Source organism: Chryseobacterium koreense CCUG 49689, from assembly GCF_001045435.1.
Lineage (GTDB): Bacteria > Bacteroidota > Bacteroidia > Flavobacteriales > Weeksellaceae > Kaistella > Kaistella koreensis.
Map to the genome: position 1 here is coordinate 1 of NZ_LFNG01000013.1, position 57,671 is coordinate 57,671.

51 protein-coding genes, 2 tRNA genes and 1 riboswitch (1 of these 54 running past the window's edge) are annotated in these 57,671 nt (G+C 39.9%); of the genes, 14 read left to right on the forward strand and 39 right to left on the reverse strand.

The annotated features are described in order from the left end of the window. Window positions 1-144: 144 nt before the first annotated feature. The 5 genes from ACM44_RS10275 to ACM44_RS10295 form a co-directional block, all read right to left on the reverse strand. Window positions 145-375, reverse strand: coding sequence for a ferredoxin (locus ACM44_RS10275; RefSeq protein ID WP_048499964.1), 231 nt, complete (start codon window positions 373-375; stop codon window positions 145-147). Continuing rightward, a complete protein-coding gene (locus ACM44_RS10280) occupies window positions 375-1,622 on the reverse strand; it encodes a peptidase U32 family protein (protein WP_048499965.1) in 1,248 nt (415 codons plus the stop codon). The genes ACM44_RS10275 and ACM44_RS10280 overlap by 1 nt, the downstream gene beginning before the upstream one ends. After that, window positions 1,619-2,977, reverse strand: a complete 1,359-nt coding sequence (gene trhO, locus ACM44_RS10285; RefSeq protein ID WP_048499966.1) for an oxygen-dependent tRNA uridine(34) hydroxylase TrhO — start codon at window positions 2,975-2,977, stop codon at window positions 1,619-1,621. The genes ACM44_RS10280 and trhO overlap by 4 nt, the downstream gene beginning before the upstream one ends. A gap of 191 nt (window positions 2,978-3,168) precedes the next feature. Beyond that, window positions 3,169-4,329 (reverse strand): GlmU family protein, encoded by a 1,161-nt coding sequence (locus ACM44_RS10290; RefSeq protein WP_048499967.1) that lies wholly within the window; start codon window positions 4,327-4,329, stop codon window positions 3,169-3,171. Between the two features lie 91 nt (window positions 4,330-4,420). Then, complete coding sequence (locus tag ACM44_RS10295) at window positions 4,421-4,672, reverse strand: type B 50S ribosomal protein L31 (protein WP_048499968.1); 252 nt, start codon at window positions 4,670-4,672, stop codon at window positions 4,421-4,423. A gap of 183 nt (window positions 4,673-4,855) precedes the next feature. Between ACM44_RS10295 and ACM44_RS10300 the strand changes: the two genes are divergently transcribed. From ACM44_RS10300 to ACM44_RS10325, 6 genes are all read left to right on the forward strand, one after another. After that, the gene (locus ACM44_RS10300; protein WP_048499969.1) at window positions 4,856-6,238 is read left to right on the forward strand and encodes a right-handed parallel beta-helix repeat-containing protein; all 1,383 of its coding nucleotides are present in this window, start codon (window positions 4,856-4,858) and stop codon (window positions 6,236-6,238) included. 53 nt (window positions 6,239-6,291) lie between these two features. Then, window positions 6,292-7,113 carry an alpha/beta hydrolase gene (locus tag ACM44_RS10305; RefSeq protein ID WP_048499970.1) on the forward strand — a complete coding sequence of 274 codons (822 nt, stop codon included), beginning with the start codon at window positions 6,292-6,294 and terminating at the stop codon, window positions 7,111-7,113. Between the two features lie 17 nt (window positions 7,114-7,130). Further along, complete coding sequence (locus ACM44_RS10310) at window positions 7,131-7,469, forward strand: nucleotide pyrophosphohydrolase (protein WP_048500055.1); 339 nt, start codon at window positions 7,131-7,133, stop codon at window positions 7,467-7,469. Window positions 7,470-7,528: 59 nt separating this feature from the next. Continuing rightward, window positions 7,529-8,752, forward strand: coding sequence for a 3-phosphoshikimate 1-carboxyvinyltransferase (locus ACM44_RS10315; protein ID WP_048499971.1), 1,224 nt, complete (start codon window positions 7,529-7,531; stop codon window positions 8,750-8,752). Between the two features lie 45 nt (window positions 8,753-8,797). Next, a complete protein-coding gene (locus ACM44_RS10320; RefSeq protein ID WP_048499972.1) occupies window positions 8,798-9,589 on the forward strand; it encodes an SDR family oxidoreductase in 792 nt (263 codons plus the stop codon). An 85-nt stretch (window positions 9,590-9,674) separates the two neighbouring features. Then, complete coding sequence (locus tag ACM44_RS10325) at window positions 9,675-10,352, forward strand: hypothetical protein (protein WP_048499973.1); 678 nt, start codon at window positions 9,675-9,677, stop codon at window positions 10,350-10,352. Between the two features lie 97 nt (window positions 10,353-10,449). Here ACM44_RS10325 and metF read toward each other — a convergent pair whose 3' ends face one another. From metF to ACM44_RS10340, 3 genes are all read right to left on the reverse strand, one after another. Next, window positions 10,450-11,406 (reverse strand): methylenetetrahydrofolate reductase [NAD(P)H], encoded by a 957-nt coding sequence (gene metF, locus ACM44_RS10330; RefSeq protein ID WP_048499974.1) that lies wholly within the window; start codon window positions 11,404-11,406, stop codon window positions 10,450-10,452. A gap of 158 nt (window positions 11,407-11,564) precedes the next feature. Then, complete coding sequence (metH, locus tag ACM44_RS10335; protein ID WP_048499975.1) at window positions 11,565-14,222, reverse strand: methionine synthase; 2,658 nt, start codon at window positions 14,220-14,222, stop codon at window positions 11,565-11,567. A 61-nt stretch (window positions 14,223-14,283) separates the two neighbouring features. Then, window positions 14,284-15,297 carry a homocysteine S-methyltransferase family protein gene (locus tag ACM44_RS10340; protein WP_048499976.1) on the reverse strand — a complete coding sequence of 338 codons (1,014 nt, stop codon included), beginning with the start codon at window positions 15,295-15,297 and terminating at the stop codon, window positions 14,284-14,286. A gap of 58 nt (window positions 15,298-15,355) precedes the next feature. Further along, window positions 15,356-15,462: riboswitch (SAM riboswitch) on the reverse strand. Between the two features lie 109 nt (window positions 15,463-15,571). Here ACM44_RS10340 and ACM44_RS10345 point away from each other — a divergent pair. After that, on the forward strand, window positions 15,572-18,184 hold the full coding sequence (locus ACM44_RS10345; protein ID WP_048499977.1) for an MGH1-like glycoside hydrolase domain-containing protein: 2,613 nt from the start codon (window positions 15,572-15,574) through the stop codon (window positions 18,182-18,184). Window positions 18,185-18,224: 40 nt separating this feature from the next. Here the strand turns inward: ACM44_RS10345 and ACM44_RS10350 are convergent, their stop codons facing one another. From ACM44_RS10350 to ACM44_RS10375, 6 genes are all read right to left on the reverse strand, one after another. Continuing rightward, on the reverse strand, window positions 18,225-18,647 hold the full coding sequence (locus ACM44_RS10350) for an OsmC family protein (RefSeq protein WP_048499978.1): 423 nt from the start codon (window positions 18,645-18,647) through the stop codon (window positions 18,225-18,227). A gap of 141 nt (window positions 18,648-18,788) precedes the next feature. Beyond that, window positions 18,789-20,111, reverse strand: coding sequence for a DUF58 domain-containing protein (locus ACM44_RS10355; protein ID WP_048499979.1), 1,323 nt, complete (start codon window positions 20,109-20,111; stop codon window positions 18,789-18,791). 35 nt (window positions 20,112-20,146) lie between these two features. After that, on the reverse strand, window positions 20,147-21,175 hold the full coding sequence (locus ACM44_RS10360) for an AAA family ATPase (RefSeq protein WP_048499980.1): 1,029 nt from the start codon (window positions 21,173-21,175) through the stop codon (window positions 20,147-20,149). Between the two features lie 35 nt (window positions 21,176-21,210). Next, on the reverse strand, window positions 21,211-22,365 hold the full coding sequence (locus ACM44_RS10365; RefSeq protein ID WP_048499981.1) for a DUF4350 domain-containing protein: 1,155 nt from the start codon (window positions 22,363-22,365) through the stop codon (window positions 21,211-21,213). Between the two features lie 8 nt (window positions 22,366-22,373). Then, window positions 22,374-23,159: a DUF4129 domain-containing protein gene (locus tag ACM44_RS10370; RefSeq protein ID WP_053215460.1), complete on the reverse strand. Its 786-nt coding sequence runs from the start codon at window positions 23,157-23,159 to the stop codon at window positions 22,374-22,376. 8 nt (window positions 23,160-23,167) lie between these two features. Further along, entirely contained in the window at window positions 23,168-24,145 is a 978-nt protein-coding gene (locus ACM44_RS10375) for a stage II sporulation protein M (RefSeq protein WP_048499982.1), read from the reverse strand. A gap of 22 nt (window positions 24,146-24,167) precedes the next feature. Between ACM44_RS10375 and ACM44_RS10380 the strand changes: the two genes are divergently transcribed. Both ACM44_RS10380 and ACM44_RS10385 read left to right on the forward strand, forming a co-directional pair. Next, complete coding sequence (locus ACM44_RS10380; RefSeq protein WP_048499983.1) at window positions 24,168-24,917, forward strand: RDD family protein; 750 nt, start codon at window positions 24,168-24,170, stop codon at window positions 24,915-24,917. Window positions 24,918-24,984: 67 nt separating this feature from the next. Then, complete coding sequence (locus ACM44_RS10385; RefSeq protein ID WP_048499984.1) at window positions 24,985-25,275, forward strand: GNAT family N-acetyltransferase; 291 nt, start codon at window positions 24,985-24,987, stop codon at window positions 25,273-25,275. A 36-nt stretch (window positions 25,276-25,311) separates the two neighbouring features. Here the strand turns inward: ACM44_RS10385 and ACM44_RS10390 are convergent, their stop codons facing one another. From ACM44_RS10390 to smpB, 3 genes are all read right to left on the reverse strand, one after another. Then, window positions 25,312-26,052 (reverse strand): YebC/PmpR family DNA-binding transcriptional regulator, encoded by a 741-nt coding sequence (locus ACM44_RS10390; RefSeq protein ID WP_048499985.1) that lies wholly within the window; start codon window positions 26,050-26,052, stop codon window positions 25,312-25,314. A 97-nt stretch (window positions 26,053-26,149) separates the two neighbouring features. After that, a complete protein-coding gene (locus ACM44_RS10395; RefSeq protein ID WP_048499986.1) occupies window positions 26,150-27,652 on the reverse strand; it encodes an OmpA family protein in 1,503 nt (500 codons plus the stop codon). A gap of 77 nt (window positions 27,653-27,729) precedes the next feature. Further along, entirely contained in the window at window positions 27,730-28,188 is a 459-nt protein-coding gene (gene smpB, locus ACM44_RS10400) for an SsrA-binding protein SmpB (protein ID WP_048499987.1), read from the reverse strand. Window positions 28,189-28,370: 182 nt separating this feature from the next. On the opposite strand from smpB, the gene ACM44_RS10405 reads away from it, so the two are divergent. Both ACM44_RS10405 and recJ read left to right on the forward strand, forming a co-directional pair. Beyond that, on the forward strand, window positions 28,371-29,993 hold the full coding sequence (locus tag ACM44_RS10405) for an ABC-F family ATP-binding cassette domain-containing protein (RefSeq protein WP_048500057.1): 1,623 nt from the start codon (window positions 28,371-28,373) through the stop codon (window positions 29,991-29,993). Window positions 29,994-30,145: 152 nt separating this feature from the next. After that, window positions 30,146-31,897, forward strand: a complete 1,752-nt coding sequence (recJ, locus tag ACM44_RS10410; protein WP_048499988.1) for a single-stranded-DNA-specific exonuclease RecJ — start codon at window positions 30,146-30,148, stop codon at window positions 31,895-31,897. A gap of 35 nt (window positions 31,898-31,932) precedes the next feature. Here recJ and ACM44_RS10415 read toward each other — a convergent pair whose 3' ends face one another. Further along, window positions 31,933-33,084, reverse strand: a complete 1,152-nt coding sequence (locus tag ACM44_RS10415) for a hypothetical protein (protein WP_048499989.1) — start codon at window positions 33,082-33,084, stop codon at window positions 31,933-31,935. A gap of 80 nt (window positions 33,085-33,164) precedes the next feature. On the opposite strand from ACM44_RS10415, the gene ACM44_RS10420 reads away from it, so the two are divergent. Then, window positions 33,165-33,686, forward strand: coding sequence for an NAD(P)H-dependent oxidoreductase (locus tag ACM44_RS10420; RefSeq protein ID WP_048499990.1), 522 nt, complete (start codon window positions 33,165-33,167; stop codon window positions 33,684-33,686). Further along, complete coding sequence (locus ACM44_RS10425; protein ID WP_048499991.1) at window positions 33,683-35,524, forward strand: monovalent cation:proton antiporter-2 (CPA2) family protein; 1,842 nt, start codon at window positions 33,683-33,685, stop codon at window positions 35,522-35,524. Before ACM44_RS10420 ends, ACM44_RS10425 begins: the two co-directional genes overlap by 4 nt. 73 nt (window positions 35,525-35,597) lie before the next feature. On the opposite strand, the gene ACM44_RS10430 is transcribed toward ACM44_RS10425, so the two are convergent. The 21 genes from ACM44_RS10430 to ACM44_RS10530 form a co-directional block, all read right to left on the reverse strand. Next, window positions 35,598-36,086 carry a hypothetical protein gene (locus ACM44_RS10430; RefSeq protein ID WP_152669339.1) on the reverse strand — a complete coding sequence of 163 codons (489 nt, stop codon included), beginning with the start codon at window positions 36,084-36,086 and terminating at the stop codon, window positions 35,598-35,600. A 42-nt stretch (window positions 36,087-36,128) separates the two neighbouring features. Continuing rightward, window positions 36,129-37,511, reverse strand: coding sequence for an alpha-amylase family glycosyl hydrolase (locus ACM44_RS10435; RefSeq protein WP_152669340.1), 1,383 nt, complete (start codon window positions 37,509-37,511; stop codon window positions 36,129-36,131). Between the two features lie 57 nt (window positions 37,512-37,568). Continuing rightward, on the reverse strand, window positions 37,569-37,979 hold the full coding sequence (aroQ, locus tag ACM44_RS10440; protein WP_048499993.1) for a type II 3-dehydroquinate dehydratase: 411 nt from the start codon (window positions 37,977-37,979) through the stop codon (window positions 37,569-37,571). Between the two features lie 194 nt (window positions 37,980-38,173). Next, complete coding sequence (locus ACM44_RS10445; protein WP_048499994.1) at window positions 38,174-38,923, reverse strand: outer membrane beta-barrel protein; 750 nt, start codon at window positions 38,921-38,923, stop codon at window positions 38,174-38,176. Between the two features lie 9 nt (window positions 38,924-38,932). Beyond that, a complete protein-coding gene (locus ACM44_RS10450; RefSeq protein ID WP_241477172.1) occupies window positions 38,933-40,219 on the reverse strand; it encodes a TolC family protein in 1,287 nt (428 codons plus the stop codon). Window positions 40,220-40,234: 15 nt separating this feature from the next. Beyond that, window positions 40,235-43,327 (reverse strand): efflux RND transporter permease subunit, encoded by a 3,093-nt coding sequence (locus tag ACM44_RS10455; RefSeq protein WP_048499996.1) that lies wholly within the window; start codon window positions 43,325-43,327, stop codon window positions 40,235-40,237. Between the two features lie 28 nt (window positions 43,328-43,355). Beyond that, a complete protein-coding gene (locus ACM44_RS10460; protein ID WP_048499997.1) occupies window positions 43,356-44,489 on the reverse strand; it encodes an efflux RND transporter periplasmic adaptor subunit in 1,134 nt (377 codons plus the stop codon). A 343-nt stretch (window positions 44,490-44,832) separates the two neighbouring features. Then, window positions 44,833-46,203, reverse strand: a complete 1,371-nt coding sequence (locus tag ACM44_RS10465; protein ID WP_048499998.1) for a sensor histidine kinase — start codon at window positions 46,201-46,203, stop codon at window positions 44,833-44,835. Next, a complete protein-coding gene (locus tag ACM44_RS10470) occupies window positions 46,200-46,883 on the reverse strand; it encodes a response regulator transcription factor (RefSeq protein WP_048499999.1) in 684 nt (227 codons plus the stop codon). Before ACM44_RS10470 ends, ACM44_RS10465 begins: the two co-directional genes overlap by 4 nt. A 1,398-nt stretch (window positions 46,884-48,281) precedes the next feature. Next, window positions 48,282-48,980 (reverse strand): hypothetical protein, encoded by a 699-nt coding sequence (locus ACM44_RS10475; RefSeq protein ID WP_048500000.1) that lies wholly within the window; start codon window positions 48,978-48,980, stop codon window positions 48,282-48,284. Window positions 48,981-49,035: 55 nt separating this feature from the next. After that, a complete protein-coding gene (locus tag ACM44_RS15350; protein ID WP_160304012.1) occupies window positions 49,036-49,182 on the reverse strand; it encodes a hypothetical protein in 147 nt (48 codons plus the stop codon). A 468-nt stretch (window positions 49,183-49,650) separates the two neighbouring features. Continuing rightward, window positions 49,651-51,027 (reverse strand): hypothetical protein, encoded by a 1,377-nt coding sequence (locus ACM44_RS10485; protein ID WP_048500002.1) that lies wholly within the window; start codon window positions 51,025-51,027, stop codon window positions 49,651-49,653. Further along, on the reverse strand, window positions 51,027-51,230 hold the full coding sequence (locus ACM44_RS10490; protein WP_048500003.1) for a hypothetical protein: 204 nt from the start codon (window positions 51,228-51,230) through the stop codon (window positions 51,027-51,029). Before ACM44_RS10490 ends, ACM44_RS10485 begins: the two co-directional genes overlap by 1 nt. Next, complete coding sequence (locus ACM44_RS10495) at window positions 51,230-51,514, reverse strand: helix-turn-helix domain-containing protein (protein ID WP_048500004.1); 285 nt, start codon at window positions 51,512-51,514, stop codon at window positions 51,230-51,232. The genes ACM44_RS10490 and ACM44_RS10495 overlap by 1 nt, the downstream gene beginning before the upstream one ends. A 215-nt stretch (window positions 51,515-51,729) precedes the next feature. Next, a complete protein-coding gene (locus tag ACM44_RS10500) occupies window positions 51,730-52,395 on the reverse strand; it encodes a hypothetical protein (RefSeq protein ID WP_048500005.1) in 666 nt (221 codons plus the stop codon). 4 nt (window positions 52,396-52,399) lie between these two features. After that, the gene (locus ACM44_RS10505) at window positions 52,400-52,714 is read right to left on the reverse strand and encodes a hypothetical protein (RefSeq protein WP_048500006.1); all 315 of its coding nucleotides are present in this window, start codon (window positions 52,712-52,714) and stop codon (window positions 52,400-52,402) included. Window positions 52,715-52,734: 20 nt separating this feature from the next. Continuing rightward, on the reverse strand, window positions 52,735-54,108 hold the full coding sequence (locus tag ACM44_RS10510; protein ID WP_048500007.1) for a tyrosine-type recombinase/integrase: 1,374 nt from the start codon (window positions 54,106-54,108) through the stop codon (window positions 52,735-52,737). Between the two features lie 209 nt (window positions 54,109-54,317). Continuing rightward, a tRNA-Glu gene (locus ACM44_RS10515) sits at window positions 54,318-54,389 on the reverse strand. Window positions 54,390-54,406: 17 nt separating this feature from the next. Then, complete coding sequence (rpsT, locus tag ACM44_RS10520; RefSeq protein ID WP_048500008.1) at window positions 54,407-54,661, reverse strand: 30S ribosomal protein S20; 255 nt, start codon at window positions 54,659-54,661, stop codon at window positions 54,407-54,409. A 260-nt stretch (window positions 54,662-54,921) separates the two neighbouring features. Next, window positions 54,922-54,993 (reverse strand) — tRNA-Glu (locus tag ACM44_RS10525). Window positions 54,994-55,045: 52 nt separating this feature from the next. Beyond that, the gene (locus ACM44_RS10530) at window positions 55,046-56,323 is read right to left on the reverse strand and encodes an N-acetylmuramoyl-L-alanine amidase family protein (RefSeq protein ID WP_048500009.1); all 1,278 of its coding nucleotides are present in this window, start codon (window positions 56,321-56,323) and stop codon (window positions 55,046-55,048) included. A gap of 55 nt (window positions 56,324-56,378) precedes the next feature. Between ACM44_RS10530 and ACM44_RS10535 the strand changes: the two genes are divergently transcribed. Further along, on the forward strand, window positions 56,379-57,671 hold the 5' end (the start) of the coding sequence (locus ACM44_RS10535) for a putative LPS assembly protein LptD (protein ID WP_048500010.1). 1,299 nt of this gene lie beyond the right edge of the window; the window shows 1,293 of its 2,592 coding nt (coding positions 1-1,293); the start codon lies at window positions 56,379-56,381; the stop codon falls past the right edge of the window.

Genomic DNA, 57,671 nt, shown 5'->3' on the forward strand with positions numbered 1-57,671 from the left:
CTCTTAATCAGTCCGCCGTGGCGGACAAAACTTTGCCCCTTAAAAATAGGAGCAGTAAAAAAAAACTTTGCGTGATAAACAAAAATCATGGCCTGCAATTGCATTAGAAAGTCTTTTTTCCGGAACTGACTTTGAATAATTCCCCTAAACTTCTTTCACCGAAATTATCTTCACCGGACAAGCCTTCGCCGCCTTTTCGCAGGAATCCAGTGCTTCATGATTTGGGATTTTCAAGGTGTGAAATCCCTTTTTATCAGTAGCTTTTAACAAGACCGACTTGCCGTCCTTTTTAGACATCCGGAAATATTCGGGCGCAAATTCCGCACAGTAATTGCAGCCGATGCATTTGTCACGCTGAAGAGTTACGATGACCATCAGTTGTTTTCCACCACTTTATACAGTTTATCGCTCGGTCTCACCCGGAAACCGGTTTTGAAGGTGATCACATCAGCTTTAGTTGCCGTTTCCGCTTCGGGTTTTTGGTCCACCAGCATCGATTCTACCACCATTTCCCTGGAACCGGTTGTAGGACCTTGGATCAAAACTTTGTCGCCCACATTCAGATCGTAGGCTTCAATGAGGAATTCGGCGATATTTGATTTGGGGTAAAAATGCCGTCCTTTTCCGATATAGACTTTTTTCTGAGTTGCAGCAGAACCATTTGTCGAAGACCATTCTCCCAATTCCTGCCCCAGATAATAGCCACTCCAGAAACCTCTGTTGTAAACGGTTTCCAGCTGTTTCATCCATTCGTCAACTTTTTCCTGACTGAAAGTTCCATCCGCAATCGCATCTATTGCTTCGCGGTAACATTTCGTCACCGTCGCCACATATTCCGGAGCCCTTCCTCTTCCTTCGATTTTCAAGACTTTCACGCCTGCGCCCACGATCTGGTCTAGAAATCCTATGGTACACAAATCTTTTGGCGACATCATGTATTCGTTTTCGAGCTCAATTTCGAAACCGGTTTCCTGGTCGATGACGGTATATTTTTTACGGCAATTCTGCTTGCAAGCCCCTCTGTTGGCAGAAGAATTGTGCGCATGTAAACTCAAATAACATTTCCCGGAAACAGCCATACACAAAGCGCCGTGCCCAAAAATTTCGACTTCCACCAAATTTCCGGAAGGTCCGCGAACGTCATCTTTTACGATCTGATCGCAGATTTTTTTGATCTGGGTAATCGAAAGCTCACGGCTCATCACCATGGTATCCGCGAAAAGCGCATAGAATTTTACGGTTTCGATGTTGGTGATATTGATCTGGGTGGAAATATGGACTTCCATCCCGATTTGCCGCGCATAGGAAATCACCGCCTGATCCATTGCAATTACCGCGGTTAAATTGGCGGCTTTGGCTTTATCTAAAAGGGTTTTAATGATCGACAGGTCGTGATCGTAAACAATGGTATTTAAAGTAAGATAAGTTCGTACGCCTTTTTCAGCACATCTTCTGGAGATTTCAGGCAAATCATCGATCGTGAAATTCATGGAAGCTCTTGCCCGCATATTGAGCTGTTCAACTCCGAAATAAATGGAATCAGCACCGTTATCCAAAGCTGCCTGCATGGCTGTGAAGTCGCCTGCCGGTGACATCAGTTCTATTTTTCCGCTTTTTGTCATGATGCTAAAATTTTATAAAGTTTATCGGACAAACGGACTCTGAACGGAACCGGAAAAGTGATCTGGTCTCCGGCTTTGGCTGTTTCACATGGATTTCCATTGGCGAAAATTTCTGTCAATGTAATTTCCTGCTCGCCAGTTGTCGGTCCGGAAATCAAAACTTTATCACCTACTGTAAGCTCACCGTTTTCCAGCAGGAACTGGGCAATTTTGGATTGGGTGAAATAATGTTCGGCTTTGCCAAGTAAAGTTTTTTTTGTGGCAATTTTCTGGCGGATATTTTTGTTTTCAGCTTTTGCCAAAGGTTTATTCGGAAGTTCTCCGGAGTTTTTAAATTTCAAGGCCGGAGACTTTCCTTTTCTGAAAATTTTGTTTCCCACCTGAACTCCTTTTCTGAGCTCCACCTGTTCTTCTAAAGGCAAATGAATAATATGCTGACATTCTTCGGAACAGCAGTTTTCCATGGCAGCTTTACATTCATCACACTGAATAAAAAGTAAGTGACAGCCGTCATTCGCACAGTTTGTATGGTTATCGCAAGGTTTTCCGCACTGGTGACACTGCGAAACGATATCGTCGGTAATCCGCTCACCCAAACGGTGATCGAACACGAAATTTTTACCGATAAATTTACTTTCAATGTTTTCTTCCCTGATCTGGCGGGTATATTCAATGATACCGCCTTCAAGCTGATACACGTTTTTGAAACCCTGATGTTTGAAGTAAGCGCTGGCTTTTTCACAACGGATTCCGCCTGTACAGTACATCAAAAGATTTTTGTCTTCCTTGAAATCCTGTAACTTTTCATTGATAATCGGCAAGCTCTCTCTGAAAGTTTCCACATCTGGCGTAATTGCTCCTTCGAAATGCCCGACTTCACTTTCGTAATGATTTCTGAAATCCACAACTATCGTGTTTGGATCTTCGAGTAAGGTATTGAATTCTTTGGCTTTTAAGTGGATTCCTTTATTGGTTACATCGAAAGTTTCGTCATTTAAACCGTCTGCAACAATTTTATTTCGGACTTTAATCGTGAGTTTTAAGAAAGAATGATCATCATGCTCCACAGCTTCATTCAAGCGGATGCCTTTCATGAAATCGTAAACCTCCAGCGTTTCGCGGAAAGCTTCGAGGTTTTCTTCGGGAATACTCATCTGAGCATTAATCCCTTCATGGGCCACGTAAATTCTACCTAATGCATCGAGTGCGTTCCAGGCTATGAATAATTCGTCGCGAAATTTTTTGGGGTCTGAGATTTTGGCGTACGCATAGAAAGACAAAGTAAGGCGCTGCTTACCGGCTTGATCAATTAACTGAGCTCTTTCTTCTGCGCTTAAGGTGTTGTACAGTTGCATGCTATAAACGGTTTAAGTGAGAAAATTGTGGCTGCAAAGTTACGGATTTCAGACCAAATTATCTGAGTTATTTTTTTGGGCAGCTTTATCCGCCCTCCGTTCCCGCTTTTTTTGTTCCGCTGTGCTCCACAAAAAAGAGCTCCACTCAGGTCGGGCTGCAATTCGAGAATCACACCACGTCGGGCGGCAATTTATAAATTTTGGTAAATGTATTTCAAAATATTCCGATCCATATCAGTAAAAGGAACTTTTCTCCGAGCCATTGCTTTTTCCGCCACCTCGTAGGCTTTTTCAAGTTTAAATTTTTCATCACCTTTCATTCCGCCCCAAGAAAAATTCTCAATGAGGTTCGGTGGGAAACCGCTTTTGAAGATATTGGCGGCAACTCCCACCACGGTTCCGGTATTCAACTGAGTGTTGATCGCGGTTTTGGAATGGTCGCCCATAATCACTCCCGCAAACTGAAGTCCGGTATTTGCAAATCTTTTGGTCCTGTAATTCCAAAGTTTTACCTCAGCGTAATTGTTTTTAAGATTGGAGGAATTGGTATCCGCACCTAAATTACACCACTCCCCAATCACCGAATTTCCTACAAAACCGTCGTGACCTTTATTTGTATATCCAAAAATTACAATATTATTCACTTCTCCACCTACTTTAGAATGCGGACCAATCGTGGTCGCTCCATAAATTTTCGCTCCCAGATTGAATTTCGATTCTTCGCAAAGCGCGATCGGACCGCGGAGATTGCAACCTTCCATCACTTCAGTGTTTTTGCCGATATAGATTTTTCCGGTTTTTGTATTTAAAGTTGCAAACTCGATTGATGCACCTTCCTCGATAAACAAATCATCCGGATCTCCTAAAAAACCGTTGGTTTCAGATAATTCTTGGGAAGTTCTTCCTTTGGTCAGCAATTCAAAATCGAAATCAATCGCCTTTTCATTGTAGAAAAACAAATCAGTGGGTTGTTTAAAAAAGAGGAGCTCCTCATGAATGTCGGTCATTTTCTCAATTTGGTGCAGCGAAAAATTGTCCATATTCACTTTCGCGGCGAGCAATTCATTTTCGTAAACCAAGGCTTCACCGAGTTTCAGATCTCTGATTTGCGTCAAAACATTTTCAGAAGGCAAAAAATTTGGAACGATAAAAAGACTTTCCTCAAGCTCCGGTTTCTTGAATTTTTCCTGCAAAAAATCCTCGGTAATAAAAGATATTTCCGGGATTCCCAAAAGTTTCTGCCACCGTTCCGAGAACGTGAGAATTCCGCAACGCATTTCTGCAACGGGACGAGTAAAAGTTAAAGGCAAGAAATCTTCCCAGAACCGGGAGTCAGAAAAAACGAGTTGCATCGAAATTGATTTTATGTTTGAAGGTCAAATTTACAATAAAAAAAGTCTTTCAGAAATCTGAAAGACTTTAAATATCATTTACATTCCGCAATTATTTTGCGAATTTCTTGTACTTGTTCATGAATTTGTCAACTCTACCTGCAGTGTCAACCAATTTCACTTTTCCGGTGTAGAAAGGGTGAGAAGTTGAAGAGATTTCCATTTTGATCAATGGGTAAGTTGCTCCTTCGAACTCGATGGTGTCTTTGGTTTCTGCAGTGGATTTGCAAAGAAACATCTCGTCGTTACTCATATCTTTGAACACGACCAATCTATAATTTTCTGGGTGAATTCCGTTTTTCATAATAAATTCTTTTTAAAATTTTATACAAAATTCGCTTTGAAAGTAGTAATGGATTTTTCTCTGCTGAATTTTAGGTTGCAAAAGTACAATTAATTTTTCAATCCGCAAATACTCAAATACATAATTTTAAAATTTCCCCGTTCCATAATTTTAATTAAATTTGGAATCTCTATACTAATTTCAATGAAAAGTTTTAAACTCTTAGTAGGCGTATCTTTTTGGTTTCTGTTGACAGCGGTAGCGTGTAGCCGGGACGATATCAGCTTTGATGCCCCATCGCAACTTTTGCGCTTCTCCACAGACACCGTTTTCTGCGACACTGTTTACAACCAGGTCCGTTCAGAAACCTATGCCGTGAAAATTTATAATAATGAAGACAAAGACGTGATGATTCCAAAAATATCACTCGAAAGCGGCGCGGCGTCTATGTATCGGATCAATGTAGATGGTAAAGCAGGGACAGAATTCAACAATGTAGCATTAAGGAAAAAAGATTCGCTGTATATTTTTGTGGAAATCGCACCAGTGGCGAATGCTCCCGAAGCGATTGCTGAAGACCGCGTTATTTTTCAGTCTCCCGCAGGAACGCAGCATGTGACGCTTTTCTCCGTGGTTCAGGATGCTGAATTTTTTATTAAAACCGAAACCAACCCCAATATTTTGGCGGACAATACGACTTGGTCCAATGATAAGGCAAAAATCATTTTCGGCGACTTGACCTTGGCGGAAGGCAAGACTTTGAACATACAGTCAGGAACAAAAGTGTATTTCCATAAAAACAGCGGTTTGAAAATCCTGAAAAACTCCACGCTGAATGTGAACGGCTCTTTGGGAAATGAGGTGACTTTCCGGGGAGACCGAAACGATACCCGATATGATACCATTCCGAAAAACTGGAACGGAATTTCATTTGAACCCAACTCCACTTTAACCATGAACTATGCTAAAGTTTTCGGCGGCACTCGAGGTTTGGAGATGACTCAAACGAATGCAACCATTGACAACACAATTATCCACACGCATCAGGAATATGGAATCTACGCAGTGAACTCCACGGTAGTTGCGAGAAATCTGGTGATGAACAATTGTGGTGAAGCAGATTTCGGGATTTTTAAAGGTGGAAATATCAAAATCCTCCATTCTACGCTTGCTAATTATTGGTCGGACGGCTCGCTTCCGGCACTGGGAATTTACGCCACAAACGCCTACCAAAACGGCACCACCACTGAACAGGGAGCATTGACCTTAACCATTGGGAATTCTATTATTTATGGTGAAAAAGAAAATTCTATCCAGTTCAAACCAACGCAAGGACAACCTTTTACCTATACTTTCCAATACTGCCTCGTGAAACAGGGAACAAATCCCGGCTATAATTTGGATGCGAATTCCATCAAAAACCAGGATCCAAAATTCCAGAACTACTTCACGCATAAGTTGAACTTAAGGGTAAAAGCGGATTCTCCGGCAAAAGGTAAAGGCAATGGTGCAGTTGCGGCATCTGTTCCAACTGACATTTTGGGGATTTCCCGGTTGGTCTCACCTACGGTTGGAGCTTATCAGTGACCTGGGTTATGCGCAATGAATAATGAGTAATCAATAATTTTGAGGTGGAAGAGATGAAAAACTTATCATATTGTTTACTGCTGATTTTCCTGATTCTGGGAGGAAATGGATTTGCTCAAAATAAAGATGCTGTTCTGGATCATGACACTTTTCCTGTTTTTTCTAAAAATGTGGCGGAAAAACGAACCATCAATGTTTGGACACCACCGGAATATGGGCAAAGCAAAGATTCGCTTGCAGTACTTTATATGCCGGATGGTGGAATCCAGGAAGATTTTCCACACGTTGCAAATACCGTCGCAGAACTCATCAGGTCTAAAAAAATTCAACCCATCATTTTGGTGGGAATTGAAAATACGCAGCGAAGGCGCGATTTAACAGGTTTCACAGCAGTAGAATCAGACAAAAAAATCGCTCCGGTCGTTGGAGGTTCGGAAAAATTCCTGGCATTTATAAAAGATGAATTGATTCCGCACATCAACAAACATTACCGCACCACAAAACAGAAAGCGATAATTGGTGAATCTGCCGCCGGACTTTTTGTGGTGGAAACCTTCCTCAACAGACCAGATATTTTCGACGATTATATCGCAATAGATCCATCACTGTGGTGGAATAACCACTTTCTGGTAAAAAATGCGAAGGAACTTTTGGTTAAACTTCCGGAAACCGAGAGAAAATTTTGGTTTGCCGGTTCCGCCGCCATAGATATTCTGCCGCATACGCAAGAACTTGCCGATATCCTAAAATCAGAAAATCTGCCCCATTTAAAATGGAATTATTCTCCCGAGAAAAATGAAAAACACAACACCATTTTTCGGGCAACAAAGGAAAAAGCGTTGATATGGACTTTTGGCCTAAATAATGTGCAATAAGCGATTAGTAATGAGTGATGAGTAAGGAAATAACAAATTTGCAGAAAGAAGTTGACGGTTGGATCAAAACCATCGGTGTTCGATATTTCAACGAGTTGACCAATATGGCGATGCTGACCGAAGAAGTGGGCGAAGTGGCTAGAATCATCGCAAGAAGATACGGCGAACAAAGCGAAAAAGAATCGGATAAGACCAAAGATTTAGGAGAAGAATTAGCCGACGTCCTGTTTGTGACCTTATGTTTAGCGAACCAAACCGGAACCGATCTACAGGAAGCTTTTGATAAAAAAATGAAAAAGAAAACGGAGCGGGATTTTGAACGGCACCAGAATAACGAAAAGCTGAAAGAAAAGTAAGAAGTGAATCTGCAAGAACCTCAAACTTCAAACCTAAAACCTCAAACAAATAATAGAATTTGCATCTCAAAAAATCCACCCTTAAGCCCAACGAAACCATCCAAATCAACGGTTCGAAGAGTATTTCGAACCGCCTTTTGATATTGGACAAACTCTTTGGAAATCTGCTGATTGAAAACCTGTCGGATTCCGAGGACACTTTCGTGATGCAAAAAGCACTCGAAAGCAATGCGGAAACCATCGACATCTATCACGCAGGAACCGCGATGCGTTTTTTGACGTCCTATTTCGCAATCCAGGAAGGAAAAACCGTGATTTTAACGGGTTCCGAGCGCATGAAACAGCGCCCAATCCAACCGTTGGTTGATGCGCTGCGCGATTTGGGAGCAGAGATTGATTATTTGGAAAACCAGGGATTTCCCCCTTTAAAAATCGTGGGGCGAAAACTTGAAAAAAGCGCAGTCACCATTCCGGCCAATATTTCAAGCCAGTTTATTTCATCTTTGATGCTCATCGGCGGAAAACTGGAAAATGGCCTGGAAATCAATTTGGCAGGCGAAATCACCTCCCGACCGTATCTGGAAATGACGCTGAAGATTATGCGAAATGCAGGAATCTCAAACAGTTGGGAGGGAAACCTCATCAAAATATTTCCGAACATCCGGACTGAAAAAAATTCCCACCTGATGAAATTCGTGGTGGAAAGCGACTGGAGTTCTGCGTCCTATTTCTACGCTTTGTCGGCGATTGGTCGCGAAGCTGTAACGCTGAAAACCTTTCGCCAATACTCTTTGCAGGGTGATTCCATTTTGAAGGAAATCTACTGGAAATGCTTTGGTGTAGATACCATTTCGGAGGCGATAGAAAACAAAATCTCCCTTTTGCCGGATCATTTTTTCCACTTCCCGGAAAAGATTTCGCTGAACATGAACGATTGTCCGGATTTGGCGCAAACCGTTTGTGTCACTGCAACAGCATTAAGGATTCCATTTGAAATCACCGGCTTGCAGACTTTGAAATTGAAAGAAACCGATCGGCTATTGGCGTTGAAAAATGAGCTCTTCAAAATTGGGTGCATTTGCGAAATCACAGAAAACTCCATCAGTTCCACGAAATTCTTCAAGCCCAACGACCATATTTCCATCAAAACCTATGATGATCACAGAATGGCGATGAGTTTTGCGCCATTTTGCCTGATTGAGGAATTGATCATCGAAAATGAGGGAGTGGTGAAAAAATCCTATCCCGAATTTTGGCGTGATTTGCAGAAAATTTTGGATTAAATATATAGTTTTGCCACCAATTGGCAAACATCAATAAGTATAAAAATGACCATAATCATCACCGGATCATCGACCGGAATCGGTTTCGCACTGGCTGAATTCTTCGGCAAAAAAGGACACCGTGTTTTCGGCTTGAGCAGAAAAAATGTTAATTCTGAATTTTTCACCTCGGTTCCGACCGATATTACCGACTATTCCCAAATTCAAAATGCCGTTTCGGAAATTTTAAAAACAGAACAACGCATCGATCTGCTGATCAACAATGCCGGAATGGGAATGGTGGGTTCTGTGGAAGATTCCTCAGCAGAGGAAATCTTGAAGTTATTCCATCTGAACTTGGTCGGTTCGGTGCAAATGATGAAGGCAGTGCTGCCAAAAATGCGCACCCAAAAATCCGGAAGAATCATCAATATCTCGAGCATTGGTTCAGAGATGGGACTTCCTTTCAGGGGATTTTATTCTGCATCGAAAGCAGCTTTGGACAAAGTGACAGAAGCAATTCGATATGAGATTTCTCCCTGGAAAATCCAGGTTTGTGCACTTCATTTGGGCGACATCAAAACCGGTATCGCAGAAAACCGAGTGCAGAGCACCGTTTCGGAACCTTATCAAAAAATATTCGACAAAATACATCAGGTCATGAACTCCCACGTGGACAAAGGAACGAACCCTGTGGAAGTCGCAGTCTATATCGAGAAACTTTTAGCAAAAAAATCCTGGAAAGCGCACTATTATTTCGGAAAGTTCGGACAGAAAATCGGAGTTCCCTTAAAATGGATTTTGCCACAGAACTTTTACGAAAAGTTAATGAGGAAATACAGTAAATTGGAGGAATAACGGTCTAAAATTTAACATTTTATTCGTGAAATTATCCAACCGTGAAATGCAAAAAAACGTACATTTGTAAAAATAGAAAATCATTATGAAGACCCTTATCTGTCCTGTTCTCTTATTAATTGGCAGCCATTTTTTCCAGGCACAACAAATCACTGTGGGAGATCTTGCCAGACAAGCCCGATTCAGCAAGGTGATTGATGAAGTGAACAATGGTAAAACCAAAATTAAATATTCTGAAATTAACGGAATCCCCTATTATACGGCAGGTTTTGTGAGTGCAAGAGTTGGCGACACTTCCAGCTATGTCCCAATTCGTTACAATACGTTTTTGGATACCATTGAAATCATGGACAAGGGCGAAGTTTACGAACTACCAAGGGAAGGATCCTTCCCTTCATTCACCTTTGAACAATCCAAAGCGAAGCTTGTTTTCGTGAATACTTTTGATGAATTTGCGGGTTATTTCTTTGAAATAGCAGGTGGAAAAAACAGTATCCTAAAAAAAGTACAAACCAAGTTTTATCCGGCAGTTCCTGCTCCAAACAGTCTGATATCGGAGATTCCGGCAAGATTTGAAAACCAGAAACCGATTTATTTTCTGAAGAACGAAGATGGTTTCATCAGGTTGCCGAAAAATGCGAAAGAACTTCCTGCGCTTCTTCCGGCAAAAAAGGCAGAGTTAGAATCCTTCCTCAAATCAAATAAAATCAGGATCAACGACGAAGCGGATTTGGTTAAATTGGCCGCTTTCCTGAATAACTAAAATCATATTTTTTAAAAAAATCCCCATTCGATCTTCCGGATGGGGATTTCTTATTGACGCTTTTGAGCAATCAACCTAGCCAACAGGACCTATCACATCAGAAAATTTCTGAGGCCACTTTTCTGATGTTATCGCTCTTCCCCATCGAATAAAAATGAAGCACCGGAACCCCAAATTCCAGAAGTTCTCTGCATTGGTTGATCGCCCATTCCACACCGATTTGTTTTATTGCGGCATTGTCTTTTGCCTTTGCAATTTCGGAAATCAATTCTTCCGGCAAGTCTATTTTGAAGGTTTTCGGCAACATCGAGAGATGTCCTTTCGTGGCAATCGGTTTAATTCCGGGAATGATCGGCACATCGATTCCGATTTTCCTGGCTTCTTTCACAAATTCAAAGTATTTCTTGTTGTCGAAAAACATTTGAGTCACTACATAATCCGCACCGGCTTCCACTTTTTCTTTCAGCCGCTGCAAATCATATTTCATGGATGGTGCCTCGATGTGTTTTTCTGGATAACCCGCTACACCAATGCAGAATTTGTTTTCATGATCGCATCTTTTCTCGTCGGTCAAATATTTTCCGCGCCCGATATCGTTGATATGTTCCACCAAATGGATTGCATATTCATGGCCGCCTTCAGTGGGGACATAATGGTTTTGCCCCTTCATCGCATCACCGCGGAGCGCCATAATATTGTCAATTCCCAGATAAAGACAATCCACCAAAAGGTACTCGGTTTCCTCTTTGGTAAATCCGCCGCAAAGCACATGCGGAACTGTATCCACGTCATATTTATGCTGAATCGATGCGCAAATACCCAAAGTTCCGGGACGCATTCTCGTGATTTTTCTTTCCACCAAACCGTTTCCTTTTTCGATGTACACGTATTCTTCCCGCGAAGTTGTCACGTCGATAAAAGGTGGTTTGAATTCCATTAAGGGGTCGATATTTTTGTACAAGTCCTCTATTCCAGTACCTTTCGTAGGCGGAATTACTTCGATGGAAAAAAGCGTTTTGCCGTTGGCGTTTTTGATGTGTTCTGTGATTTTCATAAGCCTCTTTTGCCCCAAATGGGGAAAAATCTCTAATAATATTCGCTAATTATTTTTTCTAAACTGAATTCATGTTGATGGGATGGGTTTTCCAATTCCCATATTGTGCAATCTATTCCTTATCTAAAGGCATTTCCTGCAGTTAGGGGAAATTGGTCCTATGCCAAATTAGGAGCCAGCCATTTTTGTGCAAATTCCAGATCCACTCCTTTTCTTTGGGCATAATCCATTAATTGGTCTTCAGAAATTTTTCCGACACCGAAATACTTTGAATTCGGGTTTCCAAAAAAATATCCGGAAACTGCGGCAGTTGGAAACATCGCCAAACCTGGAGTCAGTTCCAATCCGATCTTCTCTTTCACTTTCAATAATTCCCAAATCGTTTTTTTCTCCAAATGATCCGGACAGGCAGGATAACCGGGAGCAGGACGGATTCCCAGATATTTTTCTGCAATTAATTGCTCGTTATCCAAATTTTCGCTTTCGGCATATCCCCAGAAATCGGTTCTCACTTGATGGTGCAGGTATTCTGCGAATGCTTCCGCCAAGCGATCCGATAATGCTTTGGCGAGAATGGCATTATAATCGTCGTGATCGTCTTTATATTTTTTCACCAATTCATCAGTTCCAAAACCGGTGGTCACCGCAAAACATCCGATATAATCCAGTTTGCCGCTTTCTTTGGGTGCCACAAAATCTGCGAGAGCCAGATAATCCTTTCCGGAAGACCTTTTCAATTGTTGACGAAGGGTTCTGAAGGTTGAAATCACGTTTCCATTTTCATCATAAACTTCCACATCGTCGTGATTTATAGTGTTTGCGGGGAATAAACCAAAAATGGCTTTTGCAGTCAACAATTTTTCGTCAATGATTTTCTTAAGCATTTTCTGGGCGTCTTTATAGACTTCCCTTGCTTGTTCACCCACAATTTCATCCTGTAAAATATCCGGAAATTTCCCATGCAGTTCCCAGCTTCTAAAGAAAGGCGACCAGTCCACAAAGGGTAAAAGCTCATTCAAATCAAGGTTTTCCATCATGTGGATTCCTAATTTTTTGGGTTTAAAGATTTCCTCATTTTCCCAATCCATTTTGAACTTTTGGCTTCTCGCTTGTTCCAGGGGAACATATTCTTTATCAATCTGCCTGCTTAAAAACTTTTCCCGAAATTCAACGTATTCTTCTTTCAAAGCTTCCTTATAATTTTCAGCGTTTCTGTCTAAAAGTTGCGAAACCACTCCCACCGCTCTTGAAGCATCATTGATGTGAACCACCGTGTTGGAATATTTTGGTGCAATTTTCACCGCAGTATGTGCTTTGGATGTGGTGGCACCGCCGATCAACAGCGGAAAATGCAGATTTTTTCTTTCAAGTTCGTCTGCAACATGCACCATTTCGTCTAAACTCGGAGTAATCAAGCCGCTTAAACCGATCGCATCCGCATTTTCGTCAATGGCAGTCTGGATGATTTTTTCCGCAGGAACCATCACACCCAAATCGATGATCTCGTAATTATTGCATCCCAAAACCACGGAAACGATATTTTTTCCGATATCGTGAACGTCGCCTTTCACGGTGGCCATTACAATTTTACCATTGGCTTGTCTGGTGGAATCTTTTTCTGCTTCGATGAAAGGTTGAAGATAGGCGACGGCTTTTTTCATCACTCTCGCAGATTTCACCACCTGTGGCAGGAACATTTTCCCACTTCCAAATAAATCGCCAACCACGGCCATTCCGGTCATCAAATTGATTTCAATGACCTCTAAAGGTCGTTCGGCAACCTGTCTCGCTTCTTCCACATCCTCGATGATAAACCGGTCTATTCCTTTTACCAAAGCATGGGTAATCCTTTCCTGAAGCGGGTTTTTTCGCCATTGCAAATCCTCCACGATTTCTTTTTTTGTGCTTTTATTCCGTTCGGAATAATCGAGCAATCTTTCGGTGGCATCGTCTCTTCGGTTGAGCATGACATCTTCCACCAGTTCGAGTAGATCTTTGGGGATTTCATCGTAAACTTCGAGCATTGCCGGATTTACGATTCCCATATTCATCCCGTTTTTAATGGCGTGATAAAGAAAAACCGAGTGCATTGCTTCCCGCACAGCATCATTTCCGCGGAACGAAAACGAAACGTTTGAAACTCCGCCACTCACCGAAACATTCGGCAGATTTTCACGCACCCATTTGGTGGCTTCTATGAAATCCAGAGCGTTTCTGCGGTGTTCTTCCATTCCGGTCGCCACGGGGAAAATATTCAAGTCGAAAATAATATCCTCTGAAGGAAAACCGACTTTGTTCACCAAAATATCGTAGGAACGTTTGCAGATTTCGATTCTTCGGTCATAATTATCGGCTTGTCCGTCTTCATCAAACGCCATTACAATCACCGCCGCTCCGAATCTTTTGATAATTTTCGCGTGTTGAACAAATTCCTCTTCCCCTTCTTTTAAACTGATGGAATTCACTACCCCTTTTCCTTGCACGACCTTTAATCCGGCTTCCAGAATTTCCCATTTCGAGGAATCGATCATGATTGGAATCCGCGCAATATCCGGTTCGGAAGCGATCAGGTTCAAAAATTTCACCATCGCGGTTTTACCGTCCAAAAGTCCATCATCAAAATTGACATCGAGGATTTGTGCGCCGCCCTCGACTTGATGCCGCGCAATATCCAGCGCTTCCGAATATTTTTCTTCTTTTATCAGTCTTAAGAACTTCTTTGAACCGGCTACATTGGTTCTTTCACCAATGTTGATAAAGTTGGATTCCGGCGTGATGATTAATGGTTCCAGACCGGAGAGTTTCAAGTATTTCATAATGATTTTACCAATTTAACAATGTACTAATTTAACAATCAAGTGCTACTTGGGTAGATTTCTAGAGTGTTGCATTAATTTTCCTGGGTTTAAAATCCTTTACCAAATCGGCAATCGCCTTAATATGCGGAGGTGTGGTTCCGCAGCAACCGCCGATGATATTGACCAAACCTTTTTCTACATATTCACGGATTTGTTCCGCCATAAACTCGGGCGTTTCGTCATACTGACCGAAAGCATTCGGCAGACCGGCATTTGGATAAGCGGAAACATAAAATTCCGAATGAGTGGAAAGTGTCTCCAGATAAGGTGTGAGTTGTTTTGCTCCCAAAGCGCAATTGAAACCCACACTTAATAAATTCAAATGCGAAATCGAGATCAGGAAGGCTTCCGCAGTTTGCCCGCTCAAAGTTCGTCCCGAAGCATCGGTAATGGTTCCCGAAACCATAATCGGAATCTGGATGTTTCTTTCCTCCTGGATTTCATCAATCGCAAAGAGTGCGGCTTTGGCATTTAGCGTATCAAAGATGGTTTCCACCAAAAGAATATCTGCGCCGCCATCCAAAAGTGCTTCTGCCTGCTGTTTATAGGCGATTCTCAACTCATCAAACGTGATTGCCCGAAATCCCGGATCATTCACATCCGGCGAAAGTGAAGCGGTTTTGTTGGTTGGTCCGATGGAGCCAGCCACAAATCTGGGCTTATCTGGATTTTTGGCCGTGAATTCATCGCAGACTTTTCTCGCAATTTTGGCGGATTCAAAATTGAGTTCCGAAACCAATTCTTCCATGTGGTAATCAGCCATGGCAATAGTTGTTCCGGAAAAAGTATTCGTTTCGATAATGTCTGCTCCCGCTTCCAAGTATTTCCGGTGGACTTCTTCAATCGCACGTGGTTGCGTCAATGAAAGCAAATCGTTGTTTCCCTTTAATGGGTGTTCCCAGTTTTTAAACCGTTCGCCGCGGTAATCTTCCTCAGTGAATTGGTATCGCTGCAGCATGGTTCCCATGGCGCCATCTAGGACGAGTATTCGAGAACTAAGTTGATCGTAAAGCTTGCGTGTATTTTGTAGCATTTCAATTAGTGATTAAATTAAAATTGAAAATGCTACCAAAGAATTGGTGATTGAGTCTGTGTTATCTGTTCCCGAAATTTCAGGATAGAACGTAGCACCTTCTCCGTTTCCGAAGGGTTGCCAAGGTTTCATAGAGTCTAATCTCTCCACCTTTCTTGATAACATTTTCAATATGTAAAAGAACAAATCTGGCTGCAAATATAGGGTATTTTTTGAATCTTTCTAAATTTTGAAAGAATATTAATTTCATAATTTCGCACCAGAATTCTAAATTATGATGCCGGAAAAAGAAAGATTGCGCGATGAAAAGTGGAAAAAGTGGGGACCCTATGTGAGCAACCGTCAGTGGGGAACCGTGCGCGAAGATTACAGCCACAACGGAAATGCGTGGGGATACACGACCTATGATGATGCGATGAGCAGAGCTTATCGATGGAGTGAAGACGGAATTGCCGGAATAAGCGACAGCAAACAGCGACTCTGTTTTTCATTTGCCTTTTGGAATAAAAAGGATAAAATGATCAAGGAACGCTTTTTCGGATTAAGCAATTACCAAGGAAACCACGGTGAAGACGTGAAAGAGATTTACTATTATTTGGACAACACGCCGTCTCATTCCTATATGAAGATGGTTTACAAATACCCAATCCATGCGTTTCCGTATGACGAGCTGATTCATGAAAATGGCCGGCGATCCAAAACCCAGGCAGAATTTGAAATTACAGATACCGGGATTTTTAACAGAAATCAGTATTTCGATATCTTCATGGAATATGCAAAAATAAACCATGATGACCTGCTGATTCGAGTGACGGCGTGTAACAGAAGTGATAAGAAAGCGCCGCTGGTCATCCTTCCCACGATTTGGTACCGAAACAACTGGAAATGGGGTTACGGAACCTATCGGCCAAAACTGAAATCTTCGGTGAATGGAATCATCGACATCGAACATGATTCTATAGCCTTGAAAAAGCTTTATTCGAGAAATCCAGATACAGAAGCGCTTTTTTGCGATAATGAAAGCAATCCTGAAGTGGTTTCCAATGGAAGTTCAGACGCAAAATATTTCAAAGACGGAATCAATAATTTCTTGGTTAAAGGTGATCAAGATTCGATAAACCCAGAGAAATTCGGAACAAAAGCAAGTTTCTTCATCGATACAGAAATTGAGGCGGGGGAAAGCAAGACCTTTGACTTTCGGCTGAGTCCGCACAAAATGGAAAATGCATTCTTTGATTTCGACGAAATTTTTAGTTTAAGGAAAAAGGAAGCAGATGATTTCTATGGTGAACTTCAGGCAGAAATTGAATCCGAAGAAGAAAAAAGTATCCAAAGACAGGCTTTTGCAGGACTTTTGTGGAACAAACAGTTCTACCATTACGCGGTTTCTAAATGGCTGAAAGGCGATCCCAAACACGAAGCCCCGCGAAACTTTGACCATTACGTGCGAAACACCGAATGGGAACACATGCAGAATAAGGATGTGATTTCCATGCCCGACAAATGGGAATATCCGTGGTTTGCCACTTGGGACTTGGCGTTTCACTGTGTTCCGTTTGCGCTGATCGATGCCGGATTCGCGAAACATCAATTGAAGCTTTTGACCAAAGAATGGTATCTTCATCCAAACGGTCAACTTCCTGCTTATGAATGGGATTTCAGCGACGTGAATCCACCGGTTCACGCGTGGTCCACTTTCCGGGTTTTTAAAATTGATGAAAAAATAAATGGCAAAGCAGATATCCCTTTTCTGGAAAGCGTTTTCCAAAAATTATTGCTGAATTTCACCTGGTGGGTCAACCGAAAAGATAAAAGCGGGAACAACGTTTTTGGTGGCGGATTTTTGGGACTTGACAATATTGGTGCCTTTGACCGGAACATGCAGTTCAAAAACGGAGCTCACCTGGAACAAGCGGACGGCACCAGTTGGATGGCGATGTTTGCCTTAAATATGATGCGGATTGCAATGGAACTGGCTTTGTATAACCCAGTTTATGAAGACATGGCGATCAAATTCTTTGAACATTATCTTTACATTGCCGAAGCGATGGAAAATCTAGGCGAAGGAATACACGGACTTTGGAATGAGGAAGACGGCTTTTTCTATGACGTGCTTCAGCTGAATAACGGTGAATCCATCTCTTTAAAATTAAGAAGCATAGTGGGTTTGATTCCGATGTTTGCCGTGGAAATCATTGAACACGACATTTTGGAAAAACTCCCCAATTTCAGGGCAAGGATGCAGTGGGTTTTGAAAAACCGTCCTGAGTTGGCCAACTTGGTTTCCCATTGGGAAGTTGAAGGAAAAGGGGGAAAACACTTGATGAGCATCCTTAGAAAAACACGCCTCAAAAGGGTTTTACAGAGAATGAGTGATCCCAATGAGTTTCTTTCGGAATTCGGAATCCGCTCCATGTCAAAGTTTTATGAGGAAAACCCTTTCCATTTCTCAACCGATGACCAGGAATTCGTGGTGAAATATTTGCCCGCAGAAAGTGACAGCAGTATGTTTGGCGGCAACAGCAATTGGCGCGGACCGATTTGGTTTCCGATCAACTTCCTGATCGTGGAAAGTTTGCAGCGCTACCATTTTTATTATGGCGAAAGCATGCAGATTGAATATCCGACCGGAAGCGGCGAAATGAGAAACCTGAATTTTGTGGCGGAAGACTTGAGTCAGAGACTGAAAGCTATTTTCATGAAGGACGAAAATGGAAACCGACCTTTTAATGGCGGAAACGACCTTTTGAACCACAATGAATTTTTCCGGGACTACATGATGTTCCACGAATATTTCAATGGCGATACCGGACAGGGAATCGGCGCATCACACCAATGCGGATGGACTGCGACGGTTGCTAAATTAATCCAGCCCAGATGGAAGTAGTTTTTCAGTGGTAAAGTAGTTTGGTGCTTTAGCACTATTGCTAAATAACGTCGCTTCCATTGACAAAAACCCGGTAGTTTACCTGAACATTCGGTTCCAAGGTTTTGGAGACGGAACAATATTTTTCAAAGGATAATTCCGCGGCTTTCAAAGCTTTTTTCGGATCGATTACTCCTTCCAAAAAGAACGTTACCGTCATTGATTTGAAGGGCTTCGCATCGCCAATCTGCACTCGCTCGCCTTCTACTTCGGCGGAGAATTTGGTGATTTCCTGTCTTTGTTTTTTCAGAATACTCACCACATCAATTCCGCTGCATCCGGCCACTGCCATCAGCACGCTTTCCATCGGCGAAACACCTTTCGCACCAGGTTCAGAGGTATTATCCAGTAGAATCGAATTTCCTGCACTATTGGTACATTCGAATAAATAATCGTCGTTAATTCTGTTAAGTACTATTTTCATAAAATTTGGTCATTTAATGGTTGAATAAAAAAACCTTTGAATAAAATTTTACCGAAAACCGATTGAATGAAAAAGGTTTCGCATGCTAATTTCTTGTGTTCTATCGAAACGCCGCATCAAATTTAGCACAGAAAAAGAGTTCTACAGCATTCCTCTTGCCTTTATTTCCAGATATTTGTTGATTACCTCAGTGTTCAGGTTTTCCGGCAAAGTGTAGATGGTGAAAATGCCATATTTTCTTAATTCCTGAATTATCAGCTTCTTCTCAAATTCAAATTTTTCTGCCACAATTTCGTCATAAACTTCCTGCATATTTTCCGGGTTTTTTCTAATCAAATCCTGAAGTTCGGAATTCTTAAAGAAAATCACCACCAGTAAATGGTTTTTAGCGATTCCACGCAGGTATTTCATCTGTCTGTTCACGGCATCCAAAGTTTCAAAATTGGTAAACATCAGAATCAAACTTCTCTGGCCAATGCTGAATTTCAAATCCTGGTAAAGCCTGTTGAAATCGCTTTCGTAGAAATTGGTTTGGACATTATACAGTGCTTCCGAAATTTTTTTCAGCTGCCCGGATTTATTTTCTGCTGCCACTTTGTTCTCGGTTTTTTTGGAAAAAGTCATCATTCCCGCTCGGTCCGATTTTTTCAGGATAATGTGGCTTAAAGCCATCGTAGCATTGATCGAGTAATCCAGCAAACTCAAACCATTGAAAGGCATCTGCATGGTTCTTCCTTTGTCAATCAACATATAAATCCTTTGCGATTTTTCATCCTGGTACTGGTTCACCATCAGTTGGTTCCGTTTGGAAGTGGCTTTCCAATTGATGGTCCGCAGATCGTCACCCTGCACGTATTCCCGGATTTGCTCGAACTCCATCGTATGTCCCAACTTTCGGATTTTTTTGATTCCTCCGAGTAAAAACTCGTTCTGGAGCGCCATCATTTCATATTTCCTAAGGTAAATAAAGGACGGATAACACGGCAACATTGCATCTTTTTGGAAAGTGAACCTGCGTGAGACGAATCCTATTGGCGACTGGGCGAAAATATTCAGGTTTCCAAAACTGTATTCGCCGCGTTCTTTAGGTTCCAAAATATACTGAAAAAATACGCTTTTTCCGGACTGAATATCTTTTTCGATCAGGAAATCCCGCTTTTGAAACTGAAATGGGATTTCATCAATAATTTTAGTTTTTGCCTTAAAAAAGTAATTGTTGAACACCTCAATTTTCACTTGGTTTTCATCTCCGTTTGATAATTTTTCGGGTAAAATCCTTTGGGCCTTTATCGCATTTTTCTGATTAAACAAAAGCAGAGAATCGATGATGAAAACAATGAAAACCAAAATCAAAAAACCGTGGGCAACCTGCATGAAACCCGTGAAGAAAAACGCCAGCACATAGAGAAAACCCACTCCGAAAAGAGCGAAGAAAAATCGTTGGTCAATGTAGAGGTTTTTCATTTTAAGCAGGATTTCTTCAGTTGATTTTTTACCGTTTATCGGGGAATTTCAATGGTTTCCAGAATTTGTTTAATGATTTCATCTGCGGTCAAGCCTTCCATTTCCCGTTCCGGCGAAACCATCACCCGATGACGAAGCACGGCATAACTTGCCTCTTTGATATCTTCCGGAGTCACAAAATCTCTTCCTCGAATTGCGGCAAACGCTTTGGACGCGGTCAATAGAGCCAGACTCGCTCTGGGCGAAGCTCCCAAGTAAAGGAACTGATTTTCTCTTGTATTGACAATGATTTTCGCGATATATTCCAGCAATTGTGGTTCGACCAAAATATCTTTGACCAAATTCTGATAATTTTTCAGCTGAATCCCGTTAATGACGCGCTGAACCGCATCAGTTTTGTCTTCCAGTTTGTTTTCGTGCTGGTTTTTGATGATTTCCAGCTCCTGCTGCAGATTGGGATAACCTACGTTGATTTTGAACAAAAACCGGTCAAGTTGTGCTTCCGGAAGTCGGTAAGTTCCTTCATGTTCGATTGGATTCTGTGTGGCGACGACCAAAAACGGTTCCTCCAGCTGATAGCGGTTTCCGTCCATGGTAATCTGTCTTTCTTCCATCACTTCAAAAAGTGCGGCCTGGGTTTTTGCCGGCGAACGGTTAATCTCATCGATCAGAATGAAATTGGAAAAAACGGGCCCTTTTTTAAATTCGAATTCGGAAGTTTTGACATTAAAGACCGAAGTCCCCAAAATGTCAGACGGCATCAAATCGGGGGTGAACTGAATTCTGCTGAAACCCACATCGATGGTTTTCGCGATAAGTTTTGCGGTAATGGTTTTCGCCACTCCGGGAACACCTTCGATCAAAACATGTCCGTTGGCAAGAAGTGCGGCCAAAAGATGCTCGATCATGGATTCCTGACCCACGATGACTTTGCCAATTTCGGATTTCACTTGCTCCAAACTTTGCTGGAGTTCCTTCATATCAAGTCTTGCACTGAATTCGGCATCGTGATTTCCCTTGGGTTGGTAATCACTGAAATTGTTTTCCGCATTTTGATTTTCCATAATTTTTTCTCGTTATTTCTGGCGTAATATTTTAGCTAAATAATTTCATCCAACAGTCGGTTCATTCTGATCAAATCTTCTTTCATTACCGATGAGTAGGGGTTTTGGGCTCTTTCCATCAATTCAATCGCCTCCTTAATTTTCTCGATGGGTTTTCCGGTTTTCAAATGGAGTTTTTGGGCGAAATTTTCATCTAAAGCGGTAGTATCGATCAACAAATCCATGCGGACTTTATTTAGAAAATACTGTGCTTTTTTCGACATCATATCATGAAAATCGCCTTCCTGCAAATAAAGATTACCAATGCTCCTTACAAATTCCACCGATTTGTTCCGCAGCGGTTCAATAATCGGAACTATGCGCTGCTTTCTTTTCACATTGAAAATTACAAATAATAAAAGTCCTCCCAAAAACAGCCACCACGCGTATCGCAAAGCAGGATTCGACAAAATAAAGCGCAATGGCGAGCTGGATGAAATTTCGGAGTTGGATACAAACCACACCGTTTCCCGGTCTGGAAGGTAAGAAAAAACATCCTGCAAATATTTTTCGGAACCCTTCCGGAGCAAGTAATAATTGGTCAAAAAAAGCGGTTCGGAATGCAGATAAATATGACCTTTGCCGTAATTGATCTTGACGAAATTATAGTTTTCTTCGTCTTGGCGATCATAGGTGCTGCCCAAAATTTCAAAATCTTCATTGACATCATAGAATCCAATTCCGCCGGGAAGTTTGTCCAAAAGCAGACTATCACTGGCAAAATTTTCATTTTCAAGATATAATATTTGACGCGGATCGAAATTAAATCTGTCATCCGCAATTCCAAATTCCTCCGAAATCACCGAAGGGAAATTTTCTGAAATCAGCATAAAATCGGCACCTTGTTCTACTTGCTCCAAAATTTTCTTTGCGGATTCCTGATCGATTTCTTTGGCAATGACCAGAATATTCTGCGGCTTGAAGGTCTTTCCGGAAAAATAGGCATAGGGAGAAACTTCTGTTTTGGAAAGTTTATTCTTAAAGAGCGAATTGGCTTCCCCGCTGAATACATAAAGTCCAAACGCGGTCTTTTCCTTTAAATCGAAATTTTTTCGAAAGTCAGTCGCACCGGATTTGCCCAACTCCAGCAAAATCAAAATCACCACCACGACGACGAGCAGGATTCCATATATTTTGAAGTGCTTATTCATGTTGGGAATTAACTATTAAAATCAATAAATTTCTTTTTAAAGATCTGAAAAGCAGATTCATCAATAAAAAATCCGCCATACCACACATAGTCAAAAATATAGACTAACTCGCGGAAACGCTCTTTCATGTGTGGATTTTTTAACTCGGAAATATAGTCTTTATTGGTTTTTTCCGGGTTCCATTCCAATATTTTCTGATCATTTAATTTTTTCAACACGGAAAGAAAGCGGTAACGGATCGCCGAACGGTAATCTTTCTGCAATTCGAAATCTGCAATGCGCTCATTAAAATCGATTTCGTGGATGTTTTCATGCAAATCACTGGATCCGATATCGAAGTTCTTATTTTTCCTTCCGAAGAGGAGGTTTCCGTTTTTCTGAACCAGATAGCGGATTACCAGATAAAGCACAAAACCAGTGATCAAGATTGCAAAAAAACGCATGAAAATCCCGGCATATTGGCTTGAGGAGTCCGGATTCATCTTGCCAAAAATGGATTCTATCAACTGAACCAATCTCTTTTGCAGTCTTTCCCAAAGCGATTCCATGGGTTGCACAGTATAGTAGTCAAATTCAGGACCTTTATATTTTTCACGGAAATTCTGCCCCAATGATTTCGGGTAAAAACTTTCATTTGCCGCATTTGGTTTGTCTTGGGGAGCGTCTTTCGATTCCGAGACTACAACTTCTTGCAACTCATTCGCAGCAATAGCGGGATTCGCGGAAACAGTGTTCCGGGAAAACCCAAAAAGAAAATTCAGAAAGAGTAATATGGCAAAGATTTTTTTGAGCATTGCTTTTTTCAGAACTGCGATTTAATTTCGTTAAAATTTTTAGCCAAAATAAAAGGATAAACCAAATAGTAAAAAATGATGATAGCAAGCGTTCCGAAAATAATCAGGAGGTTTACCGAAATCGGCATACTCAAAGCATATCTGGTCACGAAACCTTCAATCATTCCGGCCATGATGGTGAATGGAACGGTACTGAGAAAAATCTTGAAACTATCCTGAAAACCAATTTTAACCGAGTTCAATCTGGAAAAGCTTTTAGGAAATAGGATCGATGCGCCCAAAATCAATCCTGCCATGCCTTCGATAGCCATTGCAAAAATCTCGAAAACTCCATGCAGCCAAATTCCTTTCAAACTGTCTTTCAAGGCGCCATGCTCATGGAAAAAATATTGAAAAGCGCCCAACATGATGCTGTTCTGAAGCAGCACGTAAAGAGTACCCAAACCGCCAAAAATCCCATAAAGGTAAAGTTTGGCACCCACCATCAGATTATTGAAAATAATGGAAATTGCGGAGCCCCAATTGGAACCTTCCTGATAAACCCCGACCGCGTTCTTGTTCTTAATATTTTCAAGGGTTTTATTGACGTATTCATCACCAAAAAACACCTTTACAAATTCCTTGTCATAGTATGCAGACATGAACCCGATGACGGTGAAGAGCGTAAAAAATAAAAAGGAATAAAGCAAAAACCTCCGATACTGATATACCAGGAGCGGGATCTCGGTTTTGAAAAGTGAGACCAGCCGGTTCTGCTCCAACCTTCTGGTTTTGTAAATTTTCTGAAAAATCCGGCTTGAGAGATTATTAAGAAAGACGGTCACTTTGCTTTTGGGATAATAAGTTTGTGCAAAAGACAAATCATTGATCAGATTGATATAAAGCGAAGACAGCTCATCTGGATTTTTTTTAACTTTTCCATTGATAACCCGCTCGACTTCCAACCATTTTTCTTTATTTTGCTTAATAAATGCAACTTCCCTCATACGAAGCGAAAATAATAAAAATATGTCTCAAATCGCTATCAATACTTCACAAAATGTGGAAATAAATTTCAATATTGCCACTCTCGGTGAAAGAATCCTGGCGTTCTTGGTGGACCGTTTGATCCAGATTGCTTATTTGGTCTCCGTTTTCTATATCTTGTTTGAGGTAGTAAATGTGGGGCCTATTTTTGGAACCTGGGATTCCTGGTCTAAAGGTGCATTCCTGATCATCGTGACCTTTCCGGTTTATGTATATACTTTGGTTTGTGAAAGTTTGATGGAAGGACAGACCTTTGGAAAGAAACTTCTAAAAATAAAAGTGGTGAAAATTGACGGTTACCAAGCTGGTTTTGGCGACTATCTGGTGCGCTGGGTTTTTCGCCTGGTCGATATTTATATCACATTTCTTATTGGCTTGATTACCGTGATGGTTTCCAAAAATAATCAGCGATTTGGTGACATGGCGTCGGGAACCGCAGTGATTTCGCTTAAAAACAACATCAATATTTCCCACACCATTCTTGAAAACCTAGGTCAGGATTATGTTCCCCTTTTTCCGCAGGTGATTTTGCTCAGCGACAATGACATGCGAATCATCAAGGAGAATTATGTGAAAGCAATGAAGAATAACGACCGACAAATCATCAGCCGACTCACAAGCAAAATCAAGGAAATCATCAAAGTAGAAACGGATCCCACCAAAATTACCGAAAAACAGTTTGTAGGTCGGGTGATCAAAGACTACAATTATTTTACCGGCAGAGAGCAATAGCCATCATAGCATTTTGCTTAGATGTGGATTTATTTCAGTATATTTAATAGTCCAAAATAGTACTGCAATGAAATACGAGAACAATCAATCCGGAAATGGCGGTGTGATCACTTTGAATAACGATACCGAGGAAATTGGCCGGTTAACTTATACGATTTTTCCTGAGGATCACAAGCTCATTATTTCTTTCGTATTGGTCCATCCGAAATTTGAGGGGCGTGGAATGGGCAAATTCCTGGTTGAAGAGGCGATCAGGTTTGCCAGAGAAAATCACTGGAAGATTTACCCGCACTGTTCCTATGCCCGATCAGTGATGAACCGGATGGAAGATGTGAAAGACCTTCTGCTGCCCAATTAAAAGAAAAAACTCAGGAAAATTTCCTGAGTTTTTTTACTAGATGGATTCCATCAGTTCATCAGTGATTTCCATATTATGATAGACGTTTTGCACATCGTCATCTTCTTCAAATCTGTCCAACATTTTCATATTGATTTTGAATTGATCTTCAGTGACTTCTTTCGTAATGTTTGGAATTCTTTGGAGCTCCGCGCTTTTCACTTCAATCCCTAATTCGTCCAGTTTGTGTGAAAGGTGCCCGAAATCCTCAAAAGCTGTGGTAATCATTACTTCCTCATCATCACTATCGATTTCTTCAGCGCCTCCATCAATCATCTCCATTTCGAAATCGTCCCAGTCCATAGTAATTAAAGCTTTGTCGATGGAGAAGATTCCCTTTCTGTCAAAGATAAAAGCGAGTTCCCCGTTTTTCCCCAGGTTTCCATCAAACTTATTGAAAACTGCGCGAACATTTGCCACGGTTCTGGTAGGATTATTGGTGGTGCACTCCACAAAGAAAGCCACTCCGCCTTGTCCGTAACCTTCATAGGTTATTTCTTCAAAGTTATCGGCATCTGCTCCACTTGCCTTCTTGATTGCTCTTTCCACATTATCTTTTGGCATGTTTGCTCCCTTCGCATTCTGGATGCACCTTCTGAGTGCGGGATTGGATTCGGGATCAGCACCTCCTGCTTTTACCGCGAGTGCGATGTCTTTTCCAATTTTTGAGAATGTTTTGGCCATTTTGTCCCAACGAGCCATTTTTGTTGCCTTCCGGTATTCGAATGCGCGTCCCATAATTTAGTTCTATTTTGTGTATGCAAAAATACAAATTTGGACACAAAAAAACACCCCCGAAAACCGAGGGTGTTCATTATTTAGAAAAACTTTTTAATTATTTTTTCTTTTTAGCTGGAGCTTTTTTAGCTGGAGCTTTTTTAGCCGGAGCTTTTTTCACAGGCTCTACAACGTCTGATTTTTTGTAATTTTCCCAAACAGTTGCATCTTCAATAGCAGTTACCACAACTTTTCTATCTTTTTGTCTTTCAGCGTCAGAAGCAGTAGCAGGTACAGTTGCCTTAGATTTACCAACTCCGATAGATTTCAATGCAGTTGGATCAACTCCTCTAGCATCTAGTCCATCAACTACGGCTTTAGCTCTTCTTCTAGAAAGGTCTAGGTTGTAAGCTTCAGAACCTTTTGCGTCAGTTTGACCTTCAAGTAGGTAGTTACCACCATCAGTTTTGATGATTTTGGCAGCTTCATCTAATTTAGCAGAAGACTCTTTAGTGATTGTTGCTTTATTGAAATCGAAATAGATATTTTTCAATACGCCTTCCACTTCAGAAGCAGTTACTGACTTAGGTTTTGGACAACCGTTGTATTCTTTCAATCCGAATACTGTAGGACAAGCATCGTCTTTATCAAGGATTCCGTCCCCATCAGTATCTGGCCAAGGACAACCTTTGTTTTCAGCTGGACCTGCAACTGTAGGACAAGCGTCATCTTTATCGATTACACCGTCACCATCAGTATCTGGCCAAGGACAACCGTTGTTTTCTTTTGGACCTGCTACGTCTGGACATTGATCATCGATATCTGGGATTCCGTCTCCGTCAGTATCAGGACATCCTTGGAATTCTGCCAAACCTGGGGTATCAGGACATCTGTCATCTTTATCTGGGATTCCGTCTTTATCTCTGTCAGTGTTTCCAAATCTAAACAAGATAGATGCAGAAGCTTGCCAGAAATTGGCGATATCTGATTTGTCAACTGGAGTTGCTACATAATCACCTTGGATACCTAAACCGAAGTTTTTAGTAAACCAGAAGTTAGACCCTAAACCAGTTGCAACAGTGAAGTGGTCTTTTTTTCTTTGGGTAAAAGGCTCTCCATTTGAGAAACCAGGATAATTAACATTGTGATAATAATCAGTAACTGGGAAAGTAACTCCTGAATAATCATGTCTCAAGTAGTTTGCACCAACTCTTACATAAGGATCAAACCAAGATTCTTCGTTCCAAAGTCCGTTGAATTTGAACTGCAAACCTAAACCTGTTTGTAGGAAGAATTGCTTATCCATCCCGATTCTTTTGTTGTCAATGTTTCCAACAGTAGTCTGCCAGTCAAGAACCAAATACTTGTTGAGGTTTCTTGCGACAGTTAATTTAGATAATGGTGGAGTAATTGTAAAGTTGTTAATACTATACAATCTGTTAGCGTCATCACCACCGAAAGCACTGGAAGCAACTTTGAAAGCGTTACCACCTCCCACAGCAACATGATTTACTCCATGCGCACCAACACCGATTAACCACGGATTGCTGGTCGTTTGAGCGAAAACAGTAGAGGCTACAGTGAGGGCCAATGCTGAAATTCCTAATTTTAGATTTTTCATAGAATTAAATGATTAAATAATTGATAATGCAAAATAAATATAATTTTTCTTTATAAACAAAGATTTTCCGAGTTTTTTTAACTTTTCTTTAATATTCTGTCGAGATTTCTTTTGGTATCTCTCTCTTTTATGCTCTCGCGCTTATCAAAGAGTTTTTTGCCACGTCCAAGTGCAATGAGAATTTTGGCTTTCCCCCTATCATTAATATAAAGCTTCAGAGGAATGATCGTGTTGCCGACATCTTTTAGTTTCTTTTCAAACTTTTGCAGTTCTCTTTTGTGCAAGAGCAATTTCCGTTCCCTTTTCGTCTTGTGGTTATAAAATGTTCCTAATTTGTACTCGTCAATCATCATATTAATGATGTACAATTCCCCATCAATAAACTGACAGAAAGATTCCGTGATACTTGCTTTGGAAGAACGCAGCGACTTGATCTCAGTGCCCGTCAAAACCATTCCGGCTTCAATTTCATCCAAAATTTCATACTCAAATCTTGCCCGTTTGTTTAGGATATTGATTGACTTTTCAAACTTCATGAACTGACTTTAAACAATTGATTATTTTACTGTTAAAAATTATTAAATTTTAACTTTTCCATCACAATTTTTTGCTACACAAATTTGATGCCGTTTTTTACACCCACCAAAAATCAAGCAGAGCATGTGCAGAGAAAAACCCGATTTCTTTTCGTATTTTTGCCGCAAATTTACAAAACTATATGTTAACAGTATCTAATCTATCCTTACAATTCGGGAAAAGAGTGCTTTTCGATGAAGTAAACATCATGTTTACCAAAGGGAACTGCTATGGAATTATCGGGGCGAATGGTGCCGGAAAATCCACTTTCCTCAAAATATTAACCGGAAAACAGGAAGCTACCTCAGGAAACGTTTCATTAGAACCCGGAAAAAGAATGTCGGTTTTGGAGCAGGATCACTTTGCTTATGACCATTTCACCGTTTTAGAAACCGTTTTGCGCGGAAACAAAAAACTTTTCGAGATCAAAGAGGAAATGGATGCGCTCTACGCAAAAGAAGATTTCTCAGATGCAGACGGAATCAAAGCTGGAGAATTGGGCGTAATCTATGATGAAATGGGCGGCTGGAATTCCGAATCCGATGCCATGACGATGCTCTCCAACGTAGGCATAAAAGATGACATGCATTACCAAATGATGGGCGAGCTAGAGAACAAAGACAAAGTAAAAGTCCTTTTGGCACAAGCATTATTCGGAAATCCAGATGTGCTGATTTTGGATGAACCAACGAACGACCTGGATATAGAAACCATTTCTTGGCTGGAAGATTTCCTGGCAGATTATGAAAACACCGTGATCGTGGTTTCCCACGACCGTCACTTCCTGGATGCCGTTTGCACCCATATTGGCGACCTTGATTATTCGAAACTGAACCTCTACACCGGAAATTATTCCTTCTGGTACCAAGCTTCCCAATTGGCAACTAGGCAAAGACAGCAACAGAATAAAAAAGCCGAAGAAAAGAAAAAAGAACTTCAGGAGTTCATCGCCAGATTCTCTTCTAACGTAGCAAAAGCAAAACAGGCCACTGCACGTAAAAAGATGATTGACAAACTCAATATTGAAGACATCAAACCTACTTCCAGAAGATATCCTGCAATTATTTTCGATACGGAGCGAGAAGCAGGCGACCAGATTTTGGAAATCAAAGGACTTGAAAAAACAAAAGATGGCGAACTCCTTTTTTCAAACATTGATTTGAACCTAAAGAAAGGAGACAAAGTAGCTGTGCTTTCAAAAAACTCTTTGGCGGTAACCGAATTTTTCCAAATCCTGGCCGGAAATTCAAATGCGGACCAAGGAACTTTCAATTGGGGCGTCACCACCACTCAGTCCTATATGCCGCTCGATAACTCAGATTTTTTCAAAGAAGACATCAACTTGGTGGATTGGTTGAGACAGTTCACGAAAAACGACGAAGAAAGACATGAAGAGTTCATGCGAGGTTTCTTGGGAAGAATGCTCTTTTCGGGTGACGAAGCATTAAAATCCTGTACCGTGCTTTCCGGAGGTGAAAAAATGCGTTGCATGTTCTCCAGAATGATGCTCCAAAAAGCAAATATCCTTTTGCTGGATGAACCAACCAACCATTTGGACCTAGAGAGCATCACCACCTTAAACAACTCGCTTTCCAGTTTCAAAGGTACTATTCTACTGGCTTCCCATGACCACGAGATGCTGGAAACCGTCTGTAACAGAGTGATTGAACTTACTCCAAAAGGTATTATCGACCGGGAAATGACTTACGACGAATACCTGCAAGACAAAAAAATCAAAGAACTTCAGCAGCAAATGTATTCATAAATACGAAGTACGAACTACGAAGTACGAACTACGAAGTACGAAGTTTGAAGACCTAAGAAAATGACCGCTCAAGAAATTGGGCGGTTTTTTTAGATTCTGCCTTTAATCCTCCGAAATCGGACTTCGGACTTTTTTCATTAAATTTGTAACCTATGAACCAAAAATGGATCTATAAACCGGAACCTGATGAAGACGTGGTGGACGCGCTCAGTTCTTCACTCGGATTCGGCACGTTCGAATCAAAAATCCTCGTTCTGCGAGGAATCGACAATTATCAGAAAGCAAGAGAATTCTTCAAACCAAAAATTGAAGACATTCACAATCCGTTCCTGATGAAAGACATGCAGATTGCCGTGGACCGGATTGCAACCGCCATCGAAAACGGCGAGAAAATTTTGGTTTACGGAGATTATGACGTGGATGGAACTACCGCAGTAGCGTTGATGTACCTCTACCTCAGCAAGATCGTTGACAAAAAATACCTCGATTTTTATATTCCAGACAGAAATACAGAAGGTTACGGAATTTCTACCGAAGGAATTGACTTTGCGAAAGAAAATAATTTTTCGCTGATTATCGCCCTAGATTGCGGAATTAAAGCGCTGGACAAGATTGATTATGCTGCGCAGCTCGGAATCGATTTCATTATCTGTGATCACCATTTACCCGGTGATGAAATTCCGAAAGCAGCTGCCGTCCTAGATCCGAAAAGAGTGGACTGCAGATATCCCTTCAAGGAACTTTCCGGTTGCGGTGTCGGCTTTAAACTTTGTCAGGGACTAAATACCATCTATAAAATCCCTGAATCAGAACTCTTCGAACTTGTTGATTTGCTGGCGATTTCCATTGCGGCAGACATTGTCTCGATGACCGGCGAAAACAGAGTCTTCGCAAAAATGGGATTGAAGATTTTAAGAAAAACCAGAAACTTGGGATTGCGATTGCTGATTCCCGAAGACAAATTGGCAACCTTCGAAATCTCCAATATCGTTTTTGAAATCGCACCAAAAATCAATGCGGCAGGAAGAATCTCACACGGAAAAGCAGCGGTGGAATTAATGGTTTCCGACAATTTGAAGCGGGCGCACCAAATCGTTGACGAAATCGTGAACCTGAATGACTCCCGCCGAGAAATGGATATGAGCTCCACCACAGAAGCTTTGGAGCAAATCATTTCCACAAATCAAATCTCCAATTTCACCACTGTGGTTTATGGCCCTGATTGGAATAAGGGAGTAATTGGAATCGTGGCATCCAGATTGACCGAGACCTACTATAAGCCCACCCTGGTTTTCACCGATGGAAATAATGGTGAATTGGTCGCTTCTGCCCGTTCTGTTTCCGATTTTGATGTGCATGACGCTTTGGAAGCGTGTTCAGAATTATTCCTAAAATTTGGAGGACACCCAGCTGCTGCAGGACTTTCAATGGCAAAAGACCAATTTGAGCTCTTTAAGGAAAAATTTGAAAAAGTAGTTTCAGAAAAAATTCAGGAGCACCAAAAAGAACCGAGCGTAAAAATAGATTCCGATGTGGAAATCGACGAACTGAACAAAGAGTTCTTTAATTTCCACCGAAAACTGGCCCCATTCGGACCACACAACATGAAGCCGATCTTGGTTCTTAAAAACCAAAAAGTTTCGGGCTATGTGAAAACAATGGGAAAGGATGGAAGCCACCTCAAATTCTATATCAAACAGGAATCCACCGGAAGAAATATTGAATGTGTCGGTTTCAAATTAGGGAAATTTGCCGATGATTTCAGAGAAAAAAACTTCGACATTGCTTTTACTGCAGAAGAAAATCACTGGAAAGGAAATGTGACGTATTATTTGAACATTCGAGATGTGAAATTTCACGAGAAGGAAGACCAAAAAGCGAAATTGAAAGAAGCTACCAGTTAATTTTGGGTGAAATTTGAGACCAAACTTTCAACGGATCACAACATTTCATGCCTTTCGAAAGGTTTTGTCCGGTCAAAAAGATATCGGTAAGTTGCTAATTTGCGGGTGACGCCAGTTTCAAGATTTTCGGCAATTGCAAGCATTTTCGGATTGAAATCGCCAATCCACTGCATTTCATAATCCTCAAAACTGGTGGTCTTTCTAAAATGCTTTGTTCCTTCCCAAATCATATATCCGTCGATTCCCTTTTTTTGCCATTCCGGAACGATCCCGAAAACCAGGCCAACCATTTTTTTGTTTTTCTTGAAATTTTTAATCCAAAGCCATTTCAGTTTTTGCCAAATCCCGAATTTTCCGTTCAGGTATTTAAACCACTGATTCAGGTCGGGAATATTCATCCACATTGCAATCGGTTTTTCATTTTCATAAATAAACCAGGAAATATGTTCATTGATGACGGGCTTCAAAGTCTTAAAAAGTTTCAGGGTCTGCACCTCGGAGAGCTGTTTTCCTTCGCCATGACGTGACCAGGCTTTGTTGTAAATCTGGGTAAAATCTTTCGCGAATTTTTCCAGTTCTTTCACCATCAACCTTTTTGCATAAATGTTTTTATTTTCTGAAACCCTTCGGTGCATTTCCAAGAAATTCTCTGCAACCGGAGCATGAACTTTTCGACCAAAACAGAGCTGATTAAAATAAATCTGAAAACCATAATTCTCAAAAAGCTGTTTATAATAAGGTGCATGATAATTCATTCCATAAAGCGGCTCAAAAAACCCTTCGATCAAAAGTCCCCAGAACTTGTCCCGTTCCCCGAAATTGATCGGTCCATCCATCGCTTCCATTCCTCTCTCCTGAAGCCAGTTTTTTGCAAAATCAAATATACAGTCGGCCGTTTTCTGGTCATCCACACAATCAAAAAAACCGATTCCGCCGGTCGGCTGTTTCTGTTTATATTTTTTATTGATAAAAACCGCGATCTTGCCAACGGTCTCATTTTGGTCATTGACAAAGAGAAAACGTTCACTTTCTCCGTTTCGGAAATTCCTGTTTTTCTTCGAGTCAAAAACATCTTCCACATCCTTATCCAAAGGTCGGATATAATTTTTATCATGAGAAAAAATCCTGGCCGGAAAATCCAGAAACTCTTTTCTGTGGCGATCTGAAACTACTTTTAAAACCTTCATTTTTCAAAAATAGAAAATATTTGTGTTGGCCATAAAAATTGAATCGCTTTTTTTACTAACTTTATTGAAACTTCAAACTCGTGAAAAAGACGTTGGTCATTTTTGCCCACCCCTATTTTGAGTATTCCACCACCAATGTGGAATTGATAAAAGTTTATGAAGATTCGGGAGATTTTGAGTTTAAAGATTTGTATGAAGAGTATCCCGATTTCCATATCGCGACATTTCGGGAAAGGAAACGGATCGTCAATTATGACCGATTGATTTTCCACTTTCCTTTGATTTGGTTCGGAATGCCGCCACTTTTGCGGCTTTGGATTGATGAAGTTTTCGATATGAACTGGATTGCCAAAGAAAATGACCCGCTCTCTAACAAAGATGCCTTCATCATTGTGACCACCGGCGGAAAAGAACAGAACTACACCGAAGACGGACTTTATGGCGCCACGATTTCCCAACTCATGCTTCCGCTCCGGCTTGCCCTAAAAGTGAACAATATTGAGGTAAAGGAGATCATCGCCATTCACAGCGCAGATGATTTGAAGGAAGATGCCCTCAAAGAAATAGCCGAACAGATCAGGAAAAAGCTCAATACAGAATGAATGATACCTCACTTGCCATCACCACGCTGATTTTTTTGGGTGCGGCGATCATCATGGTTCCTCTGGTTCGCAGATTGGGACTCAGTTCTGTGATTGGGTATATCATAGGTGGAATCATCATTGGCCCTTTTTGCCTGAAATTAACCGGAAAAGATACCGCCGACATCATGCATGCCACAGAATTTGGGGTGATTATGCTGCTTTTTTTGGTGGGGCTGGAAATTGCACCCAGAAAATTCTGGATGATCAGACAGCAGATTTTAGGAATGGGACTCAGCCAGATGGCCATCACTTCTGCAGTCTTGTTCCTGATTTTCTATCTCGCAAAATGGCGGGTGGATCAGGCTTTTGTTGTGGCACTGTGTTTTTCGCTTTCTTCCACGGCGATTGTTTTGCAGACCTTAAAAGAAAAAAACATTTTCAGGACAGATACGGGAACTGCCTCATTTTCAATATTGCTTTTCCAGGATATTTCGGTGATTCCCATCCTGGCTTTGTTGCCGATTTTAGCCAAAAGGTCGCCGGAAGACGAGAAACAGATTTTGCTGCAATATCTTCCGGATTGGCTGCAGCCGTTCTCCATCATTATCGGTGTAGCGGTTTTGATTTTTTTGGGGCGCTACATTTTCGTTCCGTTCCTGCGCTACGTCTCGAAATCCGGAATGCCGGAACTGCTCACCGCGTCATCACTGTTTTTGGTTGTCGGCGTTTCTGAACTGATGTATTCGGTTGGATTGAGTCCGGCTTTAGGCGCATTCATTGCAGGCGTAATGTTGGCAAACAGCGAGTTTCGCCATGAACTGGAAAGCCAAATCAATCCATTCAAAGGACTGCTTCTGGCGGTGTTTTTCGTGAGTGTGGGTTCCACCATTAATTTCTTGGTGATCCGGCAAGATCCGATGTTTATTTTCACGTTGGTTTCGGTAGTTTTACTGGTTAAGTTCCTTGTTCTCTATGCCATTGGAAAATATTTCAAACTGAAAATCAATCAGAATTTCTTACTTGCATTTGCGCTCTCGCAAGTGGGTGAATTCGCCTTCGTTTTACTGAACTATTCCACGAAACTTTACCTTTTAAGTCCAAAATTAAATGCACAACTGATGGCGGTGACGGCGATCACCATGTGCATTACTCCAATTCTTCTAATCATCAATGAGAAATTTATAGAACCGAGGACTTTAAAAGTAAATGATTTGGATGATCATCCCGAAATTCACGTGGCTCAGCAAAAAATCATTCTCGTCGGTTTTGGGCATTTTGGAAGCACGGTGGGAAGATTGCTTCGGGTAAACGGAATTAAGGCAACCATTTTGGATAATGATGCGGAAAGGATTAACCTATTACGTTCAAACGGATTTAAGGTCTATTACGGTGATGCGACGAAACCGGAAACCCTTCGTTCTGCCGGTGCAGAAACAGCCGATTTGTTGATTCTTTGTTTAGATGACATTGAAAGCAATAAATCCATCACGGAATACGCCAAAAAACATTTTCCGCAACTGAAGATTTTCGTGCGCGCCAAAAACCGCCTCGATGCTTATGATTTCATCAACAATAATGTGGAAAACATCTACCGGGAAACTTTGGGAACCGCCGTGGATATGGCGGTCGACGTTTTGAAGGCAACAGGAATGCGCGCTTATGCTGCCAGAAGATTAGGCAGAAGATTCATGCTGATCGATAAAGCGATGGTGAGAAAATTGGCAAAAGAGCAATTGAAAGACAAGGTGACTTTTACCATGAAGGAATCCCTGGAAAAAGAAGAAGAACTTCTTGCCGAAGACAGCCACTCCTTTGACGAAACGCAATGGAATGATAATGAGGAGTATATGAATTAATGGAAGCTTTCAGATGGTGAGTAATGATTTCCCTCAAAACCATCCTCACCGAAATATTTGTGGCGGAAAAGCATTAGTAATCCGGGCAGTCTTTTAGCTTAATGTTCGAAAGGTTTATGGTCTTATCTTTCAAAGTTACTTTCACATCGGGAAAAGTTCCTTCCATGCAATCGCCGGATTGGTCATTGAAATCGCCGTTTGAAGCTTCAATTTTTACTTCTTTTCCGGAAAGCGTGTAATTGTTTTCATTAAAATCGTAGCTGGTAAGCGCATAATCGTTTCCATCAATTCTGATATTTCCGCTGTTTGTATTTTGGTCGAAATAAAACAGGGTCAATCCATCTTTGGAAAAGACTGAACGAGCTTTTCCTGCAGAAATATCCTGTGGATTAATCAAAAAAAGTGCGGCTGAATCGGGCGTTTCAAGTGACGGATTTTGCAGACTATCGGTTTTCGACAGAGCGGAACTGTCTGTAATTGTTTTTTCGGAAATGGCTTCATTATCTTTCGTGCAGGAAACCAGCATGGAGAAAATCATTAAAACTGTAAGTAGATTCTTCATTTTTGCAGCGTTAAATTTCTTTTTGCTGCAATAACCGTTCCTTTATAATTTCTGATGTTGTTTGACCAAAACCAAATAGGACCATGGTTTTAATTTCAAGTTGGTTTTTTCTTTGATGTCAAAAATCTGGTCTGTGAAAAGCTCCCTGTACTTTCCCTGAAAATATTGGGTATCCAGATCTACATTCACTTCCTTATCGGAAAAATTCAAAATCGGAAAAACGGCATCCAGATTTTGTTCCCGATAAAAAGAAATGACTTTAAGCGGTTGACTGTTGACCACACGAATCATTTCGCCGCCATATTTTCCGTTCCAAAGTGCCTGGTTTTCATGTTTCAGGTGGAAAAGTTTGGTGAAAAGGATTTCGTTTTCATCCTGTTTCCACTCGATCGGGTCTTTGTCAAAAAATTGGAGACTTCGGTTCAAACCCGCTTCTTGACCGCTGTAGCAAAGCATCATGCCATTCACCACTCCGGTCATCACGATGGCTGTTTTCAATCCGTCGCCGAAATTGAGATATGGATTCCCTTCCCATGAATTCTTGTCGTGATTATCGGTGAAAACCATTCGATACGCATTTCTCGGAACCGAATTTACATCGTGTGATAGATATTCCACCAATCCGCCTAATTTCTGATGATTGACCGCTTCACGGAGCTGATCCCACAAAGTCCAGGAATAAGTCATGTCAAATGATTTCTTGTAAAGATCCCTGCTTTCCCATTCGGCAAGCATGAAAACCGGTTTAATTTGCTCCAGTTCGGCTCTTGCGTTTTCCCAAAAATCGACGGGAATAAATCCAGCGACATCCGCTCTGTAGCCATCTATATTGGTTTCTTTGACCCAGAACTTCAAAGATTCCGTCATGTATTTTCTGAAGTCGGGATGATCATAGTCAAAGTCGATCACATCATCCCAATCGTACCACGGTGTTGGCTGGAAATTTCCCGAACGTGTTTTCGTGTACCAATCCGGATGTTGCCTGCTCAGTGGGTTGTCCCATGCGGAATGGTTTCCGACCCAGTCTATGATCACATACATTCCCATGGAATGGATTTTATTGACCAACTCTTTGAAATCCTGCATGGTTCCAAACTCCGGATTGATTCCCCGGAAATCTTTTACCGAATAGTAACTTCCCAATCTGCCTTTCCGGTTTTTTTCGCCAATGGGATGAATCGGCATCAACCAAATGATGTCCACACCCATTTTTTTGAGCCGTGGCAAATGGTTTTCAAAAGCCTTGAAAGTTCCTTCCCGGGTATATTGACGGAGATTCACCTCATAGATTGTGGCGTTTTTGCTCCATTCCGGGTGTGTGATTTCCACGTATTCTTTCGGTTGATAGCGCGGATCCTTGTTTTGCGACAAAAGAGTAATGAATCCAGACAGGCAAAAAATGAGCGAAAAAAAGGAATGTTTCATTTTGATGGTTTCCTCAAAATTAGGAAAAAAAATGAGTTCCCACGCACGGAATCGATTTTAGAAATCCAAGCTTTGGATCGCAAGCTTATATCCGCTCAAACCAAACCCGCTCAGTACACCATCGGTATTTGCAGCGGTAACCGATTTTTGCCTGAATTCTTCCCTTTTGTAAATGTTTGAAATGTGGACCTCGATTTTTGGTTTAGAAATATTTTTGAGGCAATCTGCAATTGCATAGGAATAATGCGTGAAAGCACCGGGATTTACGATCAGGGCATCAAAATCATCTTCCTGCATTCGGTTGATGATTTCACCTTCCAGATTGGATTGGTAATATTGGATTTCATGCTGTGGAAATGCTACTTTCAAAGATTCCAGAAGGTTTTCCATGGAGACATTTCCATAGATTTCCGGTTCGCGTGTTCCGAGTAGATTGAGGTTGGGTCCGTTGAGGATGAGGATTTTCATAGTCTGGAAAAGTCAAAGTTACGCATAAAAAAACTTCCGAAAAAATTCGGAAGTTTAAGTAGCCCCAACCGCAGAAATTTCGAAACATTTTTCGGGCGGTTTGGAGCGGTAAAAGATGTTACAAGAGAATGAGATTAGGATTTACAGGCGGAGTTGCGCTTTATTTGTCCTTGGCTCAACGGAAGTGCTTTTTATCAATTCTTGCCATTTTTGAAAAAGTACCCAATTGAAACCATCCAACCCCGATTGTATATTTTTATATTATCGGTTTGGGGGTCTCCATTCACATAGCTGCTGGCATATTGAAAAATATCGGTTAAACCATGCGTGTATTTCGCTCCGATGGATACTCCTATCGGCAATTGGTATTCCAATCCTATATTGATGCCGAAATCAAGCTTCTGAAGGTACTTGTTTTCGCTTTCATCATTGTTTGGGGCTCCAAAGATACCCGAATCGCCAAAAGCATTTCCATTGTTGTCTTTCCGTTGTATTTTGGCTCCGAGCAATGCACTAATATAAGGACCTGCATATACTTGAAATCCTTTGGATTGAAATGCAGCATTGAAGGGCTGCAGTTCTAAATAATTCATTGTCAGCTTTGAGGAGTACCGCCCATTGATGCTGTCACTAAGTTGTACTCCGGCAATTTTGTGGTTGAAAATCAGTTCATGTTTTAGCCAGAAATGTGTTCCGATTTTATTATCTACTATCAATCCAAAATGATAACCCGGTTGGCAAGTTGCTTTATCTTCAGCAAAGACATATCCTATATCTTTCCCGTAAATCGTGGAATAGCCGATTCCCGCTTTGATACCGAATGAAACCTTATTGCGGCTGAATAAGTGGTTTCTAAAATCCGAAGCGGTATCAATAGAGGCTTTTTGCGCATTGGAAACAATGTAAAAAGACAGTGCGAATATGATGCTCAATATTTTTTTCATGCGTTTGTTTTAGAAATTAATATCCCAAATACCCGCTGCTCTTTCAAGTTCTACCAAAGCAGAGGCATGATTAAAAAGTGTTTGATAGTAGTTTTGTTGTACCTCATTGTAGGTTCGCTGTGCATTCAGCACTTCCAGCAATGTGGTTTCACCGCGCTTATAGCTATAGATTTTGCCCTCCAGAATAGTCTTTGCCTCAGCAAGCAATCCAGTATTGAATTGGGCAACCTGTTTTTGTGCTGCTTGGTAATTGAAATAAGCCTGCGTTACTTCTGCCTGCACCTGCAATTCGGTCTGTTTATATTGGGCTTCGGATTGCAAGGTGGTATAATAAGCCGTCTTTAATTCCCCCGAACGATTATTGGAAAATTTCAAGGGAATGCTAATGCCAATAACCGTTTGTGTAGTTGACGGTGTGGGTGCAATGGTATTTCGGACATAGGACGAATAAGTAATACCGCCAGTTAAGCCCAAGTCAATTACCCTATTGGCTTTTGCCAGCTGAAGAATTTTTTGGGAAACGTCTTTATTCTGTAAGGCAGCCATCAGGTCGGCTCGGGTATTTTGTGCATTGAGAATAAGATCCGCTAGAATAAAGTTTCGGTCAAAGGTTGTGAAATGATCAACAGCTGTAGTAAGGGTATCGCTTTGTTCCGCTCCCATTAACAAGTTCAGATTAACGAGTGAGGTTTTCCAGTCGGCAATGGTTTGATAAAGATCATTGAGCATAGTCCCGGCCTCCAGTTTACTTTGTTTTGCATCCACATTGGGAATAGCGCCCAATTTCGCGCGTATGCTGTCCGATTTTGCCAATTTGTCCATCGCCTGGTAAGAATTTAGCAAGACCTTTACCAAATGTTCCTTTTGAATGGCGTCAAAATATTGAATAGTAGCATCTGCGCGAAGATTTCTGAAATAATCCTGCAGCAGATATTTGGTGAGCTCCGTTTCACTTTTGGCAAGGTTTATTCTTGCTTTTCGCTTGCCTCCCAATTCGATTGTCCAACCGATGGCGGCATTATAGCCATATCCCATATTCATTCTGCGCTGCCCGTTGTCAAACCAACCGGTACTCAATTCAGGATCAGGGAATACTTTTGCGCTTTCTATGCCTGCCTCGGAAATTTTCACATTGAATTTTTCCGCCGCATAGCCTACGTTATTCTTTCCCACCAACTCTATATAATCCTGATAGGATATAGGTTTTTTTTGAAATGCAGTATCCGATTGACTGTATGCCAGATCGGCAAGTAATGCAAAGCCGATTAAAAAGCACATTTTATATCCTGGTGTCATTTTTTATTTTTATAATTAAACCTTGCTGTCATTATTTTTCACACTTCTTTTTTCTAACAAATAGTAAAGGGAAGGCAGCGCATATAAAGTAATGGCTGTGGCAAAAAGCAACCCGTAAACGATCACGGTAGCCAGCGGTCTTTGCACATCGGAACCAATGCCCGTGGCCAAAGATGCAGGCAGCAACCCCAATATAGCAACAGTGGCGGTCATCAATACCGGTCTGAAACGCTGCCTTGATCCTTCCCAGACCGCATTTTCCAAGGAATAGCCGTTTTTCCTTAGCATATTGAATTGGGAAATCATAAGAACGCCATTTTGAATAGCCACCCCGAATAAAGCAATGAACCCAACAGCCGAAGACACGTTGAGGGTCATTCCCCTTATATTTAAAGCAAGCATACCACCGAACAACGCAAGGGGAACCATGCTCATTAATAAGCCCGCCTGCGAAAAGCTGCCAAATGCACCGTAAAGCAGAATAAACATAATTGCCAGTGCCATAGGTACAATTATCGCCAAATGTTGATAAGCCCTGTTTTGGTTTTCAAACTGGCCGCCCCATTTAATGCTATATTTATTGTGGTCATATTTTACCTCTTTTTCAATTTTTGCCTGCGCTTCTTTCAGGAAGGAGGTCAGGTCGTTTCCACGAAGGTTCAGCCGGACGGTCAATTGGCGTTTATTCATTTCCCTCGAAATGGTGCTTTCTCCTGTGTTCAGTTTTACTTCTGCCACCTGTGACAATGGAATTTTTGCACCTGCCTCATTGGTAAGCATCAGATTTCCTATTTTCTCTGGTGTATTCCGACTGTCTTCGCTATACCGGCATATAATATCATATACTTTAACACCCTGGAAAACCTGCGAAATAGGTTTTCCACCAATAGCTGTTTCTATAAGGTCTGACACATCAGCAACATTTAAACCGTATTGCGCAATCTTATTTCGGTCAGCGGTAATCTGGAGTTGTGGCAATGGTGGTTCCTGGTCAATAGCCAGATCTGCTGCACCTTTTACTTTTTTGAGTGTGGCCAGTACCTCTTCAGCAATTCTGCGGGTTTCTTTAAAATCCTCTCCATATATCTTTACGGCCAACTCGCTATGCGCCCCGGCTATTTTATCCATCACCCCATCAATCATGGGTTGGGAGAAAGCCACATTGTATCCGGGCATTCCGTCATATTCAGCAGCCAGTTCATTGATCAAATCTGCTTTTGTTTTACCGTTTTTCCAGTCTTTGTAAGGCAACAGTCCCACGCTGCATTCAAAATGCGAAGGGGTCCAGGCATCGGTCCCGTCATCATTTCGGCCTGCCTGCACCATTATGTAGGTTACTTCAGGATATTTCAGCGTTCGTGCACGCAGCGTGTCACTCATTTCTTTAGACTTTTCCACGGTAATACCGGGAGGAAGCGATACCTGCAACCAGATAGAGCCTTCATCCAATGGAGGCAAAAAGTCTTTACCGACGGTATAGGTTAACGCCACAGCACCTGAAAATATCAGAATTAATGGCAGGAATACACTTTTGGGTTTATTTAATAATTTCCCTACTCGACTGTGATAGAGATTAGTTAAGCGTTCCAGCCATTTGTTGTGATATATTTTTTGGGGTTTCCGATAAACGGCATACGCCAATCCGGGAATAAGAAACAATGCCACCAGCAAAGCGCCAAGCAGTGCATAACCCACCGTGAACGCCATTGGGGTAAACAGCTTTTTTTCTATGCGTTCAAAAGCAAACAATGGCAAATAAGCTGTAATGATAATAATGGTTGCAAAAAATATAGGTCTTGCCATTTGCTTTACCAATGCCACAACACCTGCTTCTGTGAGTTCTTCTTTTTCATGGTCTTCCCTTTGTTTCAGCACCGCCTCCATCATCACAATGGCCCCATCTACAATAATTCCGAAATCAATGGCTCCTAATGACAATAGATTTGCCGGAATGTTGGTGAAATGCATCAATACAAAAGCAGTGAGCAATGATATGGGAATAGTGACAGCAACCAATAAGGCACCCCTCCAGCTTCCGAGAAACAGAATGAGGACGATAATAACCAGACCCATTCCTTCCAGTAATGTTTTAGAAACGGTATGCAGTGTGGTATCTACCAGATTCGTACGATCTAAAAACGGATGGATTTTAACGCCCTCCGGAAGAATACCATTATTTAAATCGTCAACAGCTTCATTAACTCCTTTTAATACCACGGAAGGGTTTTGGCGTTTTAATAAAAGAACAATACCCTCTATATTGTCTGAATAATTTGCTCCCCGTTTATCAGAATATCCTAAAGCGCCTTTCCGTTCCAGATTTCCGTATTTTATACTGCCAATATCATTCATAAAAACGGGAGTGCCGTTCACTGATTTTACGACTACCTTTCCAATATCGTCCAGCGTTCTTACCAGTCCTATACCTCTTACCACATACGATTGATCGCCACGGTTCATCACGCTACCTCCCGCATTGGTATTATTGGCACCCACTTTAGCTGCCACATCGTTCAGGGAAATATTGTACTGCTCCATCTTGTGTGGGTCAAGCTCTATCTGGAACTGGGTAGTGATGCCTCCAAAATTGGTTACATCTGCAACGCCGGGAACCTGCTTGATCCGGGGCATGATGACGAAATTCTGAAGGTCGGTAAGCTCCCGCAGGTCCTGCGTTTTGCTTTCAATGATATAACGGAATATTTCTCCTGTTGGAGACGTCAGCGGATCGAGACCGGGTTTTGCTCCATAAGGCAGTTCAAGATCAGCCAGGCGCTCCTGGATGCGTGTCCTAGCGAAGTAATCGTCTGTACCGTCTTCAAAAACAATCGTTACCATTGAAAGCCCGAAGGTACTTTTGCTACGCATCACATGCATTCCGGGTAAACCGTTAATGGCCCGCTCTATAGGAATGGTGATCTGCTGTTCCACTTCCTCGGCAGCAAGACCGGGAACCTGCGTTACGACCTGTGAAGTAACATCTCCGATATCGGGATAGGCTTCAATAGATAACTGCGTCCATGAGTAGTACCCAAAGAAAGACAATAGTGTAAACAGCGCCAGTATCAGACCACGTTTGGTGATGGTATGATTGAATATTTTTTTCACTTCAATATTTTTATGTTTGTATTTTGAACTATTTTGCGTCTAGCAGGTAGAACGCCCCCTCACTGATGATTACATCTCCATTCGCCAATCCGGAGAGGATCTGTATTTTGCCCTGGTCTGTTATCCCGGTTTCCACGTAGCGCTTTACATATCGATCTTTGCCCACCTGTAGCATTACGTAGCTTTTGTCATTATACTGTAAAAGTGATTTTTCGGGGACAAAAATAGCATTGGTGGGATTGTCCATCAACTTTACCGTTACATACATACCGGGTTTAAGAAGGCGATCGGTGTTGGGGCATTCAATCAATACCTGTACGCTCCGGGTGTCCTCATTCACTATTTCATCAATGTGATAAATACTTCCTTTTATTTTTTTGTCGGGGAAAGCGGCAATGGAAACTTCAGCATTATCCAGACCCTGAATAAAGCGAAGGTCTTTTTCTTTAACCATGCCCACCACCCATACTTTGCCCAGCTCTGCAACTTTTGCACGTGGTGGGTCATCCGATTTAATGAATTGCCCCATGACGACCTCATTTGTTATCACTTCTCCGGCAATTGGCGATCTTACCACAAGCGGCTGGCCGAATACCAATTTATTTACATCCACATTGAATATTTTGAGCGATGCCATTGCATTCTGGTACTCCTTCTGTTTAATCTGATAATTGGTTTCCGCTTCTTCTAGGTCTTTTTCCGCTCCTACCCCATGCGCTTTTAAATCTTGCTGCCGCTTCATCGTAAGCCCCGCATTCTGGTATTCGGATTTTGCCTGGAAGAACAATTTTTGCGCATCGGTAAATTCGGCGGAGGTCATTTCAAACAAAGGTGTACCGGGTTTCACTTTCAGCCCCAATCGCAAATGGACGGCTGTAACACGACCGGAAAAAGGCGGAGCTATTTCCGCATACAGATTGGGGATGGCTTTTACCGTACCTGCTGACAGCAATTCCGGCCGATATTCCTGGGTTTCCACCGTAAAGGTTTTTAGCTGAGATTTCACTTTTGCCTGGCTGCCTACCGCAATAGTATCATTACTAATGGCAAAATCCTCTATCTTCCCCTCTTCTCCTTTACCGTGGCAGCTCAAGATGACCAATGAAACAATAGGGACAAAAAAAGTTTTCCTTACCTTGATCTTGAATGTTGTCATCATCATTTTATTTGTACTATTTTTAGTTTTGACCTTATGGCGAATGCTGATATAACCATAAAGGGATTTATGATTTTTTCAGTGCAAAAATGCTCCTATTATTTCCCGGAAGCCATTAGAGGACTCACAGAAAAAAATTAGAATTACGTTAGAAAAATGTGGGAGTAATTATAGAGGATCTGCAACAGCACCATAGATCCTCTATTATTGATAGCCAGGCCATGATTTATCGCTTTAACAGTAGCCTGTGAAAAAATTCAGAAACCTTGACGATGGGAGCCGTTAGGGAATTAAGAGAAAAAATTATGACCTTACCGGATTTGCTTCTGTAAAGAGTGCAATATTTTGTTTACACAACCGCAGGTAATTCAACGGTAAAAGTTGTTCCCCGGCCTACTTTAGAGAAAACACTGATGGTCCCTTTATGCAGCGTGATGATCTTGTGGGTAAGAGATATACCGATGCCGTTACCTTCTGCAAACTTTTTGTTCTCCCCGCGATAAAAGGGCCTAAAAATATTTTCCAGGTCGTTTGGGGAAATACCCACTCCTTTATCGGTAAAGCGCAGCGTAATTTTTCCCTTGCCGAATGAAACATAAACGATGCTTTCCTTATCGGCTGAGAATTTGCAACCGTTTTCAAAAAGGTTAACGAACGCAACCTTCAAAAGATATTCGTTGCCATTAACCGAGATTTGGTTATCATCATCAAAGTCATTTTCAAAGTGGATATCAACCCTATAATCAGGGTCAGCTTTTTGCACCTGCTGCCTTGCATCCAGCAAAACTTCGTCAATCCTTGTGTTTTTAAATTTAATTTCAGAAAGGTCATAACTTGCCTTTGCAAAGTCTAAAAGGCTGCCGGATAAACGGGATATTTTTTTCGCATCCTTTAGCGCATTCAAAATAGCCATTTTGTATTCTTCGGCCGCACGCTCCTTATCCACAGACAATTCCAGCTCGGCAATCAAAGCGGAAAGTGGTGTCCGAAGTTCGTGCGAGATATTTGAAACAAAATGTTTCTGGGCATCAAATGAACTTTCCAACCGGTTTAGCATCTCATTGAATGTGTTGGCCAATTCGGAAAGCTCATCGCTACTTTCGTTACTTGATAGCCGTAAATCAAGGTTAGTGGCGGTGATATTCTTTGCCTTCTCTATCATTTCACTAACCGGCTGAAAGGCTTTTCTGGAAAAGAATATCCCAATAATGATAATAATTAAAACAGAGGCAATAAAAACAATAATAATATTGGTGAGCAGACTGTTTAATTTGCTATATCCATACTGGTCATAAGCTGCCGCGGTAATGATAAACTGTTTCCCATTATATTCATACCGCAAACCAACCACCTGCCAGTCTTTCTGATAAAATTCCACGGCTCCTTTTCGGGAGATTTCATCCATCAGCGGCCTGGTTTCCTTCACGAAATCTATATCCACCGCATCGTGGTAAAGCAGCTCAAAATGCGTGTCGTAAATAGCGACCTCGACTTCATTGAGGATTTTCCGGTTGTTGTGGTAGATGTCTTGCAGCACATTTTTGTCAACATGGGCATTCAGAAAAAGGTTTGCCTTGGTAACGGCTTCTTTCTCAAGCAGACTATAAAACTCTTTTTCCCTGTTTTTCTTCGCGGAAAGATAGATAACGGTAGCAAACAGCATCAGAATTATTGCTGTAGTAAGGGTAAAAAGTATGATGAGCCGTGTTCTTATTTTCATTGTTCCGCCTTCAAAATAAAGCCCATTCCAGGTTTGGTATGGATGAGTTTTTTATCAAAGTTCCGATCTATTTTTTTTCGAAGATAGTTGATATAAACATCAATGAAGTTTGTGCCGGTATCAAAATGCGTTTCCCATACTTTTTCTGCAATTTCTACTCGTGACAATACCCTGTTTGGATTTTGCACCATATACTCCAATAACTTAAATTCTTTAGGCGTAAGGTTAATTTCATGGTGATCACGTTTCACGATCTTGGTATGCAGGTTCATTTCCAAATCGTCATACTTTAAAATGAAACCGGAGGCATTGGTAGTCTTGTTGTTTCGCTTCAGCAATGCCCTGATGCGCACCAAAAGCTCACGCATCTCGAAAGGCTTCACTAAATAATCATCTGCGCCCGCATCAAAACCTTCCACCTTATCGTCTGTTGTGCCAAGTGCAGTAAGCATGATAATGGGTAAATCGGGTTTTGTCTGCCTGATCTCTTTACAAAAATCTATCCCGTCCATTTTGGGCAGAATAATATCTGTGATGACCAGGTCAAAATTATTTTGTAGTGCCAATTTCTTTCCTGAAAGCCCGTCATACGCCAAAGTGGGGGTAAATCCTTGTTCTCTTAATCCCCTTTCTATGAGTTCGGCCACCCTTTGATCGTCTTCTATGATTAAAATTGTCATGATAAACCTTTAATGAATGCAAATTTAGAAAATATTATCTTTTGGAACCTGATCAGCACTTTCATGTCAAATACTTTAATATCACCACGAATTCGCAAATCATTCTGCCGTGTGATAGACTTTGATGAAAATAAATTCTTCTATTTCTACAAACGGCAAGAAATGCTCCGGAGGAACACTGTCTCTGTAGATAATTTGATTGTGGAAGGCTTGCCTTGCTCAGGAATATGATCTTAAACCCAAATTGCACAATAGAAAAAACACTATTTCTCGGCCATCAAGACACTATCCCGCAAAAAATACATCACTAATTCTTATTTAGGGTTTAATTTATTTAAACATGCTCTTAATGTCTTTGACCTATTTTACCTGTGTATCGGTAGAGTTGTAGTTTTTGTTGAGATAATCTACAAATGCTACCCTGAACAGCTCATTTATTTCCGTCATTAACAAATTTTTCCCGAATGTTTCAACAACTTTTTTAGACTGTTGTACCGTCTGATTGTATTTTGGGTTAATCGCTTTACGCCTTTAATCTTATCTTCAACACTTCGTATATTGCAGCTAGAAGTCAATAAAATCAGTAAATTTTTTGGGAAATTTATTTTTCGGTCTTTTCATTTCAAATCGAATGCGGTATGAAAAATAATTAGGCGAAACCTGTAATAAACCGATTCACTATCACAGTTGCATGAAGTTTGAATTTGATATTAGAGCCCTCATGAATAATTGAACGAAGCAAAACCACAAATCAAACAGGTGCAAAATCCGTGCATCTTAATTTGAACCTGCATCTGTGACCATCCATTTAAAATGTAATGAAATTTCATACCATATATTCCAATTGTTGTCGAACGCTATAGAAAAGGGGGGTTCATTGTAATAATTTGAGTTTGTTGCATAAAAAAAGGACTCCCGAAGAAGTCCTTTTTCACTAAAAGTAGCCCGTAGGGGAATACAAACAATCCTTTATTAATAAGGGTTAACAAACACTATATACCAAATATCCCCTTACTATCCCCATCAACTTAAACTTTATTAGGTTTTTCTATTAATTTATAATCATTCTAAATAAATTATTTTCACTCCGCTAATTAATACAATTAGTTCAAACACTCGTTAATCTATTCGACCTACAGAAACCCATCTAAAAACTATTATCATTTATTTGTAATGGGTAAATACTGCAAACAAAATAAAACGCCTTAAATCAAACGTTTCACAATATTTAGAAAACATAACAAAAAATTAAACAATTGTTTGATATATAATATATGTATCTTTATCTAAGTAACATATTTAATGAAGACATAATGTTATGTAAGCATTTATAATAATGAGTTGTTAACTTTGCGATATCTTTTTCATCTTGATTGCAATTATTAAGATTGGTAGGAGTTAATAGCCTCGATTATCCAAAACGGTATTATTTAAATTAATAAATTCTATCTCTAATAATTTACTGGTAGCAGGATATGAGTAACCCCCAAATTTTCCGTATGAATATTCAGTCTTAACACTAATATCGCAGCTGTTAATTTTCCATATCTTAGAGTTAATCTTGCTTGACATGTATGATTTCCCACTTCCTGTTTTTTGCGAGTCTCCATCTTTATTTTCTAACGTAATATTAAATTTATTACTGATATTATAACTTTCACTAATAATTGGATATTTTTTTTTGATAAGTGCTGAAAATCTACTGTAATCATCTTGTAAATTTGTTTCTTCAGATAAGCTATATTTTTTTTCGACAGAAATTTTGTAAACAATATTATCAATCAATTTTAGATTATATTTAACAAAATCTTCTCTATTAGAATTTGAGAAACAATTATGCAATTTATATTTAAAACTTATAAACTTTTGGTAATGATCACCTTGAATATATTCAAAATCTGCTTTATAATCTGGAATTTTCCTTTTATTATCAATAGCCATATTTTCACTAACATCGAAAATATTGGTATCTGAAAGTATTTTATTATTTACTTCAAAATACTTTTTTCCAAGGAAATTTAGTGTTAGATCATTTAAATTGCACTGAGATTTTGCAAAAATGCAAGAGATGAAAAATAAGAAAGTTATAATTTTCATATTTTAAATTTTTGTTTAGAAATTTTTGCTTTAGTTTTAAATTATCAACCTTTAATTATTCTTCTTTGACAATAATTGACATTCTAAGAACTTTTCTATTAAACGCCATCCCATAGTAATATCCATCGACCTTATTATCTTGCTCCAACAACAAAATCCCGTCAGCACCGTATTTTCTTGCTTCTATAATGGCACTTTCCATTAATTTATTTTCATTCTTCCCCCCATCCTCGATCATCGACAGTTAATAAACCTATTTCTTTAAATTTGAACGAGATGGAGGCAGGGGTGCTAAATATCCTAATATCGGTCGAATCTGATTTAGACTCTCGTTTGATTTTGTCGTATGAAGTGTAGCGTATTTTTTGAGCAAGGATAAGGGTGCCCAGGCAAAATGAAAATAGCAGAATAAATATTTTTTTCATATCATTTGATTTTACACAAATCTAAATATAATTTTTTAATTGTCAAAAGGTTAGATATAGTAATACACTCGCATAAAAAAAAAGGAAAGAAAACGTTTTATAATCGCCCCTCCCCCTTGTTTTATAACGGATTTTAATTTGAAATTTGAAACTAAATTAGGTATGCGCCCAATTAGTTAAAGTCTAACATCATTCAACCATAAAGGTTGCGTAGGTGTTTATATTGTTTATTTGATAACCCGACCTTATATAAAATTAAACTGCGGTTGGTTTGGGTGGTAATTCCTGCGTTGAAAAGATAAGTTATTGTGTTGCTCGTTGTAAATTCTATTCTTAATATTCTTCTCTATATTTTCAATCTGTTTTTCTTCTGAAGCATTTAATAATTTTGGGGACAAAAACTTTTCTTTTATCTTATTGTAACGGAACAGATTATTTTCTTTTAAAAATCTTAATCCCTCTCTTTTAAGATATGGCTCACCATTTCTTTGCATGGAAATATCTTCCCCAGTTACAACACAAAAGTGTGTCGTGTTTCCTATATCAACAAGTAGTCTTTTATTTTTAAAAAGGTTTAATCCTCTGTACAAGGGCGTTTCCTCCGAATCACTTTCAATATCCTCCGTGCGGAAATACGACATACTTTTTATATCAGAATAAGTGTTATTTTGCACTTCGACGGCTTTCAAAATTTCGGCTACAACAATTTTTTTAGTATCTGATTTACGGGGTAATTTTAACCATTTATCCTTGGATGTTCTCAACTCCCTTTTCTCCTTTCCTTCCCAAAAATTCTTTGCAATTGCTTGAAAATATTTTCTTCTGTCGGGTGTACTTAATTTTTTATCACTAACGATATCCTTTGGATTGAATACGAAAATTTCATTCAAATGTTCTTTTAGAAATATTATACACCGCTCCAATATATTCTCATCAAATAAACTATCTAATGTTGTGAATCCCCATTTATTGCAGTATGCCATTGTTTCAGCGTTAACCTCAAACCTCATTATATTTTCCTCGCAATAACCTAATTGATAATACATTAACCTTACTTGGTTATTTGTCTGTTTTGCTTTACAATAGTTCTTAATTTTACAATTTTTATTTCGTCTTGCATCACCACTTTTTCTATCAACTATGTCATTCTTTTTCCCCTTAACACCCTCCTTGCCTGCTGCATAATAGTAATGGGGGTATAAAGGGTGCTGATTAAATCTCGCATTTTTATAAAAAAGAAAACATTGTAAAATTGTTTCTGGTGATACTACAGATAAATAATTTACTCCAATTTCAATTGCTGATATATCCCAAAATATAAAATTTCTTTTCTCGATCCCAATATCATTTAACGTTATTTTAATCTGCTCTTGCGCTTCTCTAATAGAGAAAGGATTGGCATTGTGTATATTGCCATTTATCTGTTTATGGGGGCTGAAGTCAATAAATACTTTATACAATTTCTTATTTTGGTATTTAAATCTTATAATTATTCCTGTTCCTGTATCATAAACAGTCCACAAATTATCTTGAGACTTCATTTTAAAATTATCCTGACATACGCCCATTAATTGATACATTACAGGCGCATGCTGGTTGCCAAGTGTAATTCTATCTATCATTACTGAAAACTATTTTCAAGCGCATTAATGTAACTCTCAATTGTTTCCGTTTGAGCGGTAAAACCCTCTTCCAATTCCACATTAATTAATTTAATCTTTAAATCAATGATAGTTTCAATTGTAATTTCCGTAGCACTTTTAACCTCGTCAGTATCAGTAAAATATAATGACTGAATTTCCTTTAATAAACTAAGTGCATTCATTATTTAATTTTATTATCATTCAATAAGGTTTCAATTTCTGAGCGGAAATAATACACACTTCCCTCCACTAAAGAAGGCTTAACTGTTCCTTTCTTTCGCCATCTATGTTCCGTACTTCTGTCTATCTTAAGCATTGCGCACATTTCGTCAATGCTAAGTAATTCTTCAGGCTGTTTGGGCTGGAACTCTTTTGATAGTTCTGCTTTGAGTTGCGGAATTATAGCATTGGACAATGCTGTTACTAAATCTTGTGGCGTTATGCCGATAAATTGAATGGTATTCATCTGTATTTGTTTTGATGTTATTTTACAATATTAAGGCGGTGAATAAAAAATTAAGGGTTTGCTTAATTATGTTCCTTACCGTTTTGTATTGCAAATCTCATCAACCAAAAAATTCGGAAATTCTTCGGAAAAATCTTTTCTTCCGAACCTAATTACTGAAAACTAAAAAAACGCCCTGAATAAAGGCGTTAATGAATTTAATAGAGAGTTTACAATTAATAAAATTTAAACTCCTCTAATTTATTTTTGATTTGTTGTTTTTTAGTATGAGATAAATTTTTCATTAAATATTTTACATTACTCTTATCAGTAGTAAATAAGGTATTTGTACTACTTGCTAAGAGGGGCTTTTTGGTAATTAGTTCGAAAAATTTAGCAATTGAATTGGTAGAAGTGTTAGTGTATTTCTTTTCAAGATGGTCAATAATACCTGTTTCATGAAGCAATCGTATTGTATCAGAATATGAATTAATTTCATTGCTTTCCGTGTCTTCTGTTGAATTTTTATTATTTACTACTATAGATTTTGATATGCTTTCTTTATAAAATATAAATTTGCGCTTCTCATCAGCAACATAGTTCCACATATCTTCATACATTCCCTTTATTGCGAAAATTTCACTTTTCCTTTTTTGTTCGGTTGTGTTATCCATTTCGTTATGTAAAAGTTCTTCGATCACTCCAAAATGTGTATGTAAGTTTTCACAAAATGTTTCATAATCTTCCTCTAATTCTTCATTCAAAAACAAAAAATTAGATTGAAGAGATTGCAAATCATCAACATCAAAATCATCAAGAGCCATTTGGTATTTACTAAAATCTTCATCGCTCTTTAATTCTGCTATTATCTTAGTAGGAAGATACTTCTTAAATTCACTCATCTTTTTACTGTATTTCTATCGTTTGCAAATTTCCTTTATAATTTACTACTTCATTTTCTGTAAAAAAATCAACAATAGATTTAAATGCAATACTTATATTTTCGTAATGCTCAAAAACTTCTTTCTGTTTATCTTTACTTAAGGTTTTAAAATCATCTGACAAAACATAAGTTTTAAACCATTTAGAATAAGACAAATTAAAATCACTATTCAAAGCTTCAAAACGTTCTGCATCATTAACAAGTTGTTCAATAAAATCATCTTTCACTTGTTGCGGTAATTCTCTAATTGATTGAAAGGGTGTCTTTTGCGTTTCCATCGGTTTATATTTTTATGTTATTAAACTATTTTCAATTGTACTTCTTTGTGAGCATCAGCAACAAGTTTAGCACTCCTTAACATCAATTCATTTTCATCTGTTTTATTGTAGTGTTCTACCATTTCGTTACTGTGGTGATTGGTTTGAATTTTAAGAATTTCAGTAGGCAAATATTCACTAAATAAGGTAACATAAGTTTTGCGCCCCGAATGGCTCGAAACCAATTTATTAAAAGGATATATCCCCTTTACTTTTCTAAAAATAGGTTCTTTCTCTGTTCCTACATTCATTATTATTGCGCCCTCCGTTGGTGCAGTAAACCCGATAATTTCACAAACTTTTTTAATATGTTCATTAAATCGTTGCTCACTTATTTTTCTCGGGAAACTTCCGTTTCTTTTATTCATTATTTCAACAACTTGCGGAAGTAAGTAAATGATTTTCTTTCCTCCGGTAGTGTTAAGGTTTTTGCGTTCCGTTACTTTTAAATATTTGTCATTACCATCTTCGATAATATTTTCAGTGTCAAAGGTGAAAAGTTCAGAAACCCGAACCGAAGTATAGCACGAAATCAATAACCAATCTTTCGCATTTTCTAAACTTTCCCTTATCATTGTGGTTTCAGAAAGGATTTTTAATTGCTCAAAAGTAAAGGTAATGCCATCAGAAACATTCTCTATTTTACTATTTGGTACTATATCCCAAAACAAAACATCTTTTGAAATTGGTAATTCTTTACTTGCAAACTTGCAAAGTGTTTTAATATCCTTTATGTACTTAACCTGTGTGTTAGTAGCATAATTATTTTTATTTAGAAAATTTGCAAAATCATTTCTGAAAGTATCGTTAATTTCAGTTATCAATAGTTTTTTACGGAAAGAAGCCACCACTTTTTTAAGCGTGTTATATTTCTTTATGGTATTATACGCAAGGGGTTTTGTTCCTTTGGTTTTATCTTCTACACTTCTAAAATTCAAATAATAATCAATGAAATCACTAAACCCATCGGGCATAGAATGAGATTTTTCGGGCTTATTAAGTTGGATTTTATTTGCAAAATAATTTTTAAGTACAAAATCTTTAATCTTTACTTTTTGGGTGTCTGCATCATTATCGCTAATACTATCAATGAAATCACAGACTTTAATTCTGAAAGATGATAATTGTGAATTAAATTTATTTATCTGGGTATTTAATAATTTGGTTTCTTGTAACCTCGCACCATTTATAATCTGCCCCTCATTCCATTGTTGTTTTTCAGAATCCCAATTATTAGGATTTATTTTAAATGGTGTCGCAAGTGTTAAATCAAAACGTGAATTTGGTCGGTATCTGAATTGTACCGTTTGTGAAGTAGGGTTTGTTCCTTTCAATAAAAATCTAATGGTTGCCATATCTCTGTGTTTTGTTTACCAAAGATATGTAATAAATCGAAGCGGTTAAATATCATCCCCACGCTATCCCCATCAAATAGCAATTTCATGCAATAAGATACTTTTTAATAAGATTATCTAAAAACCTCTGTAACCCCCATCAATATTGCATTTGAAACATAAACACAAAAAAATAAGGACTTCCAAAGAAATCCTTATTGCATAATAAGTAGCCCGTAGGGGAATCGAACCCCTCTTACCAGAATGAAAATCTGAGGTCCTAACCGATAGACGAACGGGCCGGACACTTTTTATTTAATTAAGCAAGCTTGTTTACGTGCTTAGTTAATTTGCTTTTTAAGTTTGCCGCCTTGTTTTTGTGGATGATGTTTTTCTTCACCAACCTGTCCAACAAAGAGATCACTTTTGGCAATTGCTCAGTTGCAACTTTCTTGTCTTCTTCATTTCTCAGTACCTTCACAGCTGTTCTAGCAGTTTTGTGATAGTATCTGTTACGCGCTCTTTTTACCGCGTTTTGTCTAATTCTCTTGAGTGCTGATTTATGATTTGCCATAACTGTTTCTGAAATGTGGGTGCAAAGATATAAATTATTTTTATTCCCACAAATAATTTTTAAAAATTTCTAAAAAAAATTTGTTGCCGTTGCTTTTTCAATTGGTGACCCCGTTCATAATCAAGAACTTCTGCTACAAAACAGAAAGGCTCCCTTAAAATTGCTTTTGCAAATGTACTGAAAAATACCGCTCATCAACATCAGCAAACCACAATTGGCATATTAGAGCACTTCTACCAAGCTGTATTTTCCATAAATTGTAGCCTATAAAGGAATCGAACCTCTGTTGCAAGAATGAAAATCTTGAGTCCTAACCACTAGACGAATAGGCCGTTTTTGGGACTGCAAAATTATCAATTATCTTTTATTCCACAAAACAACACTCTATTTTGCCACTTTTTGAATGACGGTATTTTTGATCCCCTTATCCTCAAGCTCTTTCTGTGCCGCTACCGCTTCTTCAAGGCTGGAAAACTTGCCATAGGTGTAATAAAACTTACCATTTACTTTGTCTCTTTCCACATCCTTCAGCGTATTCAGAATCGGCGAATTTGAACTTAATTTTTGATCTGTCACCGCAAGTTCGATATTGTAGTAGCCAATTCCCAATTTCTGGTTCGGGACGAAGGAAATGGAAGTTGCATTATTAAAACCTGCTTCTCTAGCCGTCTTCAGGTTATTGTCACGAACAGAGGCCATGTTGGTCACCGCATAATAATAGCGATAAAACCCACCTTCCTTAATCGTGAGAATATAATTTAGCCCCTTCAGAGCAGGATCTCCGGCTACGTATTTTGAGGGAGAAGACATCAGTAAGATCCTGAAATCATTTTTCAAAGGCTGCTCCACCGGTTTTTCGGGTTCCACATTTTTTACAGCGTTTCGCTCCCGCGTCTTTTTGTAGCTGATAATCGCGTCGTAGATACTGCTTGCAATTTCGGACTGCCCTTTTTCGGAAGCCAAGTACATCGCGTCATCATAATTACTGATGAATCCGGTTTCAATTAAAACAGAAGGCATCGCATTGAGTCTCAAAACATGCAGGTTTTGCTGCTTCACCCCGCGCGAAAATCGCTTGTCTTTCTTTTCAAAATTTTCCTCTACAAAACTTCCAAACAACAGACTGCTCTCCAAATATTTGCTTTGTTGGATCTTCAGCGCAATCAGGGATTCGGGTGATTTTGGGTCATAAGACGCAAACATTTCACGGTCTTTATCGTCCAGGAAAATCACGTCGTTTTCCGCTTTGGCCACTTCCAGATTGGTTTTGTTTTGATCAGGTCCCTGAACGAAAGTTTCCGTTCCATAAGGAGCGGAGCGGGTATTGGCGTTGCAGTGTACCGAGATGAAGAGATCGGCCTTGCTTCTGTTGGCAAGATTTGTTCTGTCTAATAAAGATGGGTATTCATCAATCTTTCGGGTGTAGATGACTTTGAAGTCTTTGTCTTTTTCTAGCATTCTACCAAGTTTGAGCACAATGGCAAGGGTAACGTCTTTTTCGTTGAGCCTTCCCGTCTCGCTGTAAAATCGGTTTGCCCCAAAATCGGAGCCGCCATGACCCGCATCCAGAACCACGGTGAACTTCTTTTGGGCACCAGAAAAAACAAACAGAAAAAGGAAAAGGAAGCGAAGATATTTTTTAAAAGAAAAACTTTGATTCATCTTTAAATTTTAAAAATTATAGTAATTTTGAGCCCAAATTACATACAATACCGTATTGCTCAAAACCGGCTTCAAAAATATAATACCTATTTTAATTATCCTAATTTTTAACAGTTTTTTAGCAGTTTTAAACGCTCAGAAATTGCCTGAAAATAAGAGGATTAATGAGGGTGTTCCCAAATCTGACACCATAGCGTTGAACAAGGAGCAGCTGGAAGATGTGGTACAAACCAAAGCCGACAACATCCGAAACGACATCCCGAAAAAGATGACCTTCCTGAACAAAAAGGCTCAAGTGAAATACCAAGACATGCAGATTGACGCAGACTATATCTCCATAGACTGGAGCAAGTCGCTGATCTACGCAAGAGGCGAACTGGATTCTTTAGGAAAAATAAAGACACCGGCACTCGCCACGCAAGGGGGTAAAAAATACGAGTACGACGAATTTACCTACAACATCAAGACCAGACAGGCCATCGCATTCAATGCCAGAACGGAGGAAAGCGAAGGCGTGATCGTGGCAGAAAAAACTAAGAAATACAACGATTCCGTCTTCTTCATGCGCCGCGGGAAATATACCACAGACGAATATTTCATCCAGAAAAAAGATACGATTGCCGATTATTATTTACTAGCGCCCAACATTAAACTCATTAAAGGCAAAAACAAATCGCAGGTCATCACCGGACCTATCCAGATGTATATTGAGCAGGTTCCCACGCCTTTGATCATGCCGTTTGCGATCCTTCCGTTTTCGGATAAAAGAAGTGCGGGAATCCTGATTCCAAGTTTCGGAGAAAGAGAAGATGTAGGATTCTTCCTGAACGGATTGGGTTATTATCAACCGATTGGCGAACATTTTGACCTTAAGATTCTTACGGATATTTACACCAAAGGAAGCTGGAACTTCAAACCCGAAGTCAATTACCGGAAATTATACCGCTATTCGGGGAATTTTTCGGCAGACATTGGAAATACCGTTCGCGGAATCAAGGGGCTTTCCGATTATTCAAAGTCCGCCTCGTACAGAATTGCATGGCGTCATCAGCAGGATTCCAAAGCAAATCCCTTCCTCACCTTTTCCGCATCCGTGGATATGGTGAGTAATCAATTTTACAGCAACACCGTAAATAACAACTATGCCTTTAACCAAAATAATCTGAACGCCCAGCAAAACTCATCCATCAGTGTGACGAAAAGGTTTTTGACTTTGCCGGTGACCATCACGGGTTCGGCATCCTACTCCCAAAACTTTTCTACCGGACTTTCAGATTTGAAACTCCCCATCATGAATGTGGCTATCAATCAGTTTTATCTTTTCAAACCAAAAACAGGAATCAGACAG

Coding starts and splice junctions, on each gene's coding strand:
- ACM44_RS10460 (WP_048499997.1), bottom strand. CDS start 44,489: ATGATGATGACAACATTCAAGATCAAGGTAAGGAAAACTTTTTTTGTC.
- ACM44_RS10365 (WP_048499981.1), bottom strand. CDS start 22,365: ATGAATAAGCACTTCAAAATATATGGAATCCTGCTCGTCGTCGTGGTG.
- ACM44_RS10290 (WP_048499967.1), bottom strand. CDS start 4,329: ATGCAACTCGTTTTTTCTGACTCCCGGTTCTGGGAAGATTTCTTGCCT.
- metF (WP_048499974.1), bottom strand. CDS start 11,406: ATGAAAATCACAGAACACATCAAAAACGCCAACGGCAAAACGCTTTTT.
- ACM44_RS10295 (WP_048499968.1), bottom strand. CDS start 4,672: ATGAAAAACGGAATTCACCCAGAAAATTATAGATTGGTCGTGTTCAAA.
- ACM44_RS10310 (WP_048500055.1), top strand. CDS start 7,131: ATGAGTAAGGAAATAACAAATTTGCAGAAAGAAGTTGACGGTTGGATC.
- ACM44_RS10505 (WP_048500006.1), bottom strand. CDS start 52,714: ATGGAAACGCAAAAGACACCCTTTCAATCAATTAGAGAATTACCGCAA.
- ACM44_RS10275 (WP_048499964.1), bottom strand. CDS start 375: ATGGTCATCGTAACTCTTCAGCGTGACAAATGCATCGGCTGCAATTAC.
- metH (WP_048499975.1), bottom strand. CDS start 14,222: ATGAAATACTTGAAACTCTCCGGTCTGGAACCATTAATCATCACGCCG.
- ACM44_RS10380 (WP_048499983.1), top strand. CDS start 24,168: ATGTCTCAAATCGCTATCAATACTTCACAAAATGTGGAAATAAATTTC.
- ACM44_RS10320 (WP_048499972.1), top strand. CDS start 8,798: ATGACCATAATCATCACCGGATCATCGACCGGAATCGGTTTCGCACTG.
- ACM44_RS10375 (WP_048499982.1), bottom strand. CDS start 24,145: ATGAGGGAAGTTGCATTTATTAAGCAAAATAAAGAAAAATGGTTGGAA.
- ACM44_RS10450 (WP_241477172.1), bottom strand. CDS start 40,219: ATGACACCAGGATATAAAATGTGCTTTTTAATCGGCTTTGCATTACTT.
- ACM44_RS10405 (WP_048500057.1), top strand. CDS start 28,371: ATGTTAACAGTATCTAATCTATCCTTACAATTCGGGAAAAGAGTGCTT.
- ACM44_RS10415 (WP_048499989.1), bottom strand. CDS start 33,084: ATGAAGGTTTTAAAAGTAGTTTCAGATCGCCACAGAAAAGAGTTTCTG.
- ACM44_RS10445 (WP_048499994.1), bottom strand. CDS start 38,923: ATGAAAAAAATATTGAGCATCATATTCGCACTGTCTTTTTACATTGTT.
- ACM44_RS10385 (WP_048499984.1), top strand. CDS start 24,985: ATGAAATACGAGAACAATCAATCCGGAAATGGCGGTGTGATCACTTTG.
- smpB (WP_048499987.1), bottom strand. CDS start 28,188: ATGAAGTTTGAAAAGTCAATCAATATCCTAAACAAACGGGCAAGATTT.
- ACM44_RS10495 (WP_048500004.1), bottom strand. CDS start 51,514: ATGAATACCATTCAATTTATCGGCATAACGCCACAAGATTTAGTAACA.
- ACM44_RS10325 (WP_048499973.1), top strand. CDS start 9,675: ATGAAGACCCTTATCTGTCCTGTTCTCTTATTAATTGGCAGCCATTTT.
- ACM44_RS10475 (WP_048500000.1), bottom strand. CDS start 48,980: ATGAAAATTATAACTTTCTTATTTTTCATCTCTTGCATTTTTGCAAAA.
- ACM44_RS10430 (WP_152669339.1), bottom strand. CDS start 36,086: ATGAAGAATCTACTTACAGTTTTAATGATTTTCTCCATGCTGGTTTCC.
- recJ (WP_048499988.1), top strand. CDS start 30,146: ATGAACCAAAAATGGATCTATAAACCGGAACCTGATGAAGACGTGGTG.
- ACM44_RS10490 (WP_048500003.1), bottom strand. CDS start 51,230: ATGAATGCACTTAGTTTATTAAAGGAAATTCAGTCATTATATTTTACT.
- ACM44_RS10345 (WP_048499977.1), top strand. CDS start 15,572: ATGATGCCGGAAAAAGAAAGATTGCGCGATGAAAAGTGGAAAAAGTGG.
- ACM44_RS10435 (WP_152669340.1), bottom strand. CDS start 37,511: ATGAAACATTCCTTTTTTTCGCTCATTTTTTGCCTGTCTGGATTCATT.
- ACM44_RS10485 (WP_048500002.1), bottom strand. CDS start 51,027: ATGATAGATAGAATTACACTTGGCAACCAGCATGCGCCTGTAATGTAT.
- ACM44_RS10465 (WP_048499998.1), bottom strand. CDS start 46,203: ATGAAAATAAGAACACGGCTCATCATACTTTTTACCCTTACTACAGCA.
- ACM44_RS10340 (WP_048499976.1), bottom strand. CDS start 15,297: ATGCTACAAAATACACGCAAGCTTTACGATCAACTTAGTTCTCGAATA.
- trhO (WP_048499966.1), bottom strand. CDS start 2,977: ATGCAACTGTACAACACCTTAAGCGCAGAAGAAAGAGCTCAGTTAATT.
- ACM44_RS10390 (WP_048499985.1), bottom strand. CDS start 26,052: ATGGGACGCGCATTCGAATACCGGAAGGCAACAAAAATGGCTCGTTGG.
- ACM44_RS10470 (WP_048499999.1), bottom strand. CDS start 46,883: ATGACAATTTTAATCATAGAAGACGATCAAAGGGTGGCCGAACTCATA.
- ACM44_RS10360 (WP_048499980.1), bottom strand. CDS start 21,175: ATGGAAAATCAAAATGCGGAAAACAATTTCAGTGATTACCAACCCAAG.
- ACM44_RS10510 (WP_048500007.1), bottom strand. CDS start 54,108: ATGGCAACCATTAGATTTTTATTGAAAGGAACAAACCCTACTTCACAA.
- ACM44_RS10280 (WP_048499965.1), bottom strand. CDS start 1,622: ATGACAAAAAGCGGAAAAATAGAACTGATGTCACCGGCAGGCGACTTC.
- ACM44_RS15350 (WP_160304012.1), bottom strand. CDS start 49,182: ATGGAAAGTGCCATTATAGAAGCAAGAAAATACGGTGCTGACGGGATT.
- ACM44_RS10425 (WP_048499991.1), top strand. CDS start 33,683: ATGAATGATACCTCACTTGCCATCACCACGCTGATTTTTTTGGGTGCG.
- ACM44_RS10395 (WP_048499986.1), bottom strand. CDS start 27,652: ATGAAAAATCTAAAATTAGGAATTTCAGCATTGGCCCTCACTGTAGCC.
- ACM44_RS10355 (WP_048499979.1), bottom strand. CDS start 20,111: ATGAAAAACCTCTACATTGACCAACGATTTTTCTTCGCTCTTTTCGGA.
- aroQ (WP_048499993.1), bottom strand. CDS start 37,979: ATGAAAATCCTCATCCTCAACGGACCCAACCTCAATCTACTCGGAACA.
- ACM44_RS10300 (WP_048499969.1), top strand. CDS start 4,856: ATGAAAAGTTTTAAACTCTTAGTAGGCGTATCTTTTTGGTTTCTGTTG.
- ACM44_RS10305 (WP_048499970.1), top strand. CDS start 6,292: ATGAAAAACTTATCATATTGTTTACTGCTGATTTTCCTGATTCTGGGA.
- rpsT (WP_048500008.1), bottom strand. CDS start 54,661: ATGGCAAATCATAAATCAGCACTCAAGAGAATTAGACAAAACGCGGTA.
- ACM44_RS10530 (WP_048500009.1), bottom strand. CDS start 56,323: ATGAATCAAAGTTTTTCTTTTAAAAAATATCTTCGCTTCCTTTTCCTT.
- ACM44_RS10500 (WP_048500005.1), bottom strand. CDS start 52,395: ATGAGTGAATTTAAGAAGTATCTTCCTACTAAGATAATAGCAGAATTA.
- ACM44_RS10370 (WP_053215460.1), bottom strand. CDS start 23,159: ATGCTCAAAAAAATCTTTGCCATATTACTCTTTCTGAATTTTCTTTTT.
- ACM44_RS10350 (WP_048499978.1), bottom strand. CDS start 18,647: ATGAAAATAGTACTTAACAGAATTAACGACGATTATTTATTCGAATGT.